Raw genomic sequence first — 57,671 nt, 5'->3', positions numbered from 1 at the left:
CATGGACGATCACGAGCTGCTTGCGGCCGCCAAGGAAATGGACGCCGACGAGCTGGCCGACCTTGCACCAGAGCTGCCGCGTGATGTTGTCCATGAGCTGATGGAGGCGCTGGACAGCCAGCAGCGTGAGCGCGTGCGCTCGGCCCTGTCCTACGACGAGGAGCAGGTAGGCGCCCTGATGGACTTCGAGATGGTGACCATCCGCGAGGATGTCAGCCTGGAAGTCGTTCTGCGTTATCTGCGCCGCCTCAAAGAGCTGCCCGGTCACACTGACAAACTGTTCGTGGTCGACTCCGATGGCGTCCTCAAGGGCGTGCTGCCCATCAAGCGTTTGCTGGTCAACGACCCGGAGAAGCAGGTGTCGGAGGTCATGGCCAGTGATCCCGTGAGCTTCCATCCTGACGGCGATGCGTATGAAGCCGCCCAGGCGTTCGAACGTTATGACTTGATTTCTTCCCCGGTGGTCGACAAGAACGGCAAGCTGATCGGCCGTCTGACCATCGATGAAATGGTCGATCTCATCCGTGAGGAGAGCGAGACCGAAGTGCTCAACATGGCGGGTCTGCGCGAAGAAGAAGACATCTTCGCCTCGGTCTGGCGTTCACTGCGCAACCGCTGGTCCTGGCTGGCGGTCAACCTGATTACCGCCTTTCTTGCGTCGCGGGTAATCGGCCTGTTCGAAGGCTCCATCGAGAAGCTGGTGGCGCTGGCGGCGTTGATGCCGATCGTGGCGGGGATTGGCGGCAACTCGGGCAATCAGACCATCACGATGATTGTCCGGGCCATGGCCCTCGATCAGGTGAACACCGGCAACACCTCACGGCTGATGCGCAAGGAGCTGGCCGTCGCGCTCATCAACGGTCTTGTGTGGGGTGGCGTGATCGGGATCGTCGCTTACTTGCTGTACCACAGCTGGTCTCTCGGCGTGGTGATGACCGTCGCCATGACGTTGAATCTGCTGTTGGCAGCATTGATGGGCGTGCTGATTCCCATGACCCTTTCTCGGCTGGGTCGCGATCCGGCGATGGGCGCCAGTGTGATGATCACGGCCATGACCGACAGCGGCGGGTTCTTTATCTTTCTGGGGTTGGCCACCGTGTTTTTGCTCTGACCCCCACGCTTCACCCAAAACCGCCTTCAGGGCGGTTTTTTAATGTGCGCGATGCCGCTTAATGGGTTGGAAGCTATGAATTCATCAAGTTTCAGGCACAAAAAAGCCAGCAGTGTGCTGGCTTTAAAGTCTCTGGTTTAAACGACTTATTCGTCGTCGTTTGCCAGGCTAGTGTCATGGGCAATCAACGAAACCAGTGCGTTCTGCTGGCGGTGAGCCAGCTGACGGAAACGCTGCAGCAGCTCGCGTTCGTGGAGCGAAAGCTCCGGACTGTCCAGACGCAGACTCGGCTCATCACCCAGTGCGCCTTCCTGAATCAGACTCTGCTCAATACGCGCAATGATTTCCGAGTTCATGCTGCGGTGGTGCTGTTTGGCGACGTCCGCAATACGCTCGCGCATGCCTTCCGGTAGGCGAACTACGAACTTGTCAGCTGTGCGACTGGAATAATTGGCCTGTTTCATAGGGCTCATATATTTAACCGAATTAGTTCAAAGAGAGAGGCGGTTTCTACATTAGGCCGCAGATGTCATGCTCTGACTGTCTTTTGGCCGAAATGTTCAACCAGCCCGCATAAAGGATCGCCATCCTGCACCAACGTGTCGATTCCTTGGCGTCAAATGTGTGACAAATATTGAACTACATAAAGGCTTTTAGCCAGCACCAATTATCCGAAATGCGTCCTGGTTTGCAAAGTGAAAGTCTGATCACCCTTGCAGTGCTGGGCAAACGCCGTGATGGCAATCTGTCTTCATCGTAGAGGGAGACTGAGGATAATACGAGGAGGCATTCAAGAAAGAGACGAAGGGTTCATTGCGCCCTTGTCGCTGTAGCGTAAGCCTAAGCCCACAGAGACAGGGTATTCGTCGTCGTATGTTTGGCGACTTGATGCGCCAGCAAGTGCTGGCGAAGGCTCGGGGCTTGGGTTAACGCAAAACCGGGTCAAACTTGATACGGCGACCCACAAACAGCGCTGCAACGAACAGGCTGGCGAAAATTGCTGCGGCTGCTTTCGCCAGCGTACTCATGGTTTCCATTGACGGAGCCAGCAGTTGGTCAGTGGCGAGGGCCATGACGGCCAGGATCAGGAACGAAATTGCTGCTTTGGACATGGCTGCTCTCTAATGGGTTGCTCTCTCACGGAAAGCGGGTCGAAGCCGTTGTGGTAGCTGATCAGCAACTGCTGTTCAGAACACCCAGCGCTCCGAGCGACTCACCGGCACGGCTTCTTCACTGTCATGGGCCAGAATGGCTTCCGTGCCCTGACTTGGCATAACTGCGAACCGTGGCGTCTGTGGCATGAGGTGATGAGGCTGAGCCTGAACCGCGATGCTCTCTGATTTCACGGTCTCTGACGTGCTGCCATCGTTCTGGAAGTGGAAGGCGACCAATGCGACAAGCGCGGCAGCATTGAGCAGGGACAGTGTCATGTTCATCTCGGGTACCTTCGCTTGGACGGCGTTCAGAGGGGTGATTCGCGAAGAGTATGTTGCAGTCTGCATGCCAACCCTTAGTCCGAAAAAATGCTATTAAAATCAATAGGATAATTAGGATTTTCAGGATTGTAGGGTTGCGTTTTGCAATAAGGCCCATGGCCATCGTTGCATTCTGCACGATAGCCCTATGATGTGAGCGAGAGGCAGCGTCTTACAGCTCCCATTGATAATGACGACATGACAAGCCAGCGCCTTGTCGTTAAGATGCACGCCGTCCGATTTGGTGTCCTCTTAGTTCAACGGATAGAACGAGCCCCTCCTAAGGGCTAGATGCAGGTTCGATTCCTGCAGGGGACATATCTGACTCGCTTTTACTCCCGCCCGAACACCTGTCTCACATCTCGCCCACCCGCCAGTCAACCCGAGCTGTCATTCATGCCTGCGCGCTCGCCTGTGGGTGCTGATCCGCGTACCACCGATTGCGGCCATTATTTTTCGCGTAGTAAAGATAGGCATCCGCCGCTTTGATCATGCCGGCAGGCGTCGTGTCTTCCCGCGCAGGGAACCTGACCGTCACGCCTGCGCTTGCGGTGACGATCTTTTCAGGATGATCGGCGTGCTCCAGCGCGAGCGCCCGGATGGCCTGCAGGATGTCCTCCACGAGGCGGCCCGCGCCCTGGAGGTCGGTATCCGGAAGCAGCACGGTGAATTCCTCGCCACCGTAGCGAACGGCGAGGTCCGCAGGCCGCTTCAACACGCCGCTGATGGCTTGGGCGACCTGCTGGAGACAGTCGTCACCCGCCGCATGGCCGTAGCGGTCGTTGAAGCGCTTGAAGTAGTCGATATCAAGCATGATCAAGGCGAGTGGGTAGCGCTGTCGTTTTGCCCGGCCGATCTCGGTTTCGAGGGTCATGTCGAGGCGGCGCCGGTTGCCCAGTCTGGTCAGGCTGTCGGTCAGGGCCATGTCTCTGACGGCCTGATGGGCGAGGCGAATCTCGCTCTCCATGGCCATCCGTCCGCGCAGCTGGGTGAGCACGATGAAGGCAAATCCGATAAAGCCGGCGACCAGGACCAGCAGCACAAGTCCGGACTTGAGCAGATCACGACGCCACGGCCCGACGAAGGATTCTCTCGACAGCCCGGCAGCGACCACCAGCGGATAACTCGACAGCGCACGAAATCCGTACAACCGGTACGTGCCGTCCACCACGGCTTTGATCTCGACGATCCCTTCGTTGACGGTCGGCAGGTAGCGTTTGAAGATCTCGCTGTCAGCCAGGCTTTGCCCCACCACGGAATGAATGAACGGGCGTCTGACCAGAATGGTCCCGTCTCGCATCGCCAGCACCAGCGCACCGCGATCATCAATCTTGAAGTCGCCGTAATAATCCATGAAGTAGCTGAGTTTGATGGTCCCCAGCAGCACACCTGCGAACGAGCCATCAGCGTTATTCAGCCTTCGGGAGACCGGAATGATCAGCTCGCCGGTGGAGCGGCTTTTGACCACGTTGCTGATGCGCACACGGCGATCGGTGTGGGTGCGGTGATAGTTGAAATAGTCACGGTCGGCGTTGTTTGCGGTGTCCGGGGTGACGTCCTTGTCGGTGACGATCCATCGCCCGTCGGCGCCATAGATGAACAGCCCGTGGAGCTGAGGCATGAGCTTCGATTGCTCCGCCATCAGTGTGTGGAGGCGCGGAACGTTGATAGCGGCCAAGCCATCGCCCTCCACCCGCTCGCCCAGGGCGTAGGTAAGGATGTCGACTTGCCGGATGGCGTCCTCGGCGTGCTGCGCGGTGGCACGGGCCAGGTTGGTGACCGAGTCTCGGGCGAAATCGTAGGCGTGGGTGTAATCGCGCCAGGCGCGCCACCCCTCGACTGAAAGGAACGTCATCAGCACCATGATCATGAACGCGAGGGTCAGGCGAAACACGGCCGTATTGCGCCCTGGCCCCAAGTCCAATTGATCGAAAGCGCCTGACGGCGGCGGATGCTGTTCGCCTCCTGGCATGCTCTCTGGCCTCCTGTGAAATGTCAGCTGTTGACGGTGCGGACCGCTTTGGTCAGCGCGTCCGCCATTTCTTCCGCACTCAGCTGAGGGCTCAAAATAGTTTTTCGCATCGTCTCAATCGGCATGCTGGGCACCGGCGCTTCCTCGGGACGCTGTACGAAACTCAACCCGCCAGCGTTCCTGACCTCTACCGCGCCATCCGAACCGTCGGAGTCGCCGCCTGACAGCACCAGGCTGATCACCCGCTCGCGGAACACTTCGGCAGCCGTGGTGAACAGGCGATCGGCGGCAGGACGTGCGAGGTGTACCTTGGGGCCGTCGTCGAGATGAATGATCCCGGGCGAGACGATCTCCAGATGCCGGTCCGCAGGAGCCAGATACACACGGCCCGGCAGTACCGGTTCGCCTTCTTTTCCGTAGTCCACAGGCAGCGTCGAGTACCGAGCGAGCACAGACGCCAGGTAGTCCGGACCTAATGGGTGGGTGTGAATCACGATGAGCACGGCAGCGGGAAAATCTGCCGGCAGCTTGGCGAGGAGGTGACGGAGGGCCTCGGGGGCGCCTCGTGAACCTGCGATGACGACAACATCCCTCAGCACTTGCGTGTTTGTAGCGTCCATACCGTTGCCCCTCACTGGTTCTATAGGGTGGACACAAAGCAAGCGCTTGCCGTTCATTTTCACGTCATCAGCGGCCGACGAATTCCTCGGGCAATTCGCGCGTCACTCGACGGGATCAATGGGCAATAAAAAAGCCACGAGACGCGGAGTCTCGTGGCTTTCGTGATCAGCGGCATCGGAATTGATGCAACCGGTCAGACTTTGTTACAGCGCCATGTCGCTGGCGGGCTTGCTTTCAGCAGGCTTGCCCGGCGCGGCAGTGCTGGTGCCGACGCTCTGATCGAGCACAGGCGGCTTGCCCAGTTGCAGCACTTCGGCGGTGTAGTTCCACTCTTGTTGAACAGCGGCTGGCGAGTCATTCAGCTTGGTGCCATAGCTCGGCACGATCTGATGGATCTTCGCTTGCCACTCAGGCGTCGCGACCTGGGTTTTGAAGAGCTTCTCCAAGACATTCATCATGATCGGTGCAGCAGTCGATGCGCCTGGCGATGCGCCCAGCAGGGCAGCGATGGTGCCGTCCTGTGAAGAAACCACTTCGGTACCCAGTTTCAGCACGCCGCCCTTGTCCGCGTCACGCTTGATGATCTGCACGCGCTGACCGGCTTGCCACAGGCGCCAGTCTTCTTTCTTGGCGTGCGGGAAGTATTCCTGCAGCGCTTTGAAGCGGTCGTCGTCAGACAGCATCAGCTGACCGGCGAGGTACTCGACCAGCGGGTACTGCTCCACGCCCACCTTGGTCATCGGCCAGATGTTGTGGGTGGTCATGCTGCTGAACAGGTCGAAGTACGAACCTTCTTTCAGGAACTTGGTAGAGAAGGTGGCGAACGGGCCAAACAGGATGACACGCTTGCCGTCCAGCACGCGGGTGTCCAGGTGCGGAACCGACATGGGCGGCGCGCCGGTGGAGGCGATGCCGTAAGCCTTGGCCATGTGCTGCATGGCCACGGTCGGGTTCTCGGTCACCAGGAACGAACCGCCAACCGGGAAGCCTGCGTACTCCTGAGCTTCGGGAATGCCGGATTTCTGCAGCAGCTTCAATGCCCCGCCGCCTGCACCGATGAACAGGAACTTGGCGTCGGTACCGGTGGTGGTGCCGTCTTTCAGGTTCTTGTATTCAACGTGCCACGAGCCGTCGTCGTTGCGGGTGATGTCGTTGACTTCGCTGGACAGCTTCAAATCGAAGTTGGGACGGGTCTGCAGGTACGACACGTACTGACGGGTGACTTCACCCCAGTTCACGTCGGTGCCGATTGGCGTCCAGGTGGTCGCCAGCTTCTGCGAAGGATCACGGCCTTCCATCATCAGCGGGACCCACTTGGCGATCTGCGCCGGGTCTTCGGAGTACTGCATCGGGCGGAACAGCGGGCTGGCTTGCAGCGCGTCATAACGCTTTTTCAGGAATTTGATGTTGTCATCGCCCCACACAAAGCTCATGTGCGGTGTGGTGTTGATGAACGAAGGCGGGTTCTTCAGGACGTTCTGGCGGACCTGCCAGGACAGAAACTGACGGGTGACCTGGAAGGCTTCGTTGATCTCGATGGCTTTGGAGATATTGACCTTGCCGTCTTTGTCTTCAGGCGTGTAGTTCAGCTCGGCGAGACCGGAGTGACCAGTGCCGGCATTGTTCCAGCCGTTGGAGCTTTCTTCGGCGACGGCGTCGAGGCGCTCGACCATTTCCATCGACCAGCTTGGTTCGAGTTCATTGAGCCAGACGCCCAGGGTCGAACTCATGATGCCGCCGCCGATCAGCAGGACATCGACTTTCTTGCTCTCTGCGGCGTGGGCTTGCAGGAAGGTGGCCGAAATCGCGAGGCCCAGTAGAGCGGTGCTCGTTTTCTTGAACATCGAATCATCCAATAGATAGAAAGTTATCCGCCTGCCGCATTCGTCGCGCAACGTCCTGCAGTGCCGGGCGCCATCGTACGGCGCGAACGTCAGACAGGCTTCGCTCTCGGAAAACGAGGAGGAAGGGTCAAGAGGCCAGTCAACAGGTCGACCTCGTGTTCTATGTCCCTCGGCGCTGTGCTTTTTATTCGATCATTGGAATCAGCAGCTTGAGTAAACATCATCCACCGCAGAACCTGGTCATCAGGTCCATCCCCTGCGGCGGGCGGGGATTGTACCCGAAATGTCATTTTCGACAAATCGAGTGTCAAATTAGTCAATACGCCATTTTGTCTCAGGGGGACGATTGGCAGGCCTGGCGCCGAAACGCCAAGCGGATTACAGCGTAAATTTGCCCACCATGCCGTGGAACGACACGGCCAGTCGCGACAACGCCTGACTCGACGCGCTGGTCTGATTGGCGCCTGCCGCGGTCTGCGTCGACAGGTCCTGGATGTTCACCAGATTGCGGTCTACCTCGCGAGCCACTTGCGCCTGTTCCTCGGCCGCGCTGGCGATCACCAGATTACGTTCGTTCATCTGGCTGACGCCTTCGCTGATGCGCTCCAGTGCCCGGCCGGCTTCGGTGGCCAGTGACTGGGTATGCACGGCGATCGCCTGGCTCTTGCCCATGGCCTGCACGGCTTCGTCGGCGCCATTGCGCACCTTGGTGATCATTGATTCGATTTCGCCGGTGGAGGTCTGGGTGCGGTGGGCGAGGGCACGTACTTCGTCCGCCACCACCGCAAAGCCTCGACCCTGCTCGCCGGCGCGGGCGGCTTCAATGGCCGCGTTGAGCGCCAGCAGGTTGGTCTGCTCGGCAATCCCGCGGATCACGTCGAGCACTTTGGTGATGTCGCGGATCTGCCCGGCCAGCGCTCCGACGCGCTCGGTCGATTCGGTGATTTCCACGGTCATGGTGTTCATCGCGGTGACAGCCTGCTGGACTTGTTGCTGACCCTTGATGGCGTCTTCGGAAGTCTGCGCAGAAACCTGCGACGCGCTGGCGGCGTTACGCGCCACTTCTTCCACCGCGGCGGTCATCTCGTTGACGGCCGTGGCGGCCTGCTGGATTTCATCGTTCTGACGCATCAGCCCGCGGGTGCTGTCGTCGGTCACCATGGTCAGCTCTTCAGCCGCAGAAGCCAACTGATCCGAGGCGGTGGCGATCTGCTGAACCGTGCCTTTGAGGCTGCCCTGCATGGTGGACAGCGCCTTGAGCAACTGCCCGGTTTCGTCCTGGCCGCCGACGTGGATGGGCTGACTCAGATCGCCGGCCGCCACTCGAGTGGCGCTTGCCACCGATTGATAGATCGGCCGGGTGATCATGCGCGTGACGATCAGCCCCAGCGCAATGGCGCACACCACCGCGATCAGCGAACCGATGATCAGAATCCACGTCACCTGGGTGTCGGTTTCAACCCCGGCCTGTGCCTGCTCGTTGGCCTGGCGCAGATTGGATTCGATCATGATTTTCAATTCGCCCATGGTCTTGCGATAGCTGGGCGTCACGCTGGTCGCGGCCAGTTTGCTGGCTTGCTCCAGGTCTCCGCTCTGCGCCACAGACAGCGCATTGAGGGCGGCGCTGATGTAAGCGGCCCAGTCGCGTTCGAAGTCATCGCCTGCGGCTTTTTCATCCGGATCGAGCGGCGTGGCGCGGTAGGTCTTGAAGTCCGTCTCGGCCTGGGCCTGGTTTTCTTTCAGTGACTGGATCGCGGCGTTGATGTCGTCAGGGTTGGCTTTGAGCGCGCTCAGTCCGATGGCCTTGAAAAAGTCGCGGTTGGTGGCGATGACGTTGGCCTTGACCGAATCGACCTTGGCGATCGACACCAGGTTGTCGCTCACCGTATTTTCAAACAGCTCGTACAGGCGCGAGATACCGCTCTGTCCCAGCACACCCACCACTACAGTGATCAGCGCACACAGGCAGAATGCCGAAAGGAGCTTGGTCTTCAATTTCAGATCGGTCAGCCAGGACATAGGGCGCACTCGGAGAGGGTGGGGTTGTGGCTGTTGGCTACGCGTTGCATGACTGGATATCGGCGGGACGCCCGAGGACTTTACCCATTCTCCTGCGCTTGCTTGGGCGTTGATCCTCCGTCGCAACGGCGCGTACGCGTCACTTTTCCCGCGCCGGGTGCCTAAGCTTTGCTCCGCTGCCGCCGATAACTCGGACAAGTGGCGTCATGCCGCAACTCTATTGGCCGTCTCTACCCCGACGTCGGGAACGAGACCGCCGCTCTTGCAAGTGCCTCAGGGCCGAATTTTTATCCGGTGACAGGAATCTCGATGCTGGCGTGGAACCAAAAAAACTTTCTGATCGTCGACGATTTTTCCGACTTCCGCAGTTCGGTCCGATCGATGCTGCGCGAGTTGGGGGTCAAGGTGGTGGACACCGCCGACACCGGCGAGGAGGCGTTGAAGATGTGCGCGCAGAAGCGCTACGACTTCGTTCTCCACGACTTCAATCTGGGCGACGGCAAGAAGAACGGCCAACAGGTGCTCGAAGACCTGATGACCGATCGGCTGATCAGCCATGAAAGTGTGTTCGTCATGGTCACCGCCGAAAACAGCCAGGCGATGGTGATGAGTGCGCTGGAGTGGGAGCCGGATGCCTACCTGACCAAGCCGTTCAACCGCGCGAGCCTGGCTCAGCGTCTGGAGAAGATCGTCCAGCGCAAGACGTTGCTCAAGCCGATTCTGCAGGCGCTGGACCGTGGCAATCCGACCGAGGTGCTGAACGCCTGCGTCGCACTGACCCAACAGGAGCCCCGCTTCGCGCCGCTGTGCCTGCGCTATAAAGCCGACGCACTGCGTGACCTCAATCAGCACGAGCCGCTGGAAGCCTTTCTCAAGTCGATCCTCGCTGATCGCCCGCAACCCTGGGCCTATGCGGCGTTGGGCAAACTGTTGTTCAAGCGTGGGCGCCATGCCGAAGCGCAGACCGTTTACGAAGAAGCCATTCGCGCCTTCAATGCCATGCCGGTGCTGTATGACGGGCTGGCGGATGTGCTGGTGGCGACCGGCGATAGCAAGCGTGCGCAAAAGATGCTGGAAGAAGCGGTGCGGTTATCGCCTTACGCCGTGCGCCGTCAGCGTCTGTTGGGCAAGCTGGCGCTGGAAAATGAGGACTTCGACGGCGCTTCAAAGGCGTATCGTCAGGCCGTTTCCCAAGGCCAGTTTTCCCGCTTCAAAGATCCGGAAACCAACCTGGGTTTTGCTCAGGCCCTGATCAGCCGGGGCGGCGAACGCGGCCTGGATGCGCGCACCCGCGTGGAGATCAACCAGACCCTGACCGAAGTGGCCAAGGAAAACGGCAACGACGCCGGCCTGCAAGTGCGTGCGCGTCTGATGAAAGCCACCAGCGTCGCGTCCTCCGACCCTGAAATGGCCGCCAAGCTGACCGAGCAGGCGATGGAGCGGCTCGAGGGCATGGAGCAGTTTCTCAGCGCCGATGCGGCACTGGCAGTGGCTTCGCAGCTCAAGGCCCTCGGCCAGGAAGACGCTGGCGCGGGCATTCTGAAAAGCTGTGCCGAAATTTACGGTGACGACCCGCAGGTCATGCAGAACATCGCCAGGCAGACCGACGATCCTGAAATTCTGGGCGCGGGCAAGGCGGCCATCGATTTCAACATTCAGGGCATTCGCTGTTACCGCGCCGGCAAGCTCGGCGAGGCGCAGGACCTGTTCCGCCAGGGCCTGGCCCTGCAACCGAAGAACATCAGTATCGCGCTGAACATGGCGCAGTCGCTGCTGCACATGGGCGTTCATAACCTCGACGCGGCGAGCCTGGCGGAATGTCAGAACAGTCTGAAGATGGTGGGCAAGATGCCGGAAAGCGACGCTCGCTTCGAACGTTTCCAGAAACTGCGGCTCAGGGCTTTCGGCGAATGAAAGATCAGGATCTCGGGCTCGACTTCTCGATGGTGATTGCTTCCACCGTCCATGACATGAAGAACTCGCTGGGGTCGTTGATCCAGGCCCACGGCCAGTGGGTCAAGCAGCTTCCCGAGGCCTGTCGGGGTACGCCGGATCAGGGCGTCATCGACTATGAGTTCGCTCATCTCAACGGCATGCTCGTGCAGCTGCTGGGGCTGTACAAGCTGGGCGTGAACCAGTTGCCGTTGCGCCCGGATTATCACGAGCTGGATGACTTCATCGAAGCGCAGCTGGCCTTCCATCAGGAGGTGCTCGTCAGCCGCGGCATCACGGCCCGCTATGCGGTGGACGATTTCGGTCTGCCGGGCTTCTTTGATCGGGAGCTGGTGGGGTCGGTGGTGTCCAACGTGGTCATCAACGCCATTCGTTTTGCGCGCAGTGAAGTGCTGATCACGGCAGGCCAGGTCGGTGAGCAACTGGTGATCAGCATCAACGACGACGGCCCGGGGTTTCCCGCGCGCATGATCGAGGAGCACACCGACTACGTGCTGGGCATCAACCAGAACAGCGGCAGCACAGGGCTGGGTTTGTATTTCGCGGCGAACATCGCCAAGCAGCACCAGCGAAAAGGCGTCCCCGGCCACATCGAAATTACCAACGGCGGCGAGCTGGGCGGCGGGTTGTTCAGCATTTATCTGCCCTGAGATTGCGTGGGCTTGGCTGCGGTCGAGCAGATCAAAGGCTTCCCGGCTAAAGCCGGTCCTACGAAGTGCACGCGTCGTTTTGTGGCGTTAAAGCTTCACGCCTTGCCCCAACACCACATTCAGCGCGTTGCGTGCATCGTCCAGTTGCACCAGCGTGGCGTGGTGGGCGCCCAGCGCATCGCGGTTTTCGATGGCGGTGAGGATCGCACGATGACGGGGCAGGGCCAGTTCGTGCAGGTTCGGGCGTTTGTTGGAATGCTTCAACGCCTCGCGCAGTGCCAGCGACAGCATGTTGCACAAGTGCGCGAGCAGGTCGTTGTGGGTGGCGTCGGCAATGCGGCTGTGGAAATCGAGGTCCGGTTGCAGCACGTCCTCGACGGTGGGCGCGGCGGCCATGCGGTCGTAGGCTTCGCCGATGGACGCAAGGTCTTCGGGGGTCGCGTGTTGCGCAGCGAGCGCGGCGGCAGCTGGTTCGATGATGCTGCGCACGCTGGTGAGCAGGGCGAAAAATTCATTCTGCGGCGAGCTTTGCATCAGCCAGTGCAGCACGTCCGGATCAAGAATGTGCCACTCCCGGCGCGGCTTGACCACCGTGCCCACCCTCGGCCGGGAATACACCAGCCCTTTGGCGACCAACACCCGCGTGGCTTCGCGCAGCACCGGACGACTGACGGCATATTCTTCACAAAGCAAGGCTTCGGCGGGGAGTTTGTCATCAGGTTTGAAGCGGCCCGAGACAATCTGCATGCCGATGTCTTGGACAATGCGCGAGTGCATGCTTTTACGATCGGAGGGCTTACGGTAATCCATGGGGCGCGGGGCAATCCTGAGCGGTGAATGCGGCGCATCATAGCATTGGCGACAGAGCGCAAGGGTGGACTCTGCCTCCACCTGTAGGGGCGTGGCGCATTCAATCAATGGCTCCTAATCAATGGGAATGCCGTGGCACTTCCGAGCCGCGCATACCCACCAGGAAGTCAAAATCGCAACCCTGATCCGCCTGCATCACATGGTCGATGTACAACTGACGATATCCGCCGATCAACAACTGTGGCGGCGCTTGCCAATCGGCCAGGCGCGCGGTCAGTTCCGCTTCCGGAATGTCCAGGTGCAAACGGCCGGTCGCGCAATCCAGTTCGATGAAATCACCTTCCTGCACCACCGCCAGCGGACCTCCGGCAGCGGCCTCGGGCGCGACGTGCAATACCACCGTGCCGTACGCCGTGCCGCTCATGCGCGCATCGGAAATCCGCACCATGTCGGTCACGCCCTGGGCCAGCAGCTTGGCCGGCAGCCCCATATTCCCAACTTCGGCCATGCCCGGATAACCCTTCGGCCCGCAGTTCTTCATCACCAGAATGCTGCTGGCGTCGACGTCCAGGTCCGGATCGTTGATGCGCGCCTTATACATGTCGAAGTTTTCGAACACCACCGCCCGACCCCGGTGCTTCATCAGCTCAGGCGTGGCGGCGGATGGCTTGAGCACCGCGCCCAGTGGTGCAAGGTTGCCGCGCAGCACGCAGATGCCGCCGTCGGCGACCAGCGGATTGTCGATGGCGCGGATGACTTCATCGTCGCCATAGATTGGCGAGTTCTGCACGTTTTCCCACAGCGTCTTGCCGTTGGCAGTCAAGGCGTCGGGATGGGGGATCAGATTATTCTCGCCCAGACGACGCAATACGGCCGGCAAGCCACCGGCGTAGTAGAACTCTTCCATCAGGAAGCGCCCGGAAGGCTGCAGGTCCACCAGCGTTGGCGTGCCGCGACCGATGCGGGTCCAGTCGTCCAGCTCCAAGTCCACGCCGATGCGACCGGCGATGGCCTTGAGGTGGATCACTGCGTTGGTCGAACCGCCGATGGCTGCGTTGACGCGGATGGCATTTTCAAAAGCCTCGCGGGTCAGGATTTTTGACAGGCGCAGGTCTTCGTTGACCATCTGAACAGCCCGCATGCCGGACATGTGCGCCAGTACGTAACGGCGCGAATCCACCGCAGGAATCGCAGCGTTATGCGGAAGAGAAGTACCCAGCGCTTCGGCCATGCACGCCATTGTCGAAGCAGTGCCCATGGTGTTGCAGGTGCCGGCCGAGCGCGACATGCCCGATTCGGCGGAAAGGAATTCGTCGAGGCTGATCTGCCCGGCTTTGTAGGATTCGTGCATCTGCCAGACGATGGTGCCGGCGCCGATGTCCTTGCCTTTGTGTTTGCCGTTGAGCATCGGCCCGCCGGTGACGACGATGGCCGGGATGTCACAGCTGGCAGCGCCCATCAACAGGGCAGGGGTGGTCTTGTCGCATCCGGTCAGCAGCACAACGCCGTCGATGGGATTGCCGCGGATCGCTTCTTCGACGTCCATGCTCGCCAGGTTGCGGGTCAGCATGGCGGTCGGGCGCAGGTTCGATTCGCCGTTGGAGAAGACGGGGAATTCAACCGGGAAACCACCGGCTTCGATTACGCCGCGTTTGACGTGTTCGGCGATGGTGCGGAAGTGAGCGTTGCAGGGCGTGAGTTCGGACCAGGTGTTGCAGATGCCGATGATCGGCTTGCCCTGGAACTGGTGGTCGGCGATGCCTTGGTTCTTCATCCAGCTGCGGTACATGAAGCCGTTCTTGTCGGCGGTACCGAACCACTGGGCGGAGCGCAGCACGGGTTTCTTATTGGAATCAGACATAAATCAGCACTCTTATTGTAAGGCTTTATTTGTAAGACTAAAGGCTGCAGGTGCGGACTAAAATAGGCCGAAAATGTCACCATTGGAAGAGTTGTAACCTTAAATAGTAATACTATATAGTCGATCTCAACCGAGGGACGACCCTGCCGGCTTCACCCGCAGCAATGCGCACACGAAGGCAGAGGCGATCCCCGCAGGCTTCCATAACAAAAACAATGAGGACCGCATCCATGAGCCAGGAACTCAGGCTTATTCGTCGCATCACCCTGAAACTCATTCCCTTCCTGATCCTGCTCTACCTGATTGCCTACGTGGATCGCTCAGCCGTCGGTTTCGCCAAGCTGCACATGGGCGCGGACGTCGGCATCGGCGACGCGGCCTATGGCATGGGTGCCGGCCTGTTCTTCATCGGCTACTTCCTGCTGGAAATCCCCAGCAACCTGATGCTCGAACGCTTCGGCGCGCGGCGCTGGTTCGCGCGGATCATGGTCACCTGGGGCGTCATCACCATGGGTATGGCCTTTATCCAGGGCCCGACCAGTTTCTATGTCATGCGCTTCTTGCTTGGCGCTGCCGAAGCTGGGTTCTTCCCGGGCGTTCTGTACTACATCACCCAATGGTTCCCGGTCCGTCATCGCGGCAAGATCCTCGGCCTGTTCATCCTTTCCCAACCCATCGCGATGATGATCACCGGCCCGATTTCCGGTGGTTTGCTGGGCCTGGAAGGGGTGGCCGGACTGCACGGCTGGCAGTGGCTGTTTCTGTGCATCGGCGCGCCGGCGATTCTGCTGACCCTGCCGGTGCTGCGCTGGCTGCCTGACGGCCCGAAAGACGTGAAATGGATGGACCCGGTCGAGAAGCAATGGCTCGCCGGCGAGCTGAAAAAGGACCTGGAAGAATACGGCCAGACCCGCCATGGCAATCCGCTGCACGCGCTGAAAGACAAACGCGTCCTGCTCCTGGCGCTGTTCTATCTCCCTGTGACCCTGAGCATTTATGGCCTCGGCCTGTGGTTGCCGACGCTCATCAAACAGTTTGGCGGCAGTGATCTGACCACGGGCTTCATTTCTGCCGTGCCCTACATTTTCGGCATCGTCGGCCTGTTAATCGTGCCGCGTAGCTCCGACCGGCTCAATGACCGCTATGGCCACTTGGCGGTGCTGTATGTGATCGGCGCCATCGGTTTGTTTCTCAGCGCGTACCTGACGGTTCCGGTGCTGCAACTGGCGGCGCTGTCGCTGGTGGCGTTCTCGCTGTTTTCCTGCACCGCGGTGTTCTGGACCTTGCCCGGTCGATTCTTCGCCGGGGCCAGTGCGGCGGCGGGCATTGCGCTGATCAACTCGGTGGGCAATCTGGGCGGCTACATCGGCCCCTTCGTCATCGGCTGGCTGAAAGAACTGACCGGCAATCTGGCCAGCGGCTTGTACTTCCTCTCAGGCGTCATGATCTGCGGCCTGATCCTGACCGGTGTGGTCTACCGCGTTCTGGAACGCAAGCACGTGTTGCCCGAATCGAAATTTGCCGCCAGCGCGCGCGGCTCTCGTTAACCGCAGGCCGCTCCGTGGAGCGGCCGTGTAGACCCCAAACAGGAGAACCCCATGCATTTAGTACAGTTCGAGCTGGGCAATGGCCAGCGTCGCGTCGGTCTGGTGGACGGTCCGCTGGTGCGCGAAATCCAGGGCGCGACCAGCACCCGTGAGCTGGCCCTGGCGGCCATCGAAAAACACATCTCCCTCGCCGAGCAGGTCGACAGCCTGGGCCTGGGTGACAATCACGATTACTCGCAGCTGCGCGCCGATTTGATGATTCTGCCGCCGCTGGACCATCCGGATCCGGCCCACTTGCTGGTCAGCGGCACGGGCCTGACGCACTTGGGCAGTGCCTCGGCGCGGGACAAAATGCACCAGCAAGGCAATGACGAAGCGGGCATGACCGACACCATGCGTATCTTCAAATGGGGCCTGGAAGGCGGCAAGCCGGCGGCCGGTCAGCCGGGCGTGCAGCCGGAGTGGTTCTACAAGGGCGACGGCAGCATCGTCATTCGTCCGGGCGAGTCGTTCCCGCAGCCTCCCTTTTCCGAAGACGCTGGCGAAGAGCCCGAGCTGAGCGGCCTGTACGTGATTGGTCACGACGGCAAGCCTTACCGTTTGGGTTTCGCCATCGGCAACGAATTCTCCGATCACGTCATGGAGCGCAAGAACTACCTGTATCTCGCCCATTCCAAACTGCGCGCCTGCTCGTTCGGGCCGGAGCTGCGGGTTGGCGATCTGCCGCAGAACCTGGCGGGCACCAGCCGCATCCACCGTGACGGCCAGGTGCTGTGGGAGAAGGAATTTCTCAGCGGCGAGGCCAACATGTGCCACAGCCTGGAAAACCTTGAGTACCACCACTTTAAATACGCCCAGTTCCTGCGGCCGGGCGACGTCCACGTGCATTTCTTCGGCACCGCGACGCTGTCGTTTGCCGACGGCATCAAGACCCGGCCGGGGGACAAGTTCGAAATCAGCCAGCATGAATTTGGCGCGCCGTTGATCAACGGTATTGCACCGGCCGAGGCCGTTTTCCAGCCGGGTGGCATCAAGCAACTTTGATGCCTCGCCGCTCTGCAGAAAACCTGTAGGAGTGAGCTTGCTCGCGATGCGGTCTCCAGCCACTGAGAGGGGGCACCGGAATCACGCCATCGCGAGCAAGCTCACTCCTACAGTTGCTTGCCTGCTAGCGGCTGCGCTCGATACGACACCCAAAAAAACAATACGAGGTGCGACCCATGACCGCCACTGCCATCCCGCTGGAACGGGTCGATGTCGACGCGCTCGAGAACAGCATTTATCGAAAGGTGAGCTGGCGAATCGTGCCGTTGTTCATCGCCTGTTTCCTGTTTGCCTACCTGGACCGCGTCAACATCAGCTTCGCCAAATTGCAGATGGCCAGCGATCTGGGCTTCAGCGAAACCGTTTATGGCTTGGGCGCGAGCCTGTTCTTCGTCGGCTACTTCCTGTTCGAAGTGCCGAGCAACGTGCTGCTGCACAAGATCGGCGCGCGGATCTGGATTGCACGGATCATGGTGTCGTGGGGCATCGCGTCCGCGTGCATGATGTTCGTGCAGACCGAGTTCTGGTTCTACACGCTGCGCTTTCTTATCGGCGTGATGGAAGCGGGGTTCGTCCCCGGCGTGCTGTATTTCTTCACCCAGTGGTACCCGGGCTCACGTCGGGCGCGGGTGAACTCCTACTTCAAAAGCTCCATCTGCCTGTGCGGGATTGTCGGCGGTCCGATTGCCGGGCTGATCCTCGGTCACTTCGATGGCGTTATGGGCCTGGCCGGCTGGCGCTGGCTGTTCCTGATCGAAGGCATCCCGTCCATCTTGCTCGGCGGCGTGGTGTTCTGGCTGGTCAAGGACCGTATCGAAGACGCCACCTGGCTCAGTGATCAGGAGAAACAGGTGGTGCTGGCGCGGATGGCGAAAGAGGCCAAACCCGTCGTCAAACAGACCGTGAAAGACATCTGGAAGCACCCGACCACTTACGTGATGTCAGGCATTTACCTGTGCCTGGTCATGGCGCTGACCGGGCTGTTGTTCTGGATGCCGCAGCTGATCAAAACTGCCGGTGTGATCGATACGCTGAACATCGGCCTGCTGACGGTGATTCCGTATGTGGGCGCGGTGATCGGCAATCTGCTGATCGGCGCCAGCTCCGACCGCCACGGCGAGCGCCGCTGGCACATGGCGGGCTGCGCAACGTTGACGGCTGCGGGCTATCTGGTGTGTGCGTTGTTTCCCGGGCAACTGCTGCCGCTGATGATCGGCATGACCATGATCATGACCGGCATCATCGCCTGGATGCCGATCTTCTGGACCATCCCGCCGCGCTTTCTCACCGGTATCGCTGCGGCGGCGGGCATCGCGCTGATCAACTCCCTCGGGCAACTGGGCGGGATCATCGCGCCGTTCATGGTTGGCCGCATCAAGGACCTCACCGGCACGGCGACGCCTGCGCTGTTTGCGTTGTTCGCCGTCAGCGTGCTGGCTATCGCGCTGATCGTCTGGGGCATCCCGGCGCGCTACTACGCCAGGGAAGCGGTTCAGGACTGACTTCGCTCTCTAACGACGCCGAAGCCACTGCTTCGGCGTCTTTTCACCTATCATTCGCGCTTTCACTGATGCGAACGACTGCCATGACCTCGACACCTCAATCCCTGCGCACTGAACTCCAGAACGCGCTGACCGCCCACAGCATGCTGGAAATCGACGGCCTGCACGCCTTCGAATTTACCCTCGACGACATGCTCCAGATCGAAAGCATGGACGGCCGCGAGCGCAAGGTCTGGCGCTTCTCCCTGGCACAGATCGACGCCGCCGAATTTGATGCCGAATTGCAAAGCTGGGTCGTTAACGACGGCAACGCCGACCATCGCATCGTGGTGCTCAGTGGCATCTCGGCGAGTGATGAGGACGAAGAGGGCGAGCAGGAGTAACCGCGCACTGTTGCACTGCAGAGTGAATATCGAGGGGACTAATATCGAGGGGACAATACCGAGGGGACTGATTTATTTACAACGCTTCACCGTAAATCAATCTGTCCCCGGGCATGCGGCGGCCAACCGTAAATCAATCCAACCCCGGCAAGCCTCATGCCCTCGCAGTTTCACAGCGCCCAGTCGGCAACTACTTTCCGCAATCCGCTGTCATAGCCGGAGACCCCCGCGCGCACGCCGCGCCAACAACTCCAAAAAGAGAACACCCCAAATGACTCCCAGACTTCTGCCGTGGTTAGCGCTCGCCAGCAGCCTTTCCGCGCTCTCTGCTCAGGCCAAACCCATGACTGATTACGACGTACTGGTGGGTTCCTACACCGCCGGCGCCAGCGAAGGCATCTACCGACTCGGTTTCAATACCCAAACCGGTCAGCTCGACGCCAAACCGCGTCAGGTGATCAACACTGAAAACCCGTCCTGGCTGACCCTCTCCAAGGACCAGCGCCACCTGTTCGCGGTCAACGAAAACGGGCCGGGCCAGACTGACGTCGTCGGCAAAGTCAGCAGCTACACCATCGACCCCAAGACCCACGCGGTGTCGTTCCTCAATCAGGTCGAAACCAAAAGTGAGGAGCCGACCCATTCCAGCCTGAGCCTGGACGGCCGTTTCCTCTTCGTCGCCAACTACGCCGTGAACCCCGATCCGGGTGGCCTGCTGGCGGTAGTGCCGGTCGGCAAGGACGGCAAACTGGCGCCGGTGGTGCAGACCGCGACCCACGAAGCGAGCAAGGTCAATCCGGAGCGTCAGGCTTCATCCCACGTCCACGCCGCGGTACCGACGCCGGATGGCAAGTACCTGATCGCGATGGACTTGGGCGCCGACAAGATGTTCGTCTTCAACTACGACGCCACCAAGCCTCAGCCCCTGCAACCGGCGAAAGTGCCTGAAGTGGATCTGCCAGCGGGCAGCGGTCCGCGCCATCTGACATTCAGCAAAGACGGCAAGCACGCCTGGCTGACCATGGAAATGAGCGCCCAGGTGGCGGTGTTTGATTATCACGATGGCGTGTTCAAGCGCACGCAGCTGGTGGACCTCGCCAACAAGGAAGGTCAGCAAAACCGCGCCGCTGGCGGCCTGCACACTTCGCCAGACGGCAAATTCCTCTACGTTGCCAACCGTGGCGAAGTGAACGAGCTGCTGGTGTTCAGCATTAATGCTGCCAACGGCCAGCTCAAGGAAATCCAGCGCCGCGCCGTGGAAGGCAAGGAACCGCGCGAATTCGCCTTCGACCCGAGCGGCCACTTTGTGCTGATCGCCAACCAAAAGAGCAACCAGATCGTGACCGTTCGCTTTGACCCGAAAACCGGCCTGCTGGGCGACACCGTGCAGAAAGTCGACTTCGACTCGCCGTCCGACTTTCATTTCCTCACGGCCAAGTAATCCCCGAGCAAGCACCTCAGCGACACTTTGACGCAGGCTCAGCCCTTGGTTCTCAAGGGCTCCGGGCCTGTATCAATTCAAGTGATATGGGCTAGTGGCAGAAAAGATTTTTTCCAGAACATCCTCGGGCGTAACTTTCATTCCACGGCCACGACGGTCAAGACTTGAAACGATACGCCACAGCGAGGTACCCACCATGAACTTCAATCTCTTCTCCATCATCGCCGCGTCCGCCATCTCCGCCACCGCTGCATTGCCCGCCAATGCCAGTGTCGAAGTCGCCGATAAGAAAGTCAGTTCGACCCAGAGTTACACCCCGAAGTACCTGCAACAAAGCGCCAACTTCTACGCCGCTCTGGATCACAAGATTCAACAATGAACAGCACTTCGAAGTGAATCCATTCCCCGTTAACGAACGTATCGTTGCCGGGGAATGGATTTGTAAGAACCTGATTTGATCTGCAACTTTCTGAAAGCCGGAAAACGCTTTCGCGAGCAACTTCGTCTTCTACAGGTTGATGCGACCCACTGACCATTGCGTGTCAGGCCCAGCATCAAGTGTCGGCGAGCTTGTTCGCGAAAGCGTTGAATTCCTCTCCTTTGGTCCCCGTCTGCTGAATAAGCGATGGGGATTTTTTTGTGGGCTGGGTTCAAGGGGCGACGCCCGGTTTCCGACAGCAGACACCGATCATGTGGCAGCGAGCTTGCTCGCGAAGACTGCATTTCAGCCTCTGGAGATTTGGTGGATGTCCCAGCCTATTCGCGAGCAAGCTCGCTCCCACTTGGATTGATGTCAATAGGACCAATGCGTTGATCTATCAAGCTGATTAACTTCTTGAATAATCAAGCCCGTCGATGTTTTGAATCGTCCGCCATCGTTTTTTAATAACTATCACTTCAAGCATTCTGGGCGCCTGAAACAGACACGTCCCGGAGCTTCAAACATGGCCACTGCCATTCTCACTTCAATCAAACACGGCGCTTATACCGCCATCGCGTTGTATGTTGTTTTTATCGCAGTGGTCGCCGTCATCAGCACGAACCCACCACTCAATGCCCCGTCGCAGATTTCGACGCAAACAGCATCCGTTGAACTCAATCGCGCGGCAGTTCAGTCCCTGGGGCGTGCCTCGTGAAAGGCGCGAACTTTTGGGTGATTGTGTTTTTTGCGCTCATCAACAACGGCTGCTCATTGCTCGGCCATGGCGAAGGTTCGGTGGGCGGTGTGGCACGCAGCATGGCATTCAAGACCGAGGTCGCTGAAGCGGTCGAGATGCAGCGCTCGCAGAAGCTCAACGCCGGCAACCCGCCGCCACGGCACAGCGAGATGATTTCGCCGATCTTTCAGATGGAAGTGGTGTAGCGAAATGGTTTGGCTATTAACCAACGCCGTTGCAATCAGCCCTTGGCCATCGCGGCGATGAACAGGTCCGATGCGAGAAATCGCTCTAACCAGCGTTGTAGGTTGGGGTAGGGGCTTTGCCAGAACCAGTCCGCATCCACCGCGCAGAACTGCCGTATGAACGGCGCTATGGCGATGTCGGCGAGGGTCAGTCGATCGGTGATCAGAAAGTCCCGTGACGCCAGTAATTCGTTCAGCCTGCGCAGAAAATCCTCACCCCGCTGACGGTATTCTTCCTGGGTGAATTCGGGATACCGCACGGCGTATTTGTAGTGATCCAGATCCTGCTTGAAGCTGCCGTCGTTTTCCGCGATCAGCTCGGCGATCTGCCGCTGCCCGTCGACGTCGTCGGCCAGGGACCAATCATCCGGGTCATGCTGCGCCAGGGCCCAATGCATGATGTCCAGACTCTGCTCCAGCACCCACTCTTGCAGCACCAGAACCGGCACCGTTCCTTTGGGTGAGCGTTCGAGCATCTCGGCCGGTTTGGCCTTGAGGCTGACTTCCACGGTATGCACCGGTACGCCGCAATACCCCAGCGCCATGCGGGCGCGCATGGCGTAGGGGCAGCGGCGGAACGAGTAGAGCGTCGGCACCGTCGATTCAGCGTGAGGCGCCGACGTCATGCTCAGGCCTCGGTCAGTTCGCCGCAGTCGGCGATGATGACTTTCTTGCTGGTGCGGCCGGATTGCGAACCCAGCGCTTCGATGGCCTTGACCACGTCCATGCCTTCAACGACTTTGCCGAACACGACGTGTTTGCCGTCCAGCCATTCGGTGACGATGGTGGTGATGAAGAACTGGCTGCCGTTGGTGTTCGGGCCAGCGTTGGCCATCGACAGGTCACCCGGGGCGGTGTGCTTGAGGGTGAAGTTTTCGTCTTCGAACTTGTTGCCGTAGATCGACTTGCCGCCAGTGCCGTTGTGGTTGGTGAAATCACCGCCCTGCAGCATGAAGTTCTGGATCACGCGGTGGAACGACGAACCCTTGTAGCTCAGGCCATCGCCTTTCTCGCCGGTGCACAGGGCGCGGAAATTTTCAGCGGTTTTCGGAACGACGTCGTTGTGAAGTTCCATGACAATGCGGCCCATTGGCTCGTCGTTGGCAGTGATGTCGAAAAATACTTTGGAGTTTGCCACGTGGTTCTACCTTCTTTCGAGTTTGGCGCGACTGCTGCCGCGCAAGGGATACAGGGTTGCACAGAAACGCTATCAGGCGTGTCCGTGCGTCGTGAAAAAACGGTTTAGCCGCTGCTGACCTCGACGGTGCTCAGGCCGTTGCCCTGACGCCGGACCTGAATCTGCACGGGGATTCGCTCGTGCATTTCCTGCACGTGAGAGATGACCCCGACCTTGCGGCCCTGGGCCTGCAGTCCGTCGAGGGCGTCCATGGCCAGTTGCAGGGATTCGGGGTCGAGGCTGCCGAAGCCTTCGTCGATGAACAGCGATTCAATCTTCAGCGTGCTGGACGCCATGGACGCCAGGCCCAGCGCCAAGGCCAGGGAGACCAGGAACGTTTCACCGCCCGAGAGCGAGTGAACCGAGCGCAGTTCGTCGCCCATTTCGGTGTCCATGACCAGCAGGCCAAGCATGCTGCCGCCGCGTTTCAGGCGATAGCGACGCACCAGTTGCTTGAGCTGCGCGTTGGCGTGGTGCACCAGCAGATCAAGGTTGTAGGCCTGGGCGATCTTGCGGAACGTGTCGCCGGTGGCCGAGCCGATCAGCGCGTTGAGGCGGCCCCAGCGCTGGTATTCGGACTGGGCGTGAGCGATGCGCTCTTGCAGCTCGCTGCTGGCGTCGCGACGGCGGTTGTCTTCACTGACCTGGGCACGCAAGTCGGCGCACAGCTGATCCTGAACCACCGATTGCGCCTGCGCTTCTGTCAACGCCGCGAGTAACTGCTCGGCGTCGCCACTGTCACTGTGCTGGGCCTGATGCTGCTGCAACTGCGCCGCGCGCTCTGCCACCAGAACCTTGGCTTGCTCCAGGGCTTTTTCGCTGGACTGCAATTGCTGACGCAACCCGCTGACGCTGTCGTCGCTCAGCCCCAGCAAGGCTTCAAGGGCGGCATCGTCGAGCTCGCTGTGGCTGCTGCGCCACTCGGCGATCTGCCGTTCGAGCTCTGCCACCTCCTGTTCGAGGGTTTGCAAGCGCTGTTGTTCGCCCTCCAGCTCCGCAGTCACCTTGATCAGTTCGCTGCGCGCCGCTTGCAGTTCGTGGGCGATGGCGGCATGAGCCTCACGGGCCTGCTCGACAGCCTGCTCAAGGGCGTGCTGCCAGCGCTCGGGCGATGCATGGTCGCCGAGGGTCTGCGCCAATTGTTGTTGTACCGTCTGTTGCTGCTGCTGACGGGCAACGAGTTGCGCCTGCAACTTCTGATGTTCTGTCTCGCGACTCTGCTGCGCAACCTGCTCGCGCTCCAGTTTTTGCGCCCGCTCGCTGTGCTCCTGTTGTTCGGTCTTTTGCTGATCGAGCTGCTCGACGCGGGCGGCAATGTCGTTGTCCAGCTGCATGAAGCTCTGGGTCGCCGACTCGCGCCACTGGCTCAGGCTTTCGGCGGGGAGCAGGGGCTCGAACTCCTGCAGCGCCGCTTCGAACTCCTGGTTGTCCAGAGCGATGTGGCGTTGCTGATCGTCCAGCAGCTTCATCGCCTGCTGACTGGCCTCGCGGGCATCGAGCACCTGCTGCTGCAGGGATTCGGCATCCCGTTGCACTTTCAGCAGACGGCTCTGGCGCTGCTCGGCGCTGAGGATGTCCTGGGCCAGTTGATGCAGGCGTTCACTCAGCCAGTCCCCGCGCAGGTGCTCGGGTTGCTCCATCAGGCGCGGATGCAGCGGGTGAGCTTCCAGTTCAGGCGCGAGGGTTTGCAACTGTTCGGCCAGTTGGTCTTGCTGCGGCTTGGACTGCTTAAGCTGATTGTTCAGCTCAGCAACTTCGGCGCGCAGCTCGGCGAGCTTTTCGCTGAGCTGCCCGACGGTCTGCCGGGCGCGCGCTTCCTCGCCGTCGTCGTGGCCCGACAGCGCTTCAAGCAGTGCCTCGGACTGGTGATACGGATGGTCTTCGCTGCCGCACACCGGGCACGGTTGCTGATCGACCAATTGCTCGCGCAGTTGCTCGACACTGGCGCTGCGGGTCAGGCGCTGGCGTTGCAGCAGTTCAACGGTGACCTTCAGCGCCTGCTCGGCGGCTTCATGTTCGGCCTTGAGTTTCAGGCCCTGGGCGATGCCTTGGGCACGACGTTCGGTGGCCTGCTGCTGGCGGGTTTGCACGTCGAGCAGGCGGCCGGCGACGTCCTGATGGCGCTGCCACAGACGTTCAAGTGAGTCGCTGGCGCTGTGCTGCTGGCGGTTGTCTTGCAGCAGTTGCCCCAGCCGCTCGATGTCGTGGCTGACCGCATCGGCCTTGACCTCGGCGTCGTCGTAAAGCGCCTGCAGGGCGCTGCGGCGTTCGCTCAGGGTCTGCTCGGCGAGGGTGGCGTTTTTTTCCAGCTGCGGCAGCTCGCCACGGCCCTGGATCAGACGCGCGCTGAGTTGCACGGTTTGCTGCAGACGCGGCCTGTAGGCGCTCCACGACTGACTCAAGGTGGTCAGCGACGCGCTCTGCTCCAGTTGCTCGGCGATCGATTGCAAACGCACTTCGACCTGGCGTTGCTGCTCGCCCAGGTGCTCGAGCGTCGACTGGCCCTCAATGCTGGCTTGCTGCGCGGCGCGCGCCTGCTCGCCGAGCGGTTGCAGCTCCTGATTCAGATGATTGAGCTGGGCCTGCTGTTCAAGCGCTTCACTCAGGGCCGGCCGCGCGTTGAGCAGTTGTTCCTGCGCCTGCTGCAACGCGCCGTCGGCGCTGATGCGTGTGCTGTCCAGCTCGGCGATGCGCCCATTGAGCCCGGTTTGCTTGAGCTGATGGGTCTGAATCGCGGCGGTGAGCGGCGCGAGCTGAGCCTGCAGCCGGGCGCGCTGACCGAACAGATGCCGCTGCGGCGCCAGACGCTCCAACAACGCGAGCTGCTGACGATCGGCGCTGTGTGCGTCCCACGTCTGCTGGGCGCTGGCGAGCTGTTCGTTGGCGGCCTGGTGGCTGTCGCGCAGGCGATTCAATTCCTTGAACCATTGCTGCTTGAGCTCCAACTGGCGCAGTTGCGCCTGTTCCAGCTTCAGTTGCTGTTGAGCGTCGTTGAAGCGCTGCTCAAGCTCGGCGCGCTGCGCAGGCTCCATCGGCGTCAGCGTGCCGGCCTGGGCCTGAAGGGTTTTCAGCGCTTCTTCGGCTTCCTTGCTTTTGCTGTAGGCGCGACGGCCCAGCTGGCTGTAGATCGCCGTGTCAGTGAGCTTTTCCAGCAGTTCGCTGCGGTCTTTGTCGTCGGCCTTGAGGAAGGCGCTGAATTCGCTTTGCGCCAGCATCACCGCCCGGGTGAACTGCTCGAAGTTCAGCCCCAGGCGCGCTTCCAGCAGGGTCTTGTACTCGGTCTTGTTCTGCGTGCTGAGAATCTGCTCGCTGTCCAGGTCGATCAGCGTCTGGCGGCTGGCCTGGAGTTTTTTCGTGGCGTTGTCACGGGCGCGGTTGGCTTCCCAGCGCGCGCGATAACGGCGCTTGTCGATGCCGACGAAATCCACCTCGGCGTAACCGCTGCCGGTGCCGCGACGCAGCAGGTTACGCGGGTCGTTGGTGCTGATGTCGCCGTCGATCTCCGGCACGCGGGACTGGCCGATGTTGTTGAGCCGGGGAATCGCGCCGAACAGCGCCAGGCAGAGGGCGTCCAGCAGCGTGCTTTTGCCCGCGCCGGTGGGGCCGGTGATGGCGAACAGGCCGGCGCTGGCGAGGGGCTCGGCGGTGAAATCCAGCTCGAACGGGCCGGCCAGCGAGGCGAGGTTTTTCAGGCGAATGGCGAGGATTTTCATGGCTGCTCGCTCTCCAGCTGCACGTCCTGAAGCAGGGTCGCGAAGTCCTGCAGCGTCTGCTCATCCACTTCGCTGCCGTAGCTGTCCTGCCATGCACGGCTGAACAGTTCCTGCGGGCTCAACTGGTCCAGTTCGATCAGGTCTTGATTGGCGTCTTCATCACGACTGCCCTTGCCGGCGTATTCGGCGGCGATGCGCACCAGTCGCACGGCCTTGCCCTCCAGCGCGGCTTCGATCTGGTTGCGCAGGTCCGGCTGAGGTTCGTCCAGACGCACACGGACTTCGAGCCACGGCTGACGGTCGACGTCAGCCAGCAAATCGATGTCCGGAAGATCCCGCAGTTGCAGCAACAGCTCGGCCAGTGGCGCCGGGCCGACCCGTTGCAAGTTCACGGCGCGGGGAATCAGCAGGGGTTTGACGCTGACCAGCTTGTCGCCGTCGCACTCGATTTCGAGGATCTGATGCTGGTAGCCGATTTCCGAAAACGACAGCGGGATGGGAGAGCCGCAGTAGCGAATGCGGTCCTCGCCGTTGATTCGCTGGGGTTTGTGCAGATGCCCGAGCGCCACGTAGGTGATGCTTTCGCCGAAGAGGCTGGCGGGCAGGGCTTCGGCGTTGCCGATGATCAGGCTGCGTTCGGAGTCTTCCGACACCGAGCCGCCGGCCATGTGCGCGTGGCTGATGGCGATCAGGGCCTGGCCTTTCTTGCGCCGCTGATTCGCCGCGGCGATAAGCATGTCGTGGACCTGCCCGATGCCGCGCAAGTAGTTGTCGCCCAACGCCGCGCCGGTGACTTCGGCCGGCCGCAGAAAAGGCAACGCCAGGCACCAGCCGAGGACTTTGCCCTTGGCGTTGCTCAGTGGAAGCAGCAGTCGGTCAACGTCCAGCACGCCATCGTCGAGCCACAGCACCCGGCCCAGCGCGTGGGTGCGCAGGCGTCGCATCAGCGGCGCGGGCAACTCGATGCGCGAGCCGGAGTCGTGGTTGCCGGCGATCATGACGATGGTCAGGTGCGGGTTCTGTTCGTGGGCGCTGACGATGAAGTCGTACAGCCGCTCCTGGGATTTGACCGGCGGATTGACCGTGTCAAAGATGTCGCCGGCGATCAGCAGGACATCCGGTTTGCGCTCGGCGAGACGGGCCAGCAGCCAGGTCAGGAAGCCGGCGTGTTCGAAATCTCGCTCCTGACCATGGAGGTTCTGGCCGAGGTGCCAGTCGGAGGTGTGGAACAGACGCATGGGGGTACCTTGGTTTAACAATCAGCGCATTTTATCTGTGACCTGAGAATGCGCTGATCGATGGAAATCATTTCGGATAAAGCGGCGGCAAGCTGTCGCCCCCGCTCGGGTCCTGGGGGTTTTCGATGGCGGGCAGCGCTTTGACGGCGCGCCAGAGGTCTTCGCCCAGCCACAGTTTTTCGGTCTCGCTGTACAACGCGCCGTTCAGGCCGTCCAGCGCATGCGACAGCGGCACGAAGCGCGCAGCCATATCGGCCAGGGTTTCCGGCTGCTGTCGGGCCCAGGCGTCCAGCGCCTGGCGGGTGGCGTGGGGATCGTTGGCCAGGGAGGCGCGTTTCAGGTCGTCGAGCACTGTACGCGGACTCGGCCCCGTTTGCGCGACCCGGGCCAGCGCCGGTTGCCAACGACCGCGCCACCACAGGCCGAAGCCCAGCAACGTGGTGAAGCTCAACAGCACTGTGCTCAACTGCCACGGCCACACCGGCGGGCCGATCACCGTCACATTGCTGTTGTCGCTTACGGGCGTGTCCACCGCAAACGCCGGGTTAAGGCTGACCTGCAAGGTGCGGGCGGGCAGGGCGCTGTGTTCAAGGTGATCTTCCTGGGTGTTCCACCAGACCAGATCGATAGCGGGAATCTCGATGGCGCCGGGACGGTTGGGGACGAGCGCTTCCCGCTCCTCGCGCACGCCGGTCAAACCGCGCTCACCGGGCTTGTTGCTCAGTTGCGGCTGATCGGGGTAACGCCGCAATGCGCTGACGTCGGTGGCAGGCAGCGGCGGCAACTGCGCGCTGGACAAGCCTTCGGCTTTCAGTTGCAAGGTGCGCGTGAGGGAGTCGCCGACCTGGCTGTGGGCCGGTTCCGGGCTCCAGTTTTCACTGAGGCTGATGCTGCGCGCCGGCAGCCATGGCGTGTCGGCGGGGTAGTGCGCCGGTTGCGGCTTGACGTCGAGGGTCAGGGGCAGCGACGTCACGTGCATCAATCGGCCCGGCTTCGGCCCGCTGGCGATTGCGCCCGGTGCCATGGCGGCGGCTGCACTGGCGTCGGTGGTGTCCTGAACCAGCGTGGCGCTGAACGCCTGGGCCGGGATGGTCAGCTTACCGCTGTGCTGGGGGTACAGCGCGTAGCGCATTTCGATCACGCCGTGGCGAATGCCGTTGATCTGCTTCTCGTACGTGCGGGTGTCGCCGAGCTTTTCGATGCGCGCGTCCGGCACTTGCAGCGGCGTCAGGCTGCTGTCGTCGAACAGCGACACCGAGTGGTAGATGCGCACGGTGAGCAAGACCTGCGCCTGAACATACACGCTGTCCTGATCGAGGCTCGCCTCCATGAACACCGGGGCGAGCTTCTGCTCCTGACCCTGGGTGACGGGGCCGACATCGACCACCTGCAGTACGATCGGCTTGCTGAACATTTCGCCCAGCTTCAGCGACGGGATCTCAATCGAGCCGCTGTGGCGCGGCATCAGCGTGATCAGCCAGCGAGTCGTCGCGTGAACGTTGCCTTCCAGTGTGGTCAGGCTGTTGAGCTGCCGGGTGTCGCGCACTTCGAAGTCGGTGTCCAGCGCGGTCATGTCCGGCCTGCCGAAGACGGTCGCGTCGTCGGTTTCAAGGGTCAGTTCAACGGTTTCGCCGGTGTTGACGCGCGTGCGGTCGACGCTGGATTGCAGCGTGGAGCCCGCACTGTCGGCCTGGGCCAGCTGCGCCACTAGAGCGAACAGGCACCACATTCCTGCAATCAGCAACCTGTGCAGACGACTCATCGGGTCTTTTCCTGATGCTGCTGTTGTTCGTACCAGAATTTGCGCCGCAACAGCTCACCGGGTTCGTCGGGGATCTGCCGCAGCCATTGTTCGAGCGCCTGTTTCTGCTCGCCATCGATTTGTCCGTCGCCCGGTTTGCCTGAGACACGCGCCGGCTCATCGCTGTCGGATCCTGCGCCGGAAGCCTGCTCGTCGGCGGCGCTTTGCTGATCGCTGGCCGAGCGGTCGGCATTGGCCTCCTGCGGCGCCGACTGCGCGCTCGACGACGACTGTCCGGCATTGCCTTCGCGGGCCTTGTCGGCATTCTCGTCAGTCTTCGCCTTCTCGTCGGCTTTCCCCTGATCCGATGCCTTGGTCTGCTCCAGCACCTGTTCCACCAACGCCTTGTTGGCCAACGCCGCCGGGAAGTCCGGTTGACGCTCCAGCGCCTGTTCATAGGCGTCGATGGCGGCTTCCAGCTCACCGCTTCGGGCCAGCGCATTGCCGCGATTATAATGGTCGGCTGCGCTGCTGCCCTGGGCAAAGCGCTGGGCGGCGCCGGCGTAGTCACCGGCCTGGTACAGCGCAACACCTTGCCACTGCGGGTCTTCGAAATGCCGCGCGGCTTCTGCCGGGTGATGCCGCTTGAGCAGGTGCTCGCCCTGTTGATCGGGGCGGCGCCACAGGTCGTCGAAACCAGAGGCATAGCTGGGTTGCGGCACGGCCATCAGCAGCAACGGCAGGCACAACAACCAACCGCGTCGCCCGGCGCAACCGGCCAGCAGCAGAAGCGGCAACAGCAACCAGTAGCCCTGGTCGGCCCAGCGGTCGAGGCGCACTTTCTGGCCCTGGCTGATCAGACTCTTCGGACCGTCGAGCAGGCCCAGGTCGTTGAGGTCCTGGTTGTCCAGGCGCAGCGACGTGTAGCGACCGCCCATGCCGTCGGCGAAATCCTTGAGCACCGGCCCGTCCAGACGCGGCACAAGGATGCCGCCCTGGGCGTCCTTCAGAAAACCGCCTTTCTCCTGGGTGACCGGGGCGCCTTCAGCGGTACCGACGCCGAGCATCAATAAAGGAGGGGCGTCGCGGCCGGTCATCGCGGTGCGAATGCCCTGACGCTCGGCGTCGCTGAGGGACGAACCGATCCACAGCAGCCGCCCTTGACCGAGGTCGCCCTGTTCCAGCAAGTCGAGAGCCTTGCGCACGGCGAGGTCTGCGCGCTGGCCGGCTTCGGGCATGATCGACGGCTTGATCGCATCCAGCAGGTTTTTGCTGGTCGCCAGGTCGTCCGACAGCGGCACCAGCGTGTGGGCGCTGCCGGCATACACGATGATCGCGGTCTGTGAATCGCTGCGCGCCTGTAACAGGTCGAGCACTTTGCGCCGCGCCTGTTCCAGACGGGTGGGCGGACTGTCGGCGGCGAGCATTTCCGGCGTCAGTTCGAGCATCACCACCAGTGGATCAACCGGCCGCTGACTGTTCTGCTCGACACGCTGCCAGCTCGGGCCGAGCAGTGCCAGGACCGCCAGCAACCAGCCGAGACCCAGTACCACCCAGGGCCATTTGCTGTCCCGGCCACCGCCGCCACTGAGCAACGCTGAATGAAACGCGCTGGGCAAAATCATCTGCCAGCGCCCGACGCGCTTCTGCCGATTCCATAACCGCCACAGCAGCCAGCCGAGCGCGGGCAGCAGGAGCAGCCAGCCAGGGCGGGACCAATGGGGCCATACACCGGAGAGAAAGTCGATCATGGGCGCCTCGTCAGGCGCTTCAAGCGTTCACGCCACAGCGTGGCCTGTACAAGCGTCGGGCGGCGCGAAAAAAGGCGGTAAACCGGGTTGTTCGGCCACCGCTCCTGGACCACCAGCAGAAGGCTCAGCAACAGGGCCATCGCCAACGGCACATGATAAAGCGCCCGGGCCGGACGTGCCTGGGTCGGTTGCTGTGCCACCGGCTCAAGCCGGTCCAGCGCCTTGCCGATGCCGGCGAGTTCGGCGCCGTTGCGCGCGCGGAAATACTGCCCACCGCTGACTGCGGCGATTTCCCGCAGCGCAGGCTCGTCCAGATCCAGGCTGGGGTTGAGGCCAAGAATGCTGGTGGCGCCTTTATCGGGATCGGCACCGATGCCGATGGGGTAGATTTTCACGCCTTCGCTGGCGGCCAGACGCGCGGCCGTTCTCGGGTCGATCTGGCCCGCGTTGTTGGCGCCGTCGGTGACCAGAATCAGCACGCGGCTCTGGGCCGGGCGTTGGCGCAGACGCTTCAACGCCAGGCCGATCGCGTCGCCGATAGCGGTGTTCTTGCCGGCAATGCCGATCCGCGCTTCGTCCAGCCAGACCCGCACGGTCTTGCGGTCAAAGGTCAGCGGCGCCTGCAGATATGCCTGGCTGCCGAACAGAATCAGGCCGATGCGATCACCCTGACGGTGTTCAAGAAAGTCCCCCAGCAGGGTTTTTACCAGGGTCAGGCGGCTGACCTCGTCGTTTTTCCAGACCATGTCCGGGTAATCCATCGATCCCGACACGTCCACTGCGACCAGCAGATCGCGGCCGCTGGCGGCAACCGGTAACGGCTCGCCCAGCCATTGTGGACGGGCGGCAGCGACCAGCAACAGGAGCCAGACGGTCACGAACGGCAATTGTCGCCGCCAGCCCGGCAAATGGGTTCGCGCACGGCGCCCGGCCAGACCTTCCAGCTCCTGGAGAAAGCTGACGTTCAGCGCCGCTTCGCCGCTGTCTGCGGCGGGCAGCACAAGGCGCATCAGCCAGGGCAGCGGGAGGAGGGCGAAAAGCCACGGCCAGGCGAACTCAAACATGCTTGCGAATCCAGGTCTCGACCGACTGGGTCAGGCCGTTGATGGCCTTGTCGTCGAGTTTGCATTCGGGCTTGTAGGCGCCCTCGACGAGGATCATCCAGCGCGTGAGGCCGGCGGCCGGGCAGCGGTTGTCGAGGAACGCCAGCCATTTGCGGCCATTGAGGGTGTGGCTCTGGCTGTAGGGGTAGTGATTGCGGCACAGGCGCTTGAGCAGACCGTTGATCTGTTGCAGCCAGGCTCCGGCCGGTGCGCCGTCGTAGGGTTTGGGCATCTGCGCGAGTTCGACCAGTGCGGCCTGGCGCAAGGGGTCCAATGGCTCGACGGTGTCAGCGCTGGCCTTTTTTGGCAGCAGCGTGCGCGCTCGCCACAGGCCGTAGCCGAGCGCGGGCAGCAGGATCAGCAACAGCCACCAGCCCGGCGCGGGCGGCCAGAACCCGACCGGCTCCGGCAGGATCAGCGGTTGCAGCTGGTCCAGCGCACTCATGGCTGTTTCACCGGACGCTGGCCGTTGAGGTACTCGCGCAATTGCTCGACCATTTCACGCTGAGTGCTCAGCGGCATCAACAGCACGCGCAGTTTCTGCGCCAGCAGTTCCCAGCGCGCCTGACGCGCCTCGCCCTGGGCGCGGTAGCTCTGGCGCAGGTCGGCGTTCAGGGTGTCGAGCTCCAGGTGCGCGCCGCGGTCAGCGAAGCGCAATAAACCGGCGGCGGGCAACGCGTGGTCAAGCGGGTCGGACAGCGGCAGCAGCAACAGGTCGCAATGCCGTGACAGCAAGGCCAGTTGCTGTTCGGCCGAATCGGACAGCGCGCGCTCGTCGCACAGGATGATCGCCAGACTGCCCGGACGCATCACCTCCCGCGCACGACGCAGCGCCACGCCGAAGGTGTCACGGTCGGCAGCCGCTTCGGTATGCAGCGACTGATTGACTCGCACCAGCCGGTTCAGCAGTTGCAGCAGGCTTTGCTTGCTGCGTCGCGGCTTGATTTCGTAATGCTCGTTGTCACCGAACACCAGCCCGCCGACCCGGTCGTTGTGGCCCAGTGCGGCCCATCCCACCAGCGCGGCAGCCTGGGCGGCGAGGACTGACTTGAACATCAGCCCGGACCCGAAAAACAGGCGGCGGCTTTGCTCGACCATGATGAAAATCGGCCGCTCGCGTTCTTCGTGAAACAGCTTGGTGTGGGGTTCTTGCGTGCGGGCGGTGACGCGCCAGTCGATGGTCCTGACGTCGTCGCCGGCCTGATAGACCCTGACCTGATCGAAGTCCACCCCGCGCCCGCGCAGCTTGGAATGGTGCAGACCAATCAGCGGGCTGCGCTGGCTGGGGGTGGAGAACAGCTGCACTTCCCGCACGCGATGACGCATTTCAATCAGCTCGGCGAGGCTGATGCGAATGCCCGGTTGGGAAATCAGATAGGGTTGCATGGGGTCAGGCGACGGCCACGACGTCGAGAATGCGCTGGATCACGCGGTCTTGATCGATGCCCGCCGCTTCTGCTTCGAACGACAGAATGATGCGGTGACGCAGCACGTCGAAGACCATCGCCTGGATGTCCTCCGGGCTGACGAAATCCCGCCCGGCCAGCCAGGCGTGGGCCCGGGCGCAGCGGTCCAGGGAAATCGAACCGCGGGGGCTTGCGCCATAACCGATCCACTCGGCCAGCTCGGCATCGAACTTGGCGGGCGTGCGGGTCGCCATTACCAGCTGCACCAGGTATTCCTCAACGGCATCGGCCATGTACAGGCCAAGGATTTCCTTGCGCGCCGCGAAGATCGCCTGCTGGCTGACCCGGCGCTCCGGCTTGGTCTCGCCGTTGAGCGCTTCGCCCCGGGCCTGCTGGAGGATCTTGCGTTCGACGGTGGCGTCCGGGAAGCCGATCTTGACGTGCATCAGAAACCGATCGAGCTGCGCTTCGGGCAGCGGGTAGGTGCCTTCCTGCTCGATGGGGTTTTGCGTCGCCATCACCAGAAACAGCGGCGACAGGTCGTAGGTACTGCGCCCGACACTGACTTGACGCTCGGCCATGGCTTCCAGCAGCGCCGATTGCACCTTGGCCGGCGCGCGGTTGATTTCGTCGGCCAGCACCAGGTTGTGGAAGATGGGGCCTTGCTGGAACACGAAACTGCCGGTTTCCGGACGATAGATCTCGGTGCCGGTGATGTCGGCCGGGAGCAGGTCGGGGGTGAACTGAATGCGATGGAATTGTGCTTCGATGCCTTCAGCCAGCTCTTTGATCGCCTTGGTCTTCGCCAGTCCCGGCGCGCCTTCGACCAGCATGTGACCGTCGGCCAGCAGCGCGATCAGCAAGCGCTCAACCAGTTTCTCCTGCCCGAGGATCTGGGTGGAGAGAAAGGTCCGCAGCGCGATCAACGCTTCACGATGTTCCATCGATGACAGTTCCTGGCAGGAGAGGCAGCAGCGCCAAGTGGCGCCGAAGCTGGGGGCGTTACTTTAATCCATCGCAGGGGCGCCGACTAATCGGCCGGCGGGTTTTTTCGGCTTTTCAGCAAAGGACGGGGCAAAAACAAGAACTGTCTTACATTTGCGTCAATTGGGGCCCGATGCCGGGGAGGTCTCAGTTGATCTGGCTGACGTACGTCCCGACACCGCTGAGGATGATCCGCAGCGTGGCGTCCAGCTCGGCCAATTCACTGGCGGGGGTGCTGTGGGTGATCTCATACGCCGTATCACCGCCCAGGGGAGTAGCGTCGGCGGCGTTGATTTCGACGAGCAGCCGGGTGGCGCTCAGGGTGACGGTGATGTTGTCTTCGACATGGATAGTGTCGTCACGAAACGTGATATCGACCTCATCCTCATCGGGGAAACGCGCGAGCAGAAACAGATCACCGGTGCTGCTGCCATGGCAACAGGCCAGCGCCATATCATCTTCCTCCTCGTCGCATGGGTTATAGATGAAGCTGTCGGTGGTCATTTGCATGGCGGTGATTCCTGTGGCTGGGGGGCAGGGCAGGGATGGATTTTGCCAGTCTTGTGGGAGATTTGCTGGATATTGCGGTTGGCAGTTGAATGACCGATCCGCCGGGGACAGATTAATTTACGGTGAAGCGCTGTAAATAAATCAGTCCCCTTAGCAGGCTGGCCCCTTCCCGGCTAAAGCCGGTCCCACTAAAAAAGCAGCGCGTGCATCAAGTGGGATTGGCGATGACTGTAGGACCGGCTTTAGCCGGGAAGCTTTTGCTTTTGATCTTCGTACACAAAATGTCCAGGCACCGCCAAACGCGACTTTGGTGCAGGCTGAGCGCAGGTCTCGCGCAGTGGGCCGAGCCGCATGGATGCGGCGAGAGCGCCGTCAGGACATGGATGTCCGTTCGGCGCGGGCCCACGGAGCGGGACCGGAGTGAAGGAACCCTGACGAAGGAAGGGCCAAGCCAGGAGCAGGCACCCTTGGTTACTTGGGGTGCTTTTCCAAGTAACTCGCCGAAGGCGAAACCAAGGCCGTTAGGCCGACGCTCTTGATCTTCTTCTAGCCGCACCGCGTACCCCGGGGACAGATTAATTTACGGTGAAGCGCTGTAAATAAATCAGTCCCCTCAAGCCGAAGTAACTCGCCGAAGGCGAAACTCTCTGCCGTTAGGCAGAGCCTCTTGAGCGCAACCCGATGTCCGAATATGTCGCAGCATCGCAAGCAGATTCAGGGCGCCACTCGTTAAGCTGCACCCGAGCCGAACAAATGTGACGGCACACACACCAAAAGCGTTAGTAATTCACGCAGTGCCAATCGCATTGCCCTCTGTCACGTTATGCTGACTATCATCGACCAGACGCAAACGAGGCAAACACAAAGCTCCACCCGACACACGCATCTCTCCTATATAAAAGCTCAAGCCAATCGGAGTACCACAGATGGCGTTCTTCACCGCAGCCAGCAAGTCCGACTTCCAGCACCAACTGCGAGCGGCACTGGCTCAGCACATCAGCGAACAGGCACTGCCACAAGTGGCGCTGTTCGCCGAACAATTCTTCGGCATCATCTCCCTCGACGAACTCACCCAGCGCAGACTCTCTGACCTGGCCGGTTGCACCCTCTCGGCCTGGCGCCTGCTTGAACACTTCGAGCACGGCACGCCTGAAGTGCGGGTCTACAACCCCGATTACGAACGTCACGGCTGGCAGTCCACCCACACCGCCGTCGAAGTGCTGCACCACGACCTGCCGTTCCTGGTCGACTCGGTGCGCACCGAACTGAACCGCCGCGGCTACAGCATCCACACGCTGCAGACCACCGTGCTCAGCGTGCGTCGCGACGAGAAGGGCCAACTGCTCGAACTGCTGCCAAAAGGCACCGGCGGCGACGGCGTGCTGCAAGAATCGTTGATGTACCTGGAGATCGACCGTTGCGCCAATGCCGCGGAGCTGAACGTGCTCGCCCGCGAACTGGAGCAGGTGCTGGGTGAAGTCCGCGTCGCGGTGGAAGACTTCGAGCCGATGAAAGCCAAGCTCCACGAGCTGCTGGCCGGCATCGACGCCACGGAGTACACCATTGACCCGGAGGAGAAATCCGAGGTCAAGGTGTTCCTCGAATGGCTGGTCAACAACCACTTCACGTTCCTCGGCTATGAAGAATTCACCGTCAGCAGCGAAGGCGAGGGCGGTCAGCTCCAGTACGACCCGTCGTCCTTCCTTGGCCTGACCAAACTACTGCGCGCAGGGCTCACCGCCGAAGACCTGCACATCGAAGGCTATGCAGTGAACTACCTGCAGGAGCCTACCCTGCTGTCGTTCGCCAAGGCTGCGCACCCGAGCCGCGTGCATCGCCCGGCGTACCCGGACTACGTGTCGATCCGCCAGATCGACGCCGACGGCAAGGTCATCAAGGAATCGCGCTTCATGGGCCTGTACACCTCCTCGGTGTATGGCGAAAGCGTGCGTGCCATTCCTTACATCCGCCGCAAGGTCGCCGAAGTCGAGCGCCGCTCCGGGTTCGACGCCAAGGCGCACCTGGGCAAGGAACTGGCGCAAGTGGTTGAAGTGCTGCCCCGCGACGACCTGTTCCAGACCCCGGTGGACGAGCTGTTCACCACCGTCATGTCGATCGTGCAGATCCAGGAGCGCAACAAGATTCGCGTGTTCCTGCGCAAGGACCCGTACGGCCGTTTCTGCTACTGCCTGGCCTACGTGCCGCGCGACGTCTATTCCACCGAAGTCCGTCAGAAGATTCAGCAAGTGCTGATGGATCGCCTGAAAGCCACTGACTGCGAGTTCTGGACCTTCTTCTCCGAGTCGGTACTGGCGCGCGTGCAGTTGATCCTGCGTGTGGACCCGAAAGTCACCCTCGACATCGATCCGCAGCAGCTGGAAAACGAAGTCATCCAGGCCTGCCGTTCGTGGAAAGACGATTACGCCAGTCTGGTCATCGAAAGCTTCGGCGAAGCTCAGGGCACCAACGTGCTGGCCGACTTCCCGAAAGGTTTCCCGGCCGGCTACCGCGAGCGTTTCGCCGCGCACTCCGCCGTGGTCGACATGCAACACGTGCTGAGCCTGTCCGAAGCCAATCCGCTGGTCATGAGCTTTTACCAGCCGCTGTCCGGCGACAAGGCGCAGCTGCACTGCAAGCTGTACCACGCTGACACGCCGCTGGCGCTGTCCGACGTGCTGCCGATCCTGGAAAACCTCGGCCTGCGCGTACTCGGTGAATTCCCGTATCGCCTGCGCCACACCAATGGCCGCGAATTCTGGATTCACGATTTTGCGTTCACTTACGGCGAAGGCCTGAACCTGGACCTGCAGCAGCTCAACGACACGCTGCAGGACGCCTTCGTCCACATCGTGCGGGGTGAAGCCGAGAACGATGCTTTCAACCGTCTGGTGCTGACCGCCGGTTTGCCGTGGCGCGACGTGGCGTTGCTGCGTGCCTACGCGCGTTACCTGAAGCAGATCCGCCTGGGCTTCGACCTGGGTTACATCGCCAGCACGCTGAACAACCACGCCGACATCGCTCGCGAGCTGACGCGTTTGTTCAAGACCCGCTTCTATCTGGCGCGCAAGCTGAGCGGCGGCGACCTCGACGATATGCAGCAGCGTCTGGAGCAGGCCATTCTGACCGCGCTGGACGGCGTGCAAGTGCTCAACGAAGACCGCATCCTGCGTCGCTACCTTGACCTGATCAAGGCGACCATGCGCACCAACTTCTACCAGACCGACGCCAACGGCCAGAGCAAGAGCTACTTCAGCTTCAAGTTCAACCCGCGCCTGATCCCCGAGCTGCCGAAGCCGGTGCCGAAGTTTGAAATATTCGTCTACTCGCCGCGCGTCGAAGGCGTTCACCTGCGCTTCGGCAATGTGGCCCGTGGCGGCCTGCGCTGGTCCGACCGTGAAGAAGACTTCCGCACCGAAGTGCTGGGTCTGGTCAAAGCCCAGCAGGTGAAGAACTCGGTCATCGTGCCGGTCGGCGCCAAGGGCGGTTTCCTGCCCCGTCGTCTGCCGACCACCGGGACCCGCGACGAGATTCAGGCCGAAGCGATCGCCTGCTACCGCCTCTTCATCTCCGGTCTGCTGGACATCACCGACAACCTGAAAGAAGGCGCACTGGTGCCGCCGGCCAACGTCGTGCGCCATGACGACGATGACCCGTACCTGGTCGTCGCCGCCGACAAAGGCACCGCGACCTTCTCCGACATCGCCAACGGCATCGCCATCGACTACGGTTTCTGGCTCGGCGACGCCTTCGCGTCCGGCGGCTCCGCGGGTTACGACCACAAGAAAATGGGCATCACCGCCAAGGGCGCGTGGGTCGGCGTGCAGCGCCACTTCCGCGAGCGCGGCATCAACGTGCAGCAGGACAGCATCAGCGTGATCGGCGTCGGTGACATGGCCGGTGACGTGTTCGGTAACGGCCTGTTGATGTCCGACAAGCTGCAACTGGTCGCGGCCTTCAACCACCTGCATATCTTCATCGACCCGAATCCGGACCCGGCCAGCAGCTTTGCCGAGCGTCAGCGTCTGTTCGACCTGCCGCGTTCGGCGTGGACCGATTACGACACCAGCCTGATGTCCGCAGGCGGCGGTATCTTCCCGCGCAGTGCGAAAAGCATCGCGATCACCCCGCAGATGAAAGCGCGCTTCGACATCACCGCTGACAAACTGACCCCGACCGAGCTGATGCACGCGCTGCTCATGGCGCCGGTGGATCTGCTGTGGAACGGCGGCATCGGCACCTACGTCAAAGCCAGCACCGAGACCCACGCAGACGTCGGCGACAAGGCCAACGACGCACTGCGCGTCAACGGCAATCAGCTGCGCTGCAAGGTAGTGGGCGAGGGCGGCAACCTGGGCATGACCCAGCTGGGCCGCGTCGAATTCGGCCTGATGGGCGGCGCGACCAATACCGACTTCATCGACAACGCCGGTGGTGTGGACTGCTCCGACCACGAAGTGAACATCAAGATCCTGCTGAACGAAGTGGTCCAGGCCGGCGACATGACCGAGAAGCAGCGCAACCTGCTGCTCGAAAGCATGACCGACGAAGTGGGCAACCTCGTCCTCGGCAACAACTACAAGCAGACCCAGGCCCTGTCTCTGGCGGAGCGTCGTGCCTACGAGCGCATCGCCGAGTACAAGCGCCTGATGAGCGACCTGGAAGTGCGGGGCAAGCTGGACCGTGCCATCGAGTTCCTGCCGGCGGAAGATCAACTGGCCGAGCGCATCGCCGAGAAGAAAGGCCTGACCCGGGCCGAGCTGTCGGTGCTGATCTCCTACAGCAAGATCGACCTCAAGGAAGCGCTGCTGGAATCCCGCGTTCCGGACGACGACTATCTGGCGCGTGACATGGAAACGGCGTTCCCGCCGTCACTGGGCGCTAAGTTCTCCGAGTCGATGCGTCGCCACCGTCTGAAGCGCGAAATCGTCAGCACGCAGATCGCCAACGATCTGGTCAACCACATGGGCATCACCTTCGTGCAGCGGCTCAAAGAGTCGACCGGCATGACCGCCGCCAACGTGGCCGGTGCCTACGTGATCGTGCGTGACATTTTCCACCTCCCGCATTGGTTCCGTCAGATCGAGGCGCTGGACTACAAGGTGCCGGCGGAGATTCAGCTGGCGTTGATGGATGAGTTGATGCGTCTGGGTCGTCGCGCCACGCGCTGGTTCCTGCGCAGCCGTCGCAATGAGCTGGACGCAGGGCGTGATGTGGCGCACTTCGGTCCGCACATCGCGGCACTGGGTCTGAAGCTGGACGAGTTGCTGGAAGGCCCGACCCGTGAGGTCTGGCAGACGCGTTATCAGGAGTACGTCGCGGCCGGCGTGCCGGAGCTGCTGGCGCGGATGGTGGCGGGTACGAGTCACCTGTACACGCTGTTGCCGATCATCGAGGCGTCTGATGTGACTGGTCAGAATGCAGCGGACGTGGCGAAGGTGTATTTCGTGGTGGGCAGTTCGCTGGATGTGACGTGGTATTTGCAGCAGATCAGTGCATTGCCGGTGGAGAACAATTGGCAGGCGCTGGCCCGTGAGGCGTTCCGTGATGATATCGATTGGCAGCAGCGGGCGATTACGGTGTCGGTGTTGCAGATGGCGAATGGTCCTGCGGATGTCGAGGAGCGTTTGAGTCTGTGGCTGGAGCAGCATTTGCCGATGGTCGAGCGCTGGCGCGCGATGTTGGTGGAGTTGCGTGCGGCGAGCGGTAACGATTATGCGATGTATGCGGTCGCTAACCGTGAGTTGCTGGACCTGGCAATGAGTGGGCAGACGGCGGTGGTGTGATGGTTTAGTCGTCTGTAATCGGAAGCCCCGCGTTGTGAGACGCGGGGCTTTTTTTGTTTTTGCGTTGGGGAGATCAAGGTCAAGGGCGTCTGCCTGGGGGCAGACTGTTTCGCCTTCGGCGAGTTACTTGGAAAAGCACCCCAAGTAACCAAGGGTGCTTGCTCCTGGTTTGGCCCTTCGTTTCTCAGGGTTCCTTCACTCCGGTCTCGCTACGTGGGCCCGCCGCCATCCGCCATCCATGGCGGGGGGCGGCTCTCGCGGCATCCATGCCGCTCGGCCCACTGCGCGAAACCTGCGTTTAGCCTGCACCCAAGTCGCGATTGGCGGTGTCTGGACTGTTTGTGTTCAAAGATCAAAAGCAAGGCAGATCAACAGCTTCCCGGCTGAAGCCGGTCCCACAGGATGTACGCGGTGTGCTTCTAGTGGGACCGGCTTTAGCCGGGAAGGGGCCAGTGTGAGCGCTGGCAGTTTTGCTGATCGGACACCCTGCCTGTGGGGGCGAGCTTGCTCGCGAATGCTGTTGATCATTCCCACGCTCCGCGTGGGCATGCATCCCCAGACGCTCTGCGTCGCTCTTCCACAGGCTGAGCGGTTATTTAAAGCGCGCCATGCTGATAGCGTCGACGAGGACGCCGTCGCGTATGGCGTAGTCCCGCAGGCGGCCTTCGGTTTCGAAGCCGAATTTGCGGTACAGCGCCAAAGCGGCTTCGTTGTCGGCAAACACGGTGAGTTCCACCCGGTGCAGGTTCATCCAGTTGTCCGCGACTTCCAGCACAGCGGCCATGAGCCTCGACCCCACCCCTTTGCCCTGCCAGGCCGCCGCGATGCCCATGCCGATGGCGCCGACATGACGCTGGCGAATGCGCGCGTATTGCTCCAGACCAATGTTGCCGATCACCTGACCCTGATGCAGAGCGACAAGCTTCAATGAACGCTCATCCGCCCCAGCCAGCCGTTTGCGCCAGACATCGGCCGACTGATACGGCATCTGAAGCACCTGACGGCACACCGCAGGGTCGTTGTACAACGCCGTCACACCCTCGATATGGGCCTCGGAAAAACGATGGATCACCACCTGATCAACAGCAACATTCACTGGATTCGTCCTATGAAAACAGAAAGAGGGGACAGTCTAAGCGGCTGATTGCGGGCGTGGCTACGGCTAGAAGCATGGATATCGCACGTTGTGACGCTCAGCGTCACGGGATGCATGCCCACGCGGAGCGTGGGAACGATCAACGTGCCAGGCCGCGAAATTGCCCTCGCCCACACCGGCCCCTTCCCGGCTAAAGCCGGTCCCACTAAAAGCAACGCATGCAGTCAGTGAGGCCGTCTTCCCGGCTAAAGCCGGTCCTACTAATAGCAACGCGTACGCCCGTAGGACCGGCTTCAGCCGGGAAGCTTTTGATCTGCTTCTGATCTGCTTCTGATCTGCCTCTGATCTTCATACGCAAATAGCTCAGTCACCGCCAATCGCGACTTTGGTGCAGGCTGAACGCAGGTTTCGCGGAGTGGGCCGAGCGGCATGGATGCCGCGAGAGCCGCTCCCCGCCATGGATGGCGGATGGCGGCGGGCCCACGGAGCGAGACCGGAGTGAAGGGACCCTGACGAAGGAAGGGCCAAACCAGGAGCAAGCACCCTTGGTTACTTGGGGTGCTTTTCCAAGTAACTCGCCGAAGGCGAAACAGTCTGCCCCCAGGCAGACGCCCTTGATCTTAAAAACAAAAAACCCCGCCGAAGCGGGGTTTTCTCAACACGGTCTCAGCTGTTAAGCCTGAACAACCGGGATATTAGCGTTCGCTGCAGCCTCACGGAACTCCGCGATCTGATCGAAGCTCAAGTAGCGATAAACATCGGCAGCCATGCTGTCGATCTTGCCGGCGTACTCCATATACTCCTCGACCGTCGGCAGACGACCCAGAATCGACGCCACAGACGCCAACTCAGCCGACGCCAGATACACGTTCGCCCCATCACCAAGACGGTTCGGGAAGTTACGGGTCGACGTCGACACCACCGTCGAATTCGGCTCTACACGTGCCTGGTTACCCATGCACAGCGAGCAGCCCGGCATTTCCATGCGCGCGCCAGCCTTGCCGTAGATCCCGTAGTAGCCTTCCTCGGTCAATTGATGAGCGTCCATCTTGGTCGGCGGCGACAGCCACAGACGCGTTGGAAGCTGACCCTTGACCTGATCCAGCAACTTGCCCGCCGCGCGGAAGTGGCCGATGTTGGTCATGCACGAACCGATGAACACTTCGTCGATCTTCTCGCCGGCAACGCTGGACAGCAGACGCGCGTCGTCCGGATCGTTTGGCGCGCAGAGCACAGGCTCTTTGATGTCGGCCAGATCAATCTCGATTATTTCTTCGTACTCGGCATCAGCGTCCGCAACCATGAGCTCCGGATTGGCGACCCAGGCTTCCATCGCTTGAGCACGACGCTCCAGCGTGCGCGGATCGCCGTAACCTTGTTCGATCATCCAGCGCAGCAGCGTGATGTTTGAGTTCAGGTATTCGGTGATCGACTCTTTCGACAGCTTGATCGTGCAACCTGCGGCAGAACGCTCGGCCGAGGCATCGGACAGTTCGAATGCCTGCTCGATGCTCAGGTTGTCCAGGCCTTCGATTTCCAGGATGCGGCCCGAGAAGGCGTTTTTCTTGCCTTTCTTCTCGACGGTCAGCAAACCGTTCTGGATCGCGAAGTAAGGGATCGCGTGCACCAGGTCACGCAGGGTGATGCCCGGTTGCATCTCGCCCTTGAAGCGGACCAGGATCGACTCCGGCATGTCCAGCGGCATGACGCCGGTGGCAGCGGCAAACGCCACCAGACCCGAACCGGCCGGGAACGAGATGCCCATCGGGAAGCGGGTGTGCGAGTCACCGCCGGTACCGACGGTGTCCGGCAGCAGCATGCGGTTCAGCCAGCTGTGGATGATGCCATCGCCCGGACGCAGGGAAACGCCGCCGCGGGTCATGATGAAGTCAGGCAGCGTGTGGTGCGTGGTCACGTCGATCGGCTTCGGATACGCCGCGGTGTGGCAGAACGACTGCATCACCAGATCGGTCGAGAAGCCCAGGCACGCCAGGTCTTTCAGTTCATCACGGGTCATGGGACCTGTGGTGTCCTGAGAGCCGACGGTGGTCATCTTCGGTTCGCAGTAGGTGCCGGGACGCACACCTTTGCCTTCCGGCAGACCGCATGCCTTGCCCACCATTTTCTGCGCCAGGGTGAAACCTTTGCCGGTGTCGACAGGGGCTTCAGGCAGCTTGAACAGGTCGGTCGGACCCAGGCCCAGCTCGGCGCGCGCCTTGTCGGTCAGGCCACGGCCGATGATCAGCGGGATACGACCGCCAGCACGGACTTCGTCGAGCAGCACCGGGGTCTTCAGTTCGAAGGTGGTGATGACTTCTTCGCTGTCATGCTTGCAGACTTTGCCCGCGTACGGGTAGACGTCGATCACGTCGCCCATGTTGATGTTCGAGACATCGAATTCGATTGGCAGAGCGCCGGCATCTTCCATGGTGTTGTAGAAGATCGGCGCAATCTTGGTGCCGAAGCAGAAACCGCCAGCGCGCTTGTTCGGGACGTTCGGGACGTCGTCGCCGAAGAACCACAGCACCGAGTTGGTCGCCGACTTTCGCGAAGAACCGGTGCCGACCACGTCGCCGACGTAGGCGATAGGGAAGCCCTGACCGCGCATTTCTTCGATCTGCTTCATCGGGCCGATGGAGCCCTGAACGTCAGGCACGATCCCTTCACGGGCCATTTTCAACATGGCGAGGGCGTGCAGCGGGATGTCCGGACGCGACCAGGCATCAGGTGCAGGCGACAGGTCGTCGGTGTTGGTTTCGCCGGTGACCTTGAAGACGCGCAGGCTGATCTTCTCGGCCAGGGTCGGGCGCTTCTGGAACCACTCGCCGTCAGCCCAGGACTGCATCACGCCCTTGGCGTGTGCGTTGCCGTTCTTCGCTTTTTCAGCGACGTCGTGGAAGGCGTCGAACATCAGCAGTGTGTGCTTCAGTTGCTGTGCGGCGACCGGTGCCAGCTCGGCATCGTCGAGCAGGTCAACCATGGTGACGATGTTGTAGCCGCCCTGCATGGTGCCGAGCAGTTCGACGGCGCGCTTCTTGTCCAGCAGAGGGGATTGAACTTCGCCCTTGGCCAGAGCAGAGAGGAAACCGGCTTTGACGTAGGCAGCTTCGTCAACGCCCGGTGGAACGCGATTGGTGATCAGGTCAAGCAGGAAAGCTTCTTCGCCAGCCGGTGGGTTTTTCAGCAGCTCGACCAGGCCTGCAGTTTGTTCGGCGTTAAGCGGCTGGGGCACGATACCCTGGGCGGCACGCTCTTCGATGTGTTTACGGTAGGCTTCAAGCACAGTATTACCCTCATCAGTGGTCCCAAATGGGTGTCCGGGACGCTCATCCAGAGAAGGTCCGCATCGGCGCTCTCGAACTTTTTAAAGTTTCTTGGCAGGAAGCTGACGATCTCCAACAGAAGCTGTTTTCAAAGTTTTACGCCTGCATGATCGGTCGAGGAGGGGACGCAAGCGAACTCGCGTCGGACCGGACTGCGGGGCGGGCTTTGTGCGACAAGTGGCTGGCCGACTCATCGTAAAAAGCCCTGACTGTGCTCGTGACGCTTTGAAAACAGCTTCCAACGGACATTGGCGCCTTAAAAGGCCCGGTGATTCTACGGTAAAAAACCGCTGAAGGTAAGTTAGCCCCTACAGGTTGAAGGGTGTACCTCGTTAGACAAAGGGCTAACATGCCGGCTTGTTTCGTTCGCCGCCGTGTTGCTCCGTCATGCCCAATCAAATCATCAAAACGCCCTGCGTGGGCCTGTGCTCCACTGTCTACGGCGACCTCGTGTGCCGCGGATGCAAGCGCTTCCACCACGAAGTGATCCACTGGAACGGCTACGACGAAGACGCGAAGCGCGCTGTCTGGCTGCGCCTGGAACAGCTGCTGGTGCAAGTGATGGCCGGGAAAGTCGAGGTGTTCGACCCGGCCAGGTTGCGGGCGCAACTGGAGCAACGCAAAATCCGTTTCGTCCCGCATCAGTCGGAATATTGCTGGGCGTACCAGTTGATTGCACGGGGCGCGCGGGTGATCAACCAGCTGGACGCCTACGGCATGGTGCTGCTGCCGGAGTTTCGCGACTGGTCGCTGCCTGAACTGCGCGATGCCATTGATCGGGAATTCTTCCTGCTGTCCGAAGCGCATTACGAGCGCTACATCGCGCCCGGCTTCCTCAAGGATGCAATGGGTGCGGTCTGACAGTGGCGTGACCCTCACCCGCTGGCAGTAAATCCTGCGCTTTTCATCTGCGCAGGCTGGCTCTGTCCGTCAGGCTCCGTATAATGCTGCGCCTTGCCCAGCCAGCCATCCGTGAACCCATGCAGATTTATCCAGAGATCGACGCCTTCCTGCTTTGCCCCACGCCCGACAGTTGGGTTCAGGCCGCTTTGCAGAATCTGGATATCCTGCTGATCGATCACGCCAACAATGAAAAGAAGGCCGCCGGTGCGGCGTTTCAGTTCATGTTCCAGTACAACGACAAGTTCGACCTGCTGGCGAAGATGTCGCGGCTGGCGCGCGAAGAGCTGCGTCACTTCGAGCAAGTGATCGGCATCATCAAGAAGCGCAACATCCCGATGGCCAACATCAGTTCGGCGCGCTATGCCGGGTCGTTGCGCAAACTCGTTCGCACCCACAACCCCTATCGCCTGACCGACGCGCTGGTCGTCGGCGCCATCGTTGAAGCGCGTTCCTGCGAACGCTTCGCAGCACTGGTGCCGCATCTGGACGAAGACCTGTCGAAGTTCTACGCCAGCCTGCTCAAGTCCGAAGCCCGGCATTTTCAGGATTACCTGAAGCTTGCCTACACCTACGGCAACGAAGCAGACGTCGACGCCAAGATCGAAGAAATCCGCCTGGCCGAGCGCGAGCTGATCCTTAGCCCGGACGAAGACTTCCGCTTTCACAGCGGCGTGCCGGCGCTCTAAGCCCACTGTAGAAACCTACCTATTCAGCAGGCGAACCACGTTCGTCTGAATTCGCGCGCCTTAAAATTTGTTTCATTGTGTGTTTGCTGCCTAGGCAGTAAGATCCGCCCCATTCACTGCCTAAGCAGATAATGGGTGGCTATCAATGGCACATTTCACTCCTGAAAACTTTCACGACAGTCTGTTGGGTATGCTGCTGGGCCGGACTGAGCAGCTGAAAAACCGCATCCTCGACCGACATCTCGAGCCCCACGGCGTCACCGCGCAGCAGTTCAAAGTGCTGGTGATGATCGCGCGTTTCTGCGCCGAGACCCCGGCTGACATTTGCCGCATGTTGAACCTCGACAGCGGTTCGATGACCCGCATGCTCGATCGTCTTGAGCAGAAAAACCTGCTGTCCCGTGCGCGCTCGGAATCCGATCGGCGTCAGGTGCAACTGGTGCTCACCGATGAAGGCAAGGCGCTCTCCGATCTGCTCCCGGAAATCGGTGCACACGCGATGAACGAGATGGTCGGCGTCCTGGAAGACAGTGAGCTGCTGGCATTGGAAAAGATTCTGACGAAAATTCTGGTTGCCTCGGGCGACCCCATCACGATTGCCCGGATCGCCGAACGATGAGCACTCACATTCAGCGGGGCTCGACCCTGCGCACGTCCTTGAGCGTGATAGTCGTGGCACTGGTGCTGGCCGGTTGCGCCAGTTCCAAAGGCCTGAACACCGAAGCCGTCGGCATCGATGCCAACAGCCTGCAGACCGCCCAGAGCCTCAACGGCATCACCCTGTCACCGGCGGCCTGGCCCAAGCGCGACTGGTGGACCAGCCTGGGCGATCCACAGCTCAACAGCTTGATCACTGAAGCGCTGCGCGACAGCCCGGACATGCAGATCGCCGCGGCCCGTACCCGTCAGGCCAGTGCCCAGGCCTATGCCGCCGACGCCGAACGCATGCCGACCGTCGATGCCGATGCCGGCGTCAGCCGTTCCCGTCTGGCCCGCGACCAGGACCCGACCGGTGCAGGCGGGCGCTATAGCACCTTGCGCAGCCTGAGCGCCGGCTTCAATTACAACTTCGATCTGTGGGGCGGCCAGCGCGCTGCCTGGGAAGCGGCATTGGGCCAGGCCCGTGCCAGCGAAGTCGATCAGCAAGCGGCGCAACTGACCCTGGCGGCCGACGTCGCCCGCGCCTACAGCGACCTGGGCCAGGCCTACCTCGTCCGCGACCTGGCGGCCGAAGACCTCAAGCGCACCAGTCAACTGCTGGACCTGGGCGCGCGGCGTTTCAAGTCGGGCATCGACAGCGAGTACCAGTACGAGCAGACCCAGAGCCTTGAAGCCAACTCCCGCGAATCGCTCGCGGACGCGGACAAGAGCCTGCGCAGCGCCAAGATCCAGCTGGCCGTGCTGATGGGCAAAGGCCCGGACCGTGGCGAACAACTGAGCCGGCCTGCCGTGCTGCAACCCGCTGTTGTGGCCTTGCCCTCGGTTGTGCCCGCTGAGTTGCTGGGCCGTCGCCCCGATCTGGTGGCGGCGCGGTGGCGGGTTGAAGCGGCGAGCAAAAACATCGACGTCAGCAAGACCAACTTCTACCCGAACCTCAACCTGAGCGCGTCGGCGGGAGTGGAGTCGCTGTTGGGCGACGCGATGTTCGGCTCGGCCAGTCGCTTTTTCAACGTCGCGCCGACAGTGTCGCTGCCGATCTTCGACGGTGGCCGTCGCCGTGCCGACCTTGATGCGCGGGACGCCGACTACGACCTCGCCGTGGCGCAGTACAACAAGACGCTGGTCCGGGCGCTGGGGGATGTCAGCGATGGCATTGGCCAGTTGCGCGACATCCGCCGCCAGATCGAGGCGCGCCAGCAGGCGACCGACGTCATTCAGAAATCCTACGACACCGTCGTTCAGCGCTACTCATCCGGCATCGGCAACTACCTGGACGTGCTGAGCGTCGAGCAACAACTGCTGCAATCGCAACGCCAACAGGCTGATCTCAACGCGGAACGAATCGATCTTTCGATCCAGTTGATGCAGGCCCTCGGGGGAGGCTTCGAAGACAGCAAGCCCGGCGAAAACGCCGCCCCGGTCGTCCCGTCAACTGCTTCGCTGACTCATTAAGGTAATCGTCATGGCCACTGCCACTACCGACAACAACCCTGCAAACGAACAAAAGGACGCCAACGCATCGGCGCCCGGCAACAGCGCCGACAAAGGCGGCGACAAAGGCGCCGAGCAGACCAAACCGGCCAAGAACCCGCGCAAGCGCAAGCTGCTGTTTCTTGGCCTGCTGCTGGTCGTGGTGCTCGGTGCGGTGGGTGTCTGGGCCTGGTACGAAATGTACGGCCGATGGAGCGAGAGCACCGACGATGCCTACGTCAACGGCAACGTCGTGGAGATCACCCCGCAAGTCACCGGCACCGTGGTGAGCATCGGCGCCGACGACGGCGATCTGGTCCGCGAAGGTCAGGTGCTGGTGCAGTTCGACCCGAATGACGCCGAAGTGGCGCTGCAAAGTGCCGAAGCCAATCTGGCAAAAGTAGTGCGTCAGGTGCGCGGTCTGTACAGCAACGTCGACGGCATGAAAGCGCAGCTGGCGGCCCAGCGCGCCGAAGTGCAGAGAGCCCAGGACAACTACAACCGTCGTCGCAGTCTGGCGGCGGGCGGGGCAATTTCTCAGGAAGAGCTGTCCCACGCCAAGGATGACCTGACCACCGCGCAGAACGCGTTGACCAACATCCAGCAGCAACTGGCAACCAGCAGCGCGCTGGTGGATGACACCCAGGTCTCTTCGCACCCGGACGTCAAATCGGCTGCCGCGCAACTGCGTCAGGCCTACCTGAGCAACGCGCGCAGCACGCTGATCGCGCCGGTCACCGGTTACGTTGCCAAGCGCACCGTGCAACTGGGCCAGCGGGTTCAGCCGGGCACTGCGCTGATGGCCGTGATTCCCCTCGACCAGCTGTGGATCGACGCCAACTTCAAGGAAACCCAGCTCGGCCAGATGCGCATCGGCCAGCCGGTGGACATCGAAGCCGACCTGTATGGCGGCGACGTCAAGTACAGCGGCACCGTGGACAGCGTCGGCGCCGGCACCGGCAGTGCGTTTGCCTTGCTGCCTGCGCAAAACGCCACCGGTAACTGGATCAAGATCGTCCAGCGTGTGCCGGTGCGGGTTCGCATCAACGCCGATGAACTGGCCAGGCACCCGCTGCGCATCGGTCTGTCGACCACCGTTGACGTGAACCTGCATGACCAGAGCGGTCCGGTGCTGGCGCAGCAACCGCCGAAGCAGCCGCTGTTCACCACCGATGTCTACGCCAAGCAACTGGCCGATGCCGACACGATGATTGCCCGCGTGATCCACGAGAACAGCGCGTCAACCAGCGGCAAGACGGCCCAGCGCTGATTCGCCAATCCATCTGCCCCGGCCCGCTTCAGCCGGCCGGGGTGATCTTCGAGTGTCAAAGGATTCGCGATGAGTACTAACGCTCCCGCTTCTTTTACGCCGCCAAGCCTGTTGCTGACCACCATCGGCCTGTCGCTGGCGACTTTCATGCAAGTGCTCGACACGACCATCGCCAACGTGGCCTTGCCGACCATCTCCGGCAACCTCGGCGTGAGTTCGGAGCAGGGCACGTGGGTCATCACCTCGTTCGCGGTCAGTAACGCCATCGCGCTGCCGCTGACCGGCTGGCTCAGTCGACGCTTCGGTGAAGTGAAGCTGTTTCTGTGGGCCACGCTGCTGTTCGTGATGGCGTCGTTCCTTTGCGGCATATCCACGTCGATGCCCGAACTGGTGGGCTTTCGGGTCGTGCAGGGCATGGTCGCCGGACCGTTGTACCCGATGACCCAGACCCTGCTGATCGCGGTATATCCCCCGGCGAAACGGGGGATGGCGCTGGCACTGCTGGCGATGGTCACCGTTGTGGCGCCGATCGCCGGCCCGATTCTCGGCGGCTGGATCACCGACAGTTATAGCTGGCCGTGGATCTTCTTCATCAACGTGCCGATCGGTCTGTTCGCGGCGTTCGTGGTGCGTCAGCAAATGGCCACACGTCCGGTCAGCACCAGTCGCCAGCCCATGGATTATGTGGGCTTGATCACGTTGATCATTGGTGTGGGTGCGCTGCAGATCGTGCTCGACAAAGGCAATGACCTGGACTGGTTCGAGTCGAACTTCATCATCATTGGCTCGGTGATTTCAGCCATTGGCCTGGTGGCGTTCGTGATCTGGGAAATGACCGATGACCATCCGGTCGTCAATCTTCGGCTGTTTGCGTTCCGCAACTTTCGCTTTGGGACGATCTGCCTGGTGGGCGGTTATGCGGGGTTTTTCGGTATCAACCTGATTCTGCCGCAATGGCTGCAAACGCAGATGGGTTATACGGCCACCTATGCCGGGCTGGCAGTAGCACCGCTCGGGGTGCTGCCGGTGTTGATGTCGCCCTTTGTCGGTCGCTACGCGCATAAGTTCGACTTGCGTCTGTTGGCCGGTCTGGCGTTTCTGGCGATCGGCCTGAGCTGCTTCATGCGTGCGGATTTCACCAGTCAGGTGGATTTCACCCACATCGCTCTGGTGCAGTTGTTCATGGGCGCAGGCGTGGCGCTGTTCTTCATGCCGACCTTGAGCATTCTGCTGTCGGACCTGCCGCCGTCGCAGATTGCCGACGGCTCGGGGCTGGCGACGTTCCTGCGTAACCTTGGCGGCAGCTTCGCGGCGTCATTGACCACCTGGATCTGGATCCGCCGCGCCAATCAGCATCATGCGTATCTGAGCGAAAACGTGAACGCTTACGAGCCGACAACGCGGCATGCGCTGGAGACCCTGGGCGGGGCGAGCAACCAGGCCTACGCGCAGCTTGATTCGATGGTCACCAGTCAGGCCTACATGATGTCGACGGTGGACTATTTCTACATGATGGGCTGGATCTTCCTGTCGCTGATCCTGATCATCTGGCTGGCCAAGCCACCGTTTACCGCGAAGGCTGCGCCCGGGGGAGGGCATTGACGCCGCGCTGTCGGCGTCAAACACAGGTCATGGGGGAGTGAGCTTGCTCACGAAGAGGCCGGGACATTCAGCCACTTTCTCTGGTGTCAGAAAGTAAGCCTTCGCGAGCAAGCTCGCTCCCACAGGTTTGGCGTTCGACGATCATCGGTGTTCACTTCTGACGCACCGGTGATCTGGTCAGGGCTCAAACGCAAACGACTCCAGATGAAAGCCCGACTCATCGATCTGCAGCAACCACCCCTCGCGGTCCCAATCCCCCAGCACAATGCGCTGCGCCGTGGTCTCACCCAGCTGCACGTCGTGAACCGCAGGCCGGTGGGTGTGGCCGTGAATCAGCGTCTTCACGCCAGACTCGGTCATCACCCGCGGCACTTCGTGCGGCGTCACATCGACAATGTCGTTGGCCTTCATTCGTGTCTGCGCACGGCTTTCGCTGCGCAGCTTGCGCGCCAGCTTGTGCCGGGTGCTCAGCGGTAGATGACGCAACACCCATCGCGTCAGCGGATGGCGCAGGTAACGGCGCATACGCATGTAGGCTTCGTCCCGGGTACACAGGCTGTCGCCGTGCATCAGCAGCACCGGCTCTCCGTTGAAGTGTACGACGCTTGGGTCCTTGAGCAGCGTGCAGGCCGCCGCTTTGCAGAACGCCTTGCCGATCATGAAGTCGCGATTGCCGTGCATCAGGAACACCCGGGTGCCGCTGTCGCTTAACGCGCGCAGCGCCTGGCAGATGGAGCGCTGAAAGGGCGACATGGCGTCATCGCCGATCCAGGCCTCGAAAAAATCCCCAAGGATGTACAGCGACTCAGCGTTGCGCGCGCGGCCGTTCAGCAGGCCGAGAAACGCCTGGGTAATGTCAGGGCGTCCTTCTTCCAGGTGCAAATCGGAGATCAGCAATATCACTCAACGATCTCGGCTTTCTCGATGATCACGTCGTCAGCCGGCACGTCTTGATGACCCGCCTTGGACGTGGTGGCGACGCCTTTGATCTTGTCGACCACCTCAGTGCCTTCGACCACCTCGGCGAACACGGCGTAACCCCAGCCCTGTACGGTCTTGGCGCTGTGGTTGAGGAAGTCGTTGTCGGCGACGTTGATGAAGAATTGCGCCGAGGCTGAATGGGGCTCCATGGTGCGGGCCATGGACACCGAATACTTCTTGTTCGGCAGACCGTTGTCGGCTTCGTTCTGGATGCTCGGGCGCTTGTCTTTCTTCTCTTTCATGCCCGGTTCGAAGCCGCCGCCCTGGATCATGAAATTACCGATCACGCGGTGAAACACGGTGTTTTCGTAGTGGCCGGCTTTGACGTATTCGATGAAGTTGGCGACGGTCAGCGGCGCCTTTTCTGCGTTCAGTTGCAGAACGATTTCACCGTGGTTGGTGGTCAGCTTTACTTTCGACATGGTCAGCTCGCTCTTTGAAGTCGTGGTGAGAGGCAGTGATCGCGGCAGTCGGCCATCGAGATGCGAGGCCAGTGCCGCTGATGCACACCAGGCGCGCAGTTTACAGAGGGTAGCCGCTGCTCGGGTAGTTGCGATTGCGCCGGCGGTTCTCGCTGAGCGCAGGCCCATCTCGGCAGTTTTGTCACAGCGCGCTGTCAGGGGCTTGACAGCTTCGGCTATGATAGGCGCTTTGATTTAACCGGCCTTCCTGGCCGCGACCCGTACAAGGATCCTATGAGCAAGCCCACTCAAGATGCCGCTGCGAATTCCAAGGCAGGCCCTGCAATTCCAACCAACTTCCTGCGCCCGATCGTGCAGGCTGACCTGGACTCGGGCAAGCACACCCAGATCGTGACCCGCTTCCCGCCGGAGCCCAACGGCTACCTGCACATCGGTCATGCCAAGTCGATCTGCGTCAACTTCGGTCTGGCTCAGGAATTCGGTGGCGTTACGCATCTGCGCTTTGACGACACCAACCCGGCGAAGGAAGACCAGGAATACATCGACGCCATTGAAAGCGACGTCAAATGGCTGGGCTTCGAGTGGTCCGGCGAAGTGCGTTATGCCTCGCAGTACTTCGACCAGCTGTACGCCTGGGCGGTCCATCTCATCGAAGCGGGCAAGGCCTACGTCGATGACCTGACCCCCGAACAAGCTCGCGAATACCGCGGCACCCTGACCGAGCCGGGCAAGAACAGCCCGTTCCGCGATCGCAGCGTCGAAGAAAACCTTGACCTGTTCGGCCGCATGAAAGCCGGCGAGTTCGAAGACGGCGCCCGCGTCCTGCGTGCCAAGATCGACATGGCTTCGCCGAACATGAACCTGCGTGATCCGATCCTCTACCGCATTCGTCACGCGCACCACCACCAGACCGGTGACAAGTGGTGCATCTACCCGATCTACGATTTCACCCACGGTCAGTCTGACGCCATCGAAGGCATCACCCATTCGATCTGCACCCTGGAATTCGAGAGCCATCGCCCGCTCTATGAGTGGTTCCTCGACAATCTGCCGGTGCCGTGCAAGCCGCGTCAGTACGAGTTCTCGCGCCTGAACCTGAACTACACCATCACCAGCAAGCGCAAGCTCAAACAACTGGTCGACGAAAAGCACGTGCAGGGCTGGGACGATCCGCGCATGTCGACGCTGTCAGGCTTCCGCCGCCGCGGTTACACCCCGGTGTCGATCCGCAATTTCTGCGAAATGATCGGCACCAACCGCTCCGACGGCGTGGTCGATTTCGGCATGCTGGAGTTCAGCATCCGTCAGGACCTGGACCACAACGCCCCGCGCGCCATGTGCGTGCTGCGTCCGCTGAAAGTCGTGATCACCAATTACCCGGAAGGCCAGGTCGACCACCTCGAACTGCCGCGCCATCCGCAGAAGGAAGAACTCGGCGTGCGCAAGCTGCCGTTCTCCCGCGAGATCTACATCGACCGTGACGACTTCATGGAAGAGCCGCCGAAGGGCTACAAGCGCCTGGAACCGAACGGCGAAGTGCGCCTGCGTGGCAGCTACGTGATTCGCGCCGACGAATCGATCAAGGACGCCGACGGCAACATCGTCGAGCTGCGCTGCTCCTACGACCCGGAAACCCTGGGCAAGAACCCTGAAGGCCGCAAGGTCAAAGGCGTTGTGCACTGGGTGCCGGCGGCGGAAAGCATCGAGTGCGAAGTGCGTCTGTACGACCGTCTGTTCCTGTCGGCAAACCCTGAGAAAGCAGAAGAGGGCAAGACCTTCCTGGACAACATCAACCCAGGCTCCTTGCAGGTCCTGACCGGTTGTCGCGCTGAACCGTCGCTGGCTGACGCTCAGCCGGAAGACCGTTTCCAGTTCGAACGCGAAGGCTATTTCAGCGCGGATCTGAAGGACTCGAAACCCGGTCATCCGGTCTTTAACCGGACTGTGACGCTCCGCGATTCGTGGAGCTAAGGTAGGCAACGTGCTTTCTATCTACAACACGCTCAGCAAGAGCAAAGAAGTCTTCAAGCCGCTGGATGGCAACAAGGTGCGCATGTACGTCTGCGGGATGACCGTGTACGACTACTGCCACCTGGGCCACGGCCGCAGCATGGTGGCGTTCGACGTCGTCACCCGCTGGCTGCGTTTCAGCGGCTACGACCTGACCTATGTGCGCAACATCACCGACATCGACGACAAGATCATCAACCGCGCCCGTGAAAACGGCGAGGCGTTCGACGCCCTGACCGCGCGCATGATTGACGCGATGCACGAGGACGAAGCGCGCCTGAACATCCTCAAGCCGGACATGGAACCACGCGCGACCGATTACATCGGCGGCATGCACGACATGATCCAGCGCCTGATCGACAAGGGCTATGCCTACGCACCGGGCAATGGCGACGTGTACTACCGAGTTGGCAAATTCCTTGGCTACGGCAAGCTGTCGCGCAAGAAGATCGAAGACCTGCGCATCGGCGCTCGCATCGAAGTCGACGAAGCCAAGGACGACCCGCTGGATTTCGTGCTGTGGAAAGGCGTCAAGCCGGGCGAGCCTAGCTGGGAATCGCCGTGGGGTGCAGGACGTCCGGGCTGGCACATCGAGTGCTCGGTGATGTCCACCTGCTGCCTGGGTGAGACCTTCGACATCCATGGCGGCGGCAGCGATCTGGAATTCCCGCACCACGAAAACGAGATTGCCCAGAGCGAAGCCGCGACCGGCAAGACCTACGCAAACGCCTGGTTGCACTGCGGCATGATCCGCATCAATGGCGAGAAGATGTCCAAGTCCTTGAACAACTTCTTCACCATCCGCGACGTGCTGGATAAATACCACCCGGAAGTGGTGCGTTACCTGCTGGTGTCGAGCCACTACCGCAGCGCGATCAACTATTCCGAAGACAGCCTGAAAGAATCGAAAGGCGCGCTGGAGCGGTTCTACCACGCGCTCAAAGGCCTGCCGGTCGCCGAGCCTGCGGGGGGCGAGGCGTACGTCGAGCGTTTTTCGACTGCCATGAACGACGACTTCGGGACCCCGGAAGCGTGCGCCGTGCTGTTCGAGATGGTCCGCGAGATCAACCGCCTGCGCGACAGCGATGTCAACGCAGCGGCAGGCCTGGCGGCACGTTTGAAGGAGCTGGCCAGCGTGTTGGGCGTGTTGCAGCTGGAAGCCGATGACTTCCTGCGCGCCGGCGCCGAAGGGCGGGTGGATGCTGCCGAAGTCGAAGCCTTGATCGCCGCACGCCTGCAGGCGCGCGCCGACAAGAATTGGGCTGAGTCCGACCGCATCCGCGATCAGCTCACCGCCATGGGCGTGGTGCTGGAAGACAGCAAAGGCAGCACCACCTGGCGTTTGGCGGATTGATCGGCAACCCTCGGTAAACGCCTATCCTTGATCGTTCCTACGCTCCGCGTGGGAATGCCTCGCCAGACGCTCCGCGTCTTCGTTGACGCGGAGCGTCTTGGGCGGGGTTACCACGCGGAGCCTGGGAACGATCAGCGTCCCGAAGGTCGTTTGGCAAATTGTTGATTTCTACTGGCCTGCTGCCGTTCGCGCTTGGGCGCCTCAAGCCAGCACTGCGAGCGACGTGTACCTGGCAACCATCGCGTCTGACGTAATTAGCTTCATCGGTTCAGTGATGGCGGCAGCAACGATTAGCCTATCGAATGGGTCGCGATGATGGTGTTCCAGATCTTTGACTGCGATTGCATGTTCAACGCTGACAGGGAGCTCGATAAAGCCGCTGTCTCGGCAGTATTCGCGAATCTCCTCAAGATCAGCCGTTAGTTTCCCCAAGCCAATCTTTATCGACATCTCCCAAAACGTGGCGGCGCTGATGTAAACCTCAGTAGCGGTTTCGATCAGTTTTTTTGCTTTGGGAGAAAGCTTCGGGTCGTCAGTCAGAGCCCACAGAAGAATATGAGTATCCAGCAGTATCCTCATGGGCGACTGCCTTCGAAATCATCCAGCACAGAGTCAGAAAGCGGCGCATCGAAGTCGTCCGGTAGTTGAAGAATACCTTTCATAGCACCGATGCGTTTACCGGTGGGCCGCCCGATCGGGACGAGGCGCGCCATTGCGCGACCATGTTTGGCGATCGTGATAGTCTGGCCCGCCGCAGCGTCATCTACCAGTTTTGACAGATTGTCCTTGGCCTCACCGAGAGGGACGATAATCATGACGTATGCTCGCATTCGGAAATATTGGCCAAATATAG

General features: G+C 61.3%; 45 protein-coding genes, 1 tRNA gene and 1 pseudogene (1 of these 47 only partly in view). 21 read left to right on the top strand and 26 right to left on the bottom strand.

What is annotated here, in order from left to right; translation table 11 throughout:
• Positions 1 to 1,111 carry the 3' portion of a magnesium transporter gene (gene mgtE / locus M1E04_RS18035; protein ID WP_065986188.1) on the top strand. The gene continues 332 nt to the left of window position 1, outside the view, so the window shows 1,111 of its 1,443 coding nt (coding positions 333-1,443); its start codon lies beyond the left edge, outside the window; the stop codon is at positions 1,109 to 1,111.
• Positions 1,112 to 1,257: 146 nt separating this feature from the next.
• On the opposite strand, the gene M1E04_RS18030 is transcribed toward mgtE, so the two are convergent.
• The 3 genes from M1E04_RS18030 to M1E04_RS18020 form a co-directional block, all read right to left on the bottom strand.
• Complete coding sequence (locus tag M1E04_RS18030; protein WP_065986187.1) at positions 1,258 to 1,584, bottom strand: Arc family DNA-binding protein; 327 nt, start codon at positions 1,582 to 1,584, stop codon at positions 1,258 to 1,260.
• 453 nt (positions 1,585 to 2,037) lie between these two features.
• Complete coding sequence (locus M1E04_RS18025; protein ID WP_192135415.1) at positions 2,038 to 2,223, bottom strand: PA3371 family protein; 186 nt, start codon at positions 2,221 to 2,223, stop codon at positions 2,038 to 2,040.
• 75 nt (positions 2,224 to 2,298) lie between these two features.
• Positions 2,299 to 2,547: a hypothetical protein gene (locus M1E04_RS18020; RefSeq protein ID WP_065986185.1), complete on the bottom strand. Its 249-nt coding sequence runs from the start codon at positions 2,545 to 2,547 to the stop codon at positions 2,299 to 2,301.
• Between the two features lie 285 nt (positions 2,548 to 2,832).
• On the opposite strand from M1E04_RS18020, the gene M1E04_RS18015 reads away from it, so the two are divergent.
• A tRNA-Arg gene (locus M1E04_RS18015) sits at positions 2,833 to 2,904 on the top strand.
• 76 nt (positions 2,905 to 2,980) lie between these two features.
• On the opposite strand, the gene M1E04_RS18010 is transcribed toward M1E04_RS18015, so the two are convergent.
• From M1E04_RS18010 to M1E04_RS17995, 4 genes are all read right to left on the bottom strand, one after another.
• Positions 2,981 to 4,558, bottom strand: a complete 1,578-nt coding sequence (locus M1E04_RS18010) for a sensor domain-containing diguanylate cyclase (RefSeq protein ID WP_456291815.1) — start codon at positions 4,556 to 4,558, stop codon at positions 2,981 to 2,983.
• 23 nt (positions 4,559 to 4,581) lie between these two features.
• Positions 4,582 to 5,178 carry a chemotaxis protein CheB gene (locus M1E04_RS18005; RefSeq protein ID WP_296308207.1) on the bottom strand — a complete coding sequence of 199 codons (597 nt, stop codon included), beginning with the start codon at positions 5,176 to 5,178 and terminating at the stop codon, positions 4,582 to 4,584.
• A 204-nt stretch (positions 5,179 to 5,382) separates the two neighbouring features.
• Positions 5,383 to 7,023: a malate dehydrogenase (quinone) gene (mqo, locus tag M1E04_RS18000; protein ID WP_065986182.1), complete on the bottom strand. Its 1,641-nt coding sequence runs from the start codon at positions 7,021 to 7,023 to the stop codon at positions 5,383 to 5,385.
• Positions 7,024 to 7,401: 378 nt separating this feature from the next.
• Complete coding sequence (locus M1E04_RS17995; RefSeq protein ID WP_192135410.1) at positions 7,402 to 9,042, bottom strand: methyl-accepting chemotaxis protein; 1,641 nt, start codon at positions 9,040 to 9,042, stop codon at positions 7,402 to 7,404.
• Between the two features lie 309 nt (positions 9,043 to 9,351).
• Between M1E04_RS17995 and M1E04_RS17990 the strand changes: the two genes are divergently transcribed.
• Entirely contained in the window at positions 9,352 to 10,956 is a 1,605-nt protein-coding gene (locus M1E04_RS17990) for a response regulator (RefSeq protein WP_065986180.1), read from the top strand.
• Complete coding sequence (locus M1E04_RS17985) at positions 10,953 to 11,645, top strand: sensor histidine kinase (protein WP_065986179.1); 693 nt, start codon at positions 10,953 to 10,955, stop codon at positions 11,643 to 11,645. Before M1E04_RS17990 ends, M1E04_RS17985 begins: the two co-directional genes overlap by 4 nt.
• An 87-nt stretch (positions 11,646 to 11,732) precedes the next feature.
• Here M1E04_RS17985 and M1E04_RS17980 read toward each other — a convergent pair whose 3' ends face one another.
• Both M1E04_RS17980 and M1E04_RS17975 read right to left on the bottom strand, forming a co-directional pair.
• Positions 11,733 to 12,455, bottom strand: a complete 723-nt coding sequence (locus M1E04_RS17980; RefSeq protein WP_065986178.1) for a FadR/GntR family transcriptional regulator — start codon at positions 12,453 to 12,455, stop codon at positions 11,733 to 11,735.
• 118 nt (positions 12,456 to 12,573) lie between these two features.
• Positions 12,574 to 14,316: an IlvD/Edd family dehydratase gene (locus M1E04_RS17975; protein WP_456291814.1), complete on the bottom strand. Its 1,743-nt coding sequence runs from the start codon at positions 14,314 to 14,316 to the stop codon at positions 12,574 to 12,576.
• Between the two features lie 230 nt (positions 14,317 to 14,546).
• Between M1E04_RS17975 and M1E04_RS17970 the strand changes: the two genes are divergently transcribed.
• The 8 genes from M1E04_RS17970 to M1E04_RS17935 all read left to right on the top strand — a co-directional run bounded on the left by M1E04_RS17970 (position 14,547) and on the right by M1E04_RS17935 (position 21,596).
• The gene (locus tag M1E04_RS17970) at positions 14,547 to 15,863 is read left to right on the top strand and encodes an MFS transporter (protein ID WP_065986176.1); all 1,317 of its coding nucleotides are present in this window, start codon (positions 14,547 to 14,549) and stop codon (positions 15,861 to 15,863) included.
• A 51-nt stretch (positions 15,864 to 15,914) separates the two neighbouring features.
• Positions 15,915 to 16,907, top strand: a complete 993-nt coding sequence (gene araD1, locus M1E04_RS17965) for an AraD1 family protein (protein WP_192135407.1) — start codon at positions 15,915 to 15,917, stop codon at positions 16,905 to 16,907.
• A gap of 176 nt (positions 16,908 to 17,083) precedes the next feature.
• A complete protein-coding gene (locus tag M1E04_RS17960) occupies positions 17,084 to 18,409 on the top strand; it encodes an MFS transporter (RefSeq protein WP_456291813.1) in 1,326 nt (441 codons plus the stop codon).
• 83 nt (positions 18,410 to 18,492) lie between these two features.
• Complete coding sequence (locus tag M1E04_RS17955) at positions 18,493 to 18,792, top strand: DUF5629 family protein (RefSeq protein ID WP_456291812.1); 300 nt, start codon at positions 18,493 to 18,495, stop codon at positions 18,790 to 18,792.
• 271 nt (positions 18,793 to 19,063) lie between these two features.
• Positions 19,064 to 20,233, top strand: coding sequence for a lactonase family protein (locus tag M1E04_RS17950; protein ID WP_192134608.1), 1,170 nt, complete (start codon positions 19,064 to 19,066; stop codon positions 20,231 to 20,233).
• 196 nt (positions 20,234 to 20,429) lie between these two features.
• A complete protein-coding gene (locus tag M1E04_RS17945) occupies positions 20,430 to 20,612 on the top strand; it encodes a hypothetical protein (RefSeq protein ID WP_456291811.1) in 183 nt (60 codons plus the stop codon).
• A gap of 565 nt (positions 20,613 to 21,177) precedes the next feature.
• On the top strand, positions 21,178 to 21,369 hold the full coding sequence (locus M1E04_RS17940; RefSeq protein ID WP_296312092.1) for a hypothetical protein: 192 nt from the start codon (positions 21,178 to 21,180) through the stop codon (positions 21,367 to 21,369).
• 17 nt (positions 21,370 to 21,386) lie between these two features.
• Positions 21,387 to 21,596: a hypothetical protein gene (locus M1E04_RS17935; RefSeq protein ID WP_296312090.1), complete on the top strand. Its 210-nt coding sequence runs from the start codon at positions 21,387 to 21,389 to the stop codon at positions 21,594 to 21,596.
• A gap of 35 nt (positions 21,597 to 21,631) precedes the next feature.
• Here M1E04_RS17935 and M1E04_RS17930 read toward each other — a convergent pair whose 3' ends face one another.
• The 11 genes and pseudogenes from M1E04_RS17930 to M1E04_RS17880 form a co-directional block, all read right to left on the bottom strand.
• A complete protein-coding gene (locus tag M1E04_RS17930) occupies positions 21,632 to 22,261 on the bottom strand; it encodes a glutathione S-transferase (protein ID WP_456291810.1) in 630 nt (209 codons plus the stop codon).
• Positions 22,262 to 22,263: 2 nt separating this feature from the next.
• On the bottom strand, positions 22,264 to 22,773 hold the full coding sequence (locus M1E04_RS17925; protein ID WP_296312085.1) for a peptidylprolyl isomerase: 510 nt from the start codon (positions 22,771 to 22,773) through the stop codon (positions 22,264 to 22,266).
• 104 nt (positions 22,774 to 22,877) lie between these two features.
• Complete coding sequence (locus M1E04_RS17920) at positions 22,878 to 26,525, bottom strand: AAA family ATPase (RefSeq protein ID WP_456291809.1); 3,648 nt, start codon at positions 26,523 to 26,525, stop codon at positions 22,878 to 22,880.
• Positions 26,522 to 27,763, bottom strand: a complete 1,242-nt coding sequence (locus tag M1E04_RS17915; protein ID WP_065986165.1) for an exonuclease SbcCD subunit D C-terminal domain-containing protein — start codon at positions 27,761 to 27,763, stop codon at positions 26,522 to 26,524. The genes M1E04_RS17920 and M1E04_RS17915 overlap by 4 nt, the downstream gene beginning before the upstream one ends.
• A 67-nt stretch (positions 27,764 to 27,830) precedes the next feature.
• A complete protein-coding gene (locus tag M1E04_RS17910) occupies positions 27,831 to 29,525 on the bottom strand; it encodes a BatD family protein (protein WP_456291808.1) in 1,695 nt (564 codons plus the stop codon).
• 361 nt (positions 29,526 to 29,886) lie between these two features.
• Positions 29,887 to 31,255: pseudogene (locus M1E04_RS17905) on the bottom strand (VWA domain-containing protein); the annotation flags it as partial.
• Positions 31,252 to 32,319 (bottom strand): vWA domain-containing protein, encoded by a 1,068-nt coding sequence (locus M1E04_RS17900; protein ID WP_065986162.1) that lies wholly within the window; start codon positions 32,317 to 32,319, stop codon positions 31,252 to 31,254. The pseudogene M1E04_RS17905 and the gene M1E04_RS17900, both read right to left, overlap by 4 nt.
• Positions 32,312 to 32,803, bottom strand: coding sequence for a DUF4381 domain-containing protein (locus M1E04_RS17895; RefSeq protein ID WP_065986161.1), 492 nt, complete (start codon positions 32,801 to 32,803; stop codon positions 32,312 to 32,314). The genes M1E04_RS17900 and M1E04_RS17895 overlap by 8 nt, the downstream gene beginning before the upstream one ends.
• Complete coding sequence (locus M1E04_RS17890; RefSeq protein WP_065986160.1) at positions 32,800 to 33,744, bottom strand: DUF58 domain-containing protein; 945 nt, start codon at positions 33,742 to 33,744, stop codon at positions 32,800 to 32,802. Before M1E04_RS17890 ends, M1E04_RS17895 begins: the two co-directional genes overlap by 4 nt.
• 4 nt (positions 33,745 to 33,748) lie before the next feature.
• The gene (locus M1E04_RS17885) at positions 33,749 to 34,708 is read right to left on the bottom strand and encodes an AAA family ATPase (RefSeq protein WP_037013687.1); all 960 of its coding nucleotides are present in this window, start codon (positions 34,706 to 34,708) and stop codon (positions 33,749 to 33,751) included.
• A gap of 187 nt (positions 34,709 to 34,895) precedes the next feature.
• Positions 34,896 to 35,258 carry a hypothetical protein gene (locus tag M1E04_RS17880; protein ID WP_296310072.1) on the bottom strand — a complete coding sequence of 121 codons (363 nt, stop codon included), beginning with the start codon at positions 35,256 to 35,258 and terminating at the stop codon, positions 34,896 to 34,898.
• A 926-nt stretch (positions 35,259 to 36,184) separates the two neighbouring features.
• Between M1E04_RS17880 and M1E04_RS17875 the strand changes: the two genes are divergently transcribed.
• Positions 36,185 to 41,041: an NAD-glutamate dehydrogenase gene (locus M1E04_RS17875; RefSeq protein WP_456291807.1), complete on the top strand. Its 4,857-nt coding sequence runs from the start codon at positions 36,185 to 36,187 to the stop codon at positions 41,039 to 41,041.
• A gap of 592 nt (positions 41,042 to 41,633) precedes the next feature.
• On the opposite strand, the gene M1E04_RS17870 is transcribed toward M1E04_RS17875, so the two are convergent.
• Positions 41,634 to 42,137 (bottom strand): GNAT family N-acetyltransferase, encoded by a 504-nt coding sequence (locus tag M1E04_RS17870; RefSeq protein ID WP_369318777.1) that lies wholly within the window; start codon positions 42,135 to 42,137, stop codon positions 41,634 to 41,636.
• Between the two features lie 673 nt (positions 42,138 to 42,810).
• Entirely contained in the window at positions 42,811 to 45,420 is a 2,610-nt protein-coding gene (acnB, locus tag M1E04_RS17865; protein ID WP_065986415.1) for a bifunctional aconitate hydratase 2/2-methylisocitrate dehydratase, read from the bottom strand.
• 427 nt (positions 45,421 to 45,847) lie between these two features.
• Between acnB and M1E04_RS17860 the strand changes: the two genes are divergently transcribed.
• From M1E04_RS17860 to M1E04_RS17835, 6 genes are all read left to right on the top strand, one after another.
• Positions 45,848 to 46,321, top strand: coding sequence for a DUF1289 domain-containing protein (locus tag M1E04_RS17860; protein ID WP_065986417.1), 474 nt, complete (start codon positions 45,848 to 45,850; stop codon positions 46,319 to 46,321).
• Positions 46,322 to 46,440: 119 nt separating this feature from the next.
• A complete protein-coding gene (gene miaE / locus M1E04_RS17855; RefSeq protein ID WP_065986544.1) occupies positions 46,441 to 47,049 on the top strand; it encodes a tRNA-(ms[2]io[6]A)-hydroxylase in 609 nt (202 codons plus the stop codon).
• A 145-nt stretch (positions 47,050 to 47,194) separates the two neighbouring features.
• Positions 47,195 to 47,668, top strand: coding sequence for a MarR family winged helix-turn-helix transcriptional regulator (locus tag M1E04_RS17850; RefSeq protein ID WP_065986418.1), 474 nt, complete (start codon positions 47,195 to 47,197; stop codon positions 47,666 to 47,668).
• A complete protein-coding gene (locus M1E04_RS17845) occupies positions 47,665 to 49,161 on the top strand; it encodes an efflux transporter outer membrane subunit (protein WP_192134642.1) in 1,497 nt (498 codons plus the stop codon). Before M1E04_RS17850 ends, M1E04_RS17845 begins: the two co-directional genes overlap by 4 nt.
• Positions 49,162 to 49,171: 10 nt before the next feature.
• On the top strand, positions 49,172 to 50,449 hold the full coding sequence (locus M1E04_RS17840; RefSeq protein WP_456291806.1) for an HlyD family efflux transporter periplasmic adaptor subunit: 1,278 nt from the start codon (positions 49,172 to 49,174) through the stop codon (positions 50,447 to 50,449).
• Positions 50,450 to 50,518: 69 nt separating this feature from the next.
• A complete protein-coding gene (locus M1E04_RS17835; RefSeq protein WP_065986421.1) occupies positions 50,519 to 52,051 on the top strand; it encodes a DHA2 family efflux MFS transporter permease subunit in 1,533 nt (510 codons plus the stop codon).
• Between the two features lie 177 nt (positions 52,052 to 52,228).
• On the opposite strand, the gene M1E04_RS17830 is transcribed toward M1E04_RS17835, so the two are convergent.
• Positions 52,229 to 52,954, bottom strand: a complete 726-nt coding sequence (locus tag M1E04_RS17830; protein ID WP_192134646.1) for a UDP-2,3-diacylglucosamine diphosphatase — start codon at positions 52,952 to 52,954, stop codon at positions 52,229 to 52,231.
• A complete protein-coding gene (locus M1E04_RS17825) occupies positions 52,951 to 53,454 on the bottom strand; it encodes a peptidylprolyl isomerase (protein WP_065986423.1) in 504 nt (167 codons plus the stop codon). The genes M1E04_RS17830 and M1E04_RS17825 overlap by 4 nt, the downstream gene beginning before the upstream one ends.
• A 273-nt stretch (positions 53,455 to 53,727) precedes the next feature.
• Between M1E04_RS17825 and M1E04_RS17820 the strand changes: the two genes are divergently transcribed.
• Positions 53,728 to 55,425, top strand: coding sequence for a glutamine--tRNA ligase/YqeY domain fusion protein (locus M1E04_RS17820; RefSeq protein WP_456291805.1), 1,698 nt, complete (start codon positions 53,728 to 53,730; stop codon positions 55,423 to 55,425).
• 10 nt (positions 55,426 to 55,435) lie between these two features.
• The gene (cysS, locus tag M1E04_RS17815) at positions 55,436 to 56,818 is read left to right on the top strand and encodes a cysteine--tRNA ligase (protein WP_065986425.1); all 1,383 of its coding nucleotides are present in this window, start codon (positions 55,436 to 55,438) and stop codon (positions 56,816 to 56,818) included.
• 201 nt (positions 56,819 to 57,019) lie between these two features.
• Here cysS and M1E04_RS17810 read toward each other — a convergent pair whose 3' ends face one another.
• Both M1E04_RS17810 and M1E04_RS17805 read right to left on the bottom strand, forming a co-directional pair.
• Positions 57,020 to 57,397 (bottom strand): type II toxin-antitoxin system VapC family toxin, encoded by a 378-nt coding sequence (locus M1E04_RS17810; protein WP_074892086.1) that lies wholly within the window; start codon positions 57,395 to 57,397, stop codon positions 57,020 to 57,022.
• On the bottom strand, positions 57,394 to 57,633 hold the full coding sequence (locus M1E04_RS17805; protein WP_065986546.1) for a type II toxin-antitoxin system Phd/YefM family antitoxin: 240 nt from the start codon (positions 57,631 to 57,633) through the stop codon (positions 57,394 to 57,396). Before M1E04_RS17805 ends, M1E04_RS17810 begins: the two co-directional genes overlap by 4 nt.
• Between the last annotated feature and the right edge of the window lie 38 nt (positions 57,634 to 57,671).

The sequence above is a fragment of the Pseudomonas sp. AK106 genome, assembly GCF_053903055.1.
This window is presented reverse-complemented; position numbering and strand designations above follow the sequence as displayed.

Bases quoted from the DNA above. Each gene is read 5' to 3' on its own strand.
- M1E04_RS17980 (WP_065986178.1), bottom strand. From the start codon at position 12,455: ATGGATTACCGTAAGCCCTCCGATCGTAAAAGCATGCACTCGCGCATT.
- M1E04_RS17955 (WP_456291812.1), top strand. From the start codon at position 18,493: ATGACCTCGACACCTCAATCCCTGCGCACTGAACTCCAGAACGCGCTG.
- M1E04_RS17860 (WP_065986417.1), top strand. From the start codon at position 45,848: ATGCCCAATCAAATCATCAAAACGCCCTGCGTGGGCCTGTGCTCCACT.
- M1E04_RS17940 (WP_296312092.1), top strand. From the start codon at position 21,178: ATGGCCACTGCCATTCTCACTTCAATCAAACACGGCGCTTATACCGCC.
- M1E04_RS18010 (WP_456291815.1), bottom strand. From the start codon at position 4,558: ATGCCAGGAGGCGAACAGCATCCGCCGCCGTCAGGCGCTTTCGATCAA.
- M1E04_RS17840 (WP_456291806.1), top strand. From the start codon at position 49,172: ATGGCCACTGCCACTACCGACAACAACCCTGCAAACGAACAAAAGGAC.
- M1E04_RS17920 (WP_456291809.1), bottom strand. From the start codon at position 26,525: ATGAAAATCCTCGCCATTCGCCTGAAAAACCTCGCCTCGCTGGCCGGC.
- M1E04_RS17970 (WP_065986176.1), top strand. From the start codon at position 14,547: ATGAGCCAGGAACTCAGGCTTATTCGTCGCATCACCCTGAAACTCATT.
- miaE (WP_065986544.1), top strand. From the start codon at position 46,441: ATGCAGATTTATCCAGAGATCGACGCCTTCCTGCTTTGCCCCACGCCC.
- M1E04_RS17950 (WP_192134608.1), top strand. From the start codon at position 19,064: ATGACTCCCAGACTTCTGCCGTGGTTAGCGCTCGCCAGCAGCCTTTCC.
- M1E04_RS17910 (WP_456291808.1), bottom strand. From the start codon at position 29,525: ATGAGTCGTCTGCACAGGTTGCTGATTGCAGGAATGTGGTGCCTGTTC.
- araD1 (WP_192135407.1), top strand. From the start codon at position 15,915: ATGCATTTAGTACAGTTCGAGCTGGGCAATGGCCAGCGTCGCGTCGGT.
- M1E04_RS17845 (WP_192134642.1), top strand. From the start codon at position 47,665: ATGAGCACTCACATTCAGCGGGGCTCGACCCTGCGCACGTCCTTGAGC.
- M1E04_RS17835 (WP_065986421.1), top strand. From the start codon at position 50,519: ATGAGTACTAACGCTCCCGCTTCTTTTACGCCGCCAAGCCTGTTGCTG.
- M1E04_RS17990 (WP_065986180.1), top strand. From the start codon at position 9,352: ATGCTGGCGTGGAACCAAAAAAACTTTCTGATCGTCGACGATTTTTCC.
- mqo (WP_065986182.1), bottom strand. From the start codon at position 7,023: ATGTTCAAGAAAACGAGCACCGCTCTACTGGGCCTCGCGATTTCGGCC.
- M1E04_RS17820 (WP_456291805.1), top strand. From the start codon at position 53,728: ATGAGCAAGCCCACTCAAGATGCCGCTGCGAATTCCAAGGCAGGCCCT.
- M1E04_RS17825 (WP_065986423.1), bottom strand. From the start codon at position 53,454: ATGTCGAAAGTAAAGCTGACCACCAACCACGGTGAAATCGTTCTGCAA.
- M1E04_RS17995 (WP_192135410.1), bottom strand. From the start codon at position 9,042: ATGTCCTGGCTGACCGATCTGAAATTGAAGACCAAGCTCCTTTCGGCA.
- M1E04_RS17895 (WP_065986161.1), bottom strand. From the start codon at position 32,803: ATGAGTGCGCTGGACCAGCTGCAACCGCTGATCCTGCCGGAGCCGGTC.
- M1E04_RS17875 (WP_456291807.1), top strand. From the start codon at position 36,185: ATGGCGTTCTTCACCGCAGCCAGCAAGTCCGACTTCCAGCACCAACTG.
- M1E04_RS18005 (WP_296308207.1), bottom strand. From the start codon at position 5,178: ATGGACGCTACAAACACGCAAGTGCTGAGGGATGTTGTCGTCATCGCA.
- M1E04_RS17930 (WP_456291810.1), bottom strand. From the start codon at position 22,261: ATGACGTCGGCGCCTCACGCTGAATCGACGGTGCCGACGCTCTACTCG.
- M1E04_RS17900 (WP_065986162.1), bottom strand. From the start codon at position 32,319: ATGTTTGAGTTCGCCTGGCCGTGGCTTTTCGCCCTCCTCCCGCTGCCC.
- M1E04_RS18025 (WP_192135415.1), bottom strand. From the start codon at position 2,223: ATGTCCAAAGCAGCAATTTCGTTCCTGATCCTGGCCGTCATGGCCCTC.
- M1E04_RS17915 (WP_065986165.1), bottom strand. From the start codon at position 27,763: ATGCGTCTGTTCCACACCTCCGACTGGCACCTCGGCCAGAACCTCCAT.
- M1E04_RS17810 (WP_074892086.1), bottom strand. From the start codon at position 57,397: ATGAGGATACTGCTGGATACTCATATTCTTCTGTGGGCTCTGACTGAC.
- M1E04_RS18020 (WP_065986185.1), bottom strand. From the start codon at position 2,547: ATGAACATGACACTGTCCCTGCTCAATGCTGCCGCGCTTGTCGCATTG.
- M1E04_RS17885 (WP_037013687.1), bottom strand. From the start codon at position 34,708: ATGGAACATCGTGAAGCGTTGATCGCGCTGCGGACCTTTCTCTCCACC.
- M1E04_RS17975 (WP_456291814.1), bottom strand. From the start codon at position 14,316: ATGTCTGATTCCAATAAGAAACCCGTGCTGCGCTCCGCCCAGTGGTTC.
- M1E04_RS17985 (WP_065986179.1), top strand. From the start codon at position 10,953: ATGAAAGATCAGGATCTCGGGCTCGACTTCTCGATGGTGATTGCTTCC.
- M1E04_RS18030 (WP_065986187.1), bottom strand. From the start codon at position 1,584: ATGAGCCCTATGAAACAGGCCAATTATTCCAGTCGCACAGCTGACAAG.
- M1E04_RS17890 (WP_065986160.1), bottom strand. From the start codon at position 33,744: ATGCAACCCTATCTGATTTCCCAACCGGGCATTCGCATCAGCCTCGCC.
- M1E04_RS17850 (WP_065986418.1), top strand. From the start codon at position 47,195: ATGGCACATTTCACTCCTGAAAACTTTCACGACAGTCTGTTGGGTATG.
- M1E04_RS17960 (WP_456291813.1), top strand. From the start codon at position 17,084: ATGACCGCCACTGCCATCCCGCTGGAACGGGTCGATGTCGACGCGCTC.
- M1E04_RS17945 (WP_456291811.1), top strand. From the start codon at position 20,430: ATGAACTTCAATCTCTTCTCCATCATCGCCGCGTCCGCCATCTCCGCC.
- M1E04_RS17805 (WP_065986546.1), bottom strand. From the start codon at position 57,633: ATGATTATCGTCCCTCTCGGTGAGGCCAAGGACAATCTGTCAAAACTG.
- M1E04_RS17880 (WP_296310072.1), bottom strand. From the start codon at position 35,258: ATGCAAATGACCACCGACAGCTTCATCTATAACCCATGCGACGAGGAG.